Origin of the sequence: Ruminococcus sp. YE71, from assembly GCF_900119155.1 — a bacterium.
Lineage (GTDB): Bacteria > Bacillota > Clostridia > Oscillospirales > Ruminococcaceae > YE71.
On the sequence record NZ_FPIR01000023.1, the window covers coordinates 1 to 49,019 of the forward strand.

The window sequence follows — 49,019 nt, forward strand, 5'->3', positions numbered from 1 at the left end:
CTTTCATATATTCCTCCTTAGCTCAGTCGGTAGAGCATGCGGCTGTTAACCGCAGGGTCGTTGGTTCGAGTCCAACAGGGGGAGTTACAAAAAGCCCGCAAACACACGGTTTGCGGGCTTTTCACATATATGAATCTTCTCAAGATGAATATGAAACCGTTGTGATTTTCTACAATTTGATTGTCTGATATTTGTAGATTGTTACAAATCACTCGCTTGTCACTCAATTTCAGTTAACCGCAAATTCGAGTGTAATATTTTCATATTGCTTGGGGACGAAAAATAATGTATAATTTATCTGAAAGCATTATTAATGAAATCAGTGCCATCGCTTGTAGGTATGACGTTGAGAAAATCGTTCTTTTTGGATCACGGGCTAAGGGAACTAACTCAAAGACCAGCGACATCGACCTTGCTGTTTATGGGGGTAACGTTGCCATGTTTTCTCTGGACATAGAGGAAGAAGTCAGGACGCTGCTTATGTTTGACGTTGTCGATATGAACAGGGTAGTCTCTGCTGAGCTCAGGTCTGAAATAGAAAAATATGGGGTTGTCATCTATGAAAAAATATGAAAATTTTTGCAAGGCGCTTGGCAATCTGAAAATCGGCACACAGCTTGAACCGCCCTACACCATAGTTGAGCAGACGGGAATAGTCGGACTTTTCGAGATTTGCTTTGAACAGTCTTGGAAGCTGATGAAGGAATTGTTGGAGCTTCATGGCAGGCACGAGGCATCGAGCGGATCTCCGAGGCAGATAATAAAGATTGCTTTTCAGTCGGGAATGATAACCGATGAGGATGCTTGGCTTGAGCTTCTCGAGGTGCGGAATCTGCTTGCACATACTTATAGCGATGAGCAGACTCTCGATTCAATTAGAAAGATAAAGGCTGATTTCGTCTCGGTTTTTGAGAAACTGAAAAACGAGATAGATGATAATTGGCTTCTTTGAATGACAATATTTCAGCGCTGTACTTCCTGCTCGGAGGCACAGCGCTTTTTTCATATATTCACACTTTTAAGTTCCTGCATCATCGCAGGTCGATTTCTGTACCGAACACGCCAGTCTGCAATGATTTCTGCCACCACTTTTTTGCCGCCCTTGATCGTCAGCATATGCTTCAGTTCACCTGCCCAGTAAGCATAGGTAGTGCGTTTGGCAGTGGTTCTTGCTTCACGGTTCAGATGATCGGCATACAGCTTCAACATTCTATCGGGGTAGAGCTTGTTCAGCACATTTTCGTATTCTTTTGTGTATGACGTGGTGCCTTCCCTTTCAAGCTCTGCCATTAGTCTGTCGTACAGTTTTTCTTCGTTGTAAAGCTGCATGAGCGTATATGAAGTGTTTGCCTGAAATACTCTTTCCCGAACCGACTGCCATTCATCGGCAGGGTACAGCGTTTTCATTTCACAGAAATGATTGAGGATACAATGCCCGGTCACAAGCACCCACAAGTGCTCACGATATTTTTCCTCATTGCCAATATCTTTGTACAGCTCTTTGAGCTGACAGTGAAGCTCGCCTGCTGTCATGGGATTTGTAGTATAGTTTGCAAGAGAATCTTCAAGAATAGCTATAGCTTCTTCTTTTCTTTCCCGATTGAGATAGTAGTTCACAAGCACCTCACGAACAGAACGCTCGTCGTAATATTCTTTGCAGTATGCTAAATATTCGTTTTCGGTGAAATTCATTTGTTCCATCAGGTGGACGCGGCGGATTATCCAGTGCTTTTTGTGCCAATCATCGGATACGGATATTCTGTCGTCAACAAATTTCAGCTTGCAATCGAGGTATTCGGGTTCGTTGAAAGAATCAAAAATTATATTTTCGACATAGTCCTCCATGTAATCGATGACCCAGTCGCTGAGATGTGAGAGAAAGAAACTGAACATATCCCGTTTCTCATTCCCGTCGGCATATTCGAGTATATTCAGCCATGTATCAAGCATTTCACTGCCGAAGTAACTGAGTCCGCCGTCTGAATCGTCCATATCAACGTCAGAGACCTTTTTAAAAAGGCAGCAGCTTACCTCAAAAGCCGCTGTTGTGTAGCCCTTGTCGATAAGCCCGTTTATCTCGTTGTTAATAAAATCAACAGCGTCGTCAATAAAATCGTCGGCAGCGTAGTAATCAATAAATCCGTAGCGGTCGGTGTGCTTGTTGATAAGGCTGTTTATCCGCTGCTTGTATGAAGAAATATCAATATCATCCGAACTGCTGCTGACAGTAAGTGCAAAGCTGTCCAGCAGCTTTTTGTCTTTTTTCAGAGCGTTTATCAGAAACTCGCGGATGGTCTTTTCATCGGCATTGGAAACAAGCTCCTCGGCGTTTGTTTTGTGTTTTTTAGTCTGGTAGTTTGCTTTCGGCGCAGCTTCATAGGCATACATCACCGCAGCCATGTGCTTGCAATAATAGCCCTCGTCGGCATAAGGACAGGTGCAGTACATTTCGCCGACTTCATTATTGTCAAGCTCGATAGTGACCTCATATTCGTCGCTGCCGATCACGATTGCAGTTATCTCATCAGTGTCTGTCTCCATGTCCTCGACAAGTCCGCTTTCAAAATATTCTTTGCCGCGGTCGAGAATAACCTTCTCAAAATTGCGTTTCCATTCCATCATCACTCATTCTCCTGTTTACCGATGCACACGGTAGCTTATAATAGCGGAAAAGTTCGTCAAGCCAAGGACTGACGAACTTGTTGAAATATCTTAGTTTTTGAGACTAACTCGGAAGAAATGATTTTTCTAAAACCTTGCCTCGTCAGCCCGGCTGCCGGGCAGTTTGAGTTTATCCTGCCAAAAGAGATAGGTAAATCTGACGATAGATTTACCGTCGAAAAGGATATCGGAGAGATTACCAATCGAATATCAATTATGCAGCGATATACGGTTCTTTGGAAATGACGAAAATGGTCTCACATATACAAGCTTTCGCAAAGTCTGTGATTTTGAGAAATGCCGTCAGAGCACTATCTCAACACTTATATTATACACGATTTTGCGGTGTTTGTCAATGAAAAATGTGTGAAAAGCAAGATTTTACAGAGATTTTTTACGGAGGAATATATGAATAAGGGAACAACTTACAAACGAAAGGACGGGCGCTGGGAGTGCCGCATTCGTGTTGAAGATAAGAACGGGCATAAAAAATACCGCTCTTTCTACGGTAAAACGCAGGAAGAAGCGGAATACAAGATGATGGAGGAAACGGGCGGCAGGATAACCAGCGGTGAAAGTATAACGGTAATGACCGTCAGAGAGCTTGCGTGGGAATGGCTTTTTGTTATGAAAAACAGGATAAAGGACTCAACCGCTTCCAACTACCGCATGAAAATAGAACGCCATATACTGCCCGAATTTGGGGCTAAAGTATGCGCTTCGATCAAGACAAGGATGATCTCCGAGTTCATTCAGAAAAAGCTGAACCAGGGGCTTTCCGCAAGGTATGTGGGCGATATTATAACGGTGATGAAGGCGATGTATCGCTATGCAGCGAACGAATACAACATTACAAACGTTATCGAGGGTGTAGTGCTACCCAAGAAAGCGAAGCCCGAGATAAATATTATGACTGCCGAGGAAAAGCGAAAGCTCGTGTACTACATAAATACGAACCATAACGAAACGACTCTCGCCGTGGCGCTGTCGCTTTTTACGGGCATGAGAATAGGCGAGGTCTGCGCGCTTCGCTGGCAGGATATTGACATAGAAAAGCGTGTGCTTTACGTCAGACACACTATGCAGCGCATACAGAATTATGACGGCAGCAGCAAGACAAAAATCATCATAACAGAGCCTAAAAGCCAGTCATCCAAGCGTGAGATACCCATTCCCGAGTGCCTTGTGCCGATGCTTACGGAGTTAAAAAGAAAGCCCGACAGCTATGTGCTGACGGGAACGGGAACGCCTATTGAGCCGAGAACGCTGCAATACCGATTTAAGAGCATACTTAACAGGCTCGGGCTCGGCAGCTTCACCTACCATAGCCTTCGTCACAAAATGGCTTCAGAAGCCATAGAGATCGGATTTGACGTAAAAACACTTTCCGAGATACTCGGACACTCTTCATCTCAGATAACTCTTGATCGTTATGTGCATTCGTCTATGAGCCACAAAAAGTCCTGCATGGACCTCATGACGATGGGAGCTTAACGTAATTTGCCGTCAAGGAAAATACAAAAAGCCTGTAAAATCAGGCTTCTGAACAGTTTCGCCCTGAAATCACAGACTTTGCGAAAAGTCATAAACCCCACGTATTTATTATACTTTATCGACTTTCAAAAAGCAAGTTGACGGTAAAAATTTCGTCGGATTTCCTAAGCGGATTCTGAGGCGGTGCGGTATGAATATTTACACGGTGACGTTTTTCGGGCATAGGGAACTGCCGAATATGTTTGCGCTGGAGGAACCTTTGACCACGATCCTGCGGGAATTGATAAACTCAAAAGAGTACGTCGAATTTCTTGTAGGCAGGGACGGCGATTTCGATCAACTGGCGGCTTCAACTGTACGAAAGGCGATCGGTGACTACGCTTGCGGAAATGCGTTGCTGATACTTGTGCTGCCGTATGAACGGGCAGAGTACCGCGATAACCGTGAAAGCTACGAAGCCTATTATGATGAAATACAAATTTGCGAGGAATCCTCAAAGGCACACCCGAAAGCGGCTATCTTTGAGAGAAACAAGAGCATGATCGACAGAAGTGACCTTGTGATCTGTGCTGTTGAGCATAATAGCGGCGGAGCGTACAAGGCGGTGAATTATGCTGAGAAAAAAGGTAAGGATATCATAAATCTGCTTGCAAAATAAAAACGCCGAAATAGCGCTGATTCGGCTATCTCGGTTTGTCGCGAAATATGTTATATCGCGAATTGATGTAGTATAATAGGTGTTGCAAGAACAGCCTATTTAATGCTTTTTACAGTATATTATTATATCATTTATATTAATCATTGTCAAGCGAATAGTGATGATTTTGTGAATATGATAGAATTTACATGGGAATCGCGCCATAATTTGATAATTTTTTAGTTTGGAGGAAAACGAGATGGGTGTAGGAAGTACATATTTGCGCAGAGACGGTCGCTGGGAGTCACGGCTGTCGCTTGGGGTGTTTAACGGAAAACGTCGCTCAAAGTCATTTTACGGGAGTACGAAAGAAGAAGCGGAGAGCAAACTGATAGCGTCGGTCATGGCTTCGGTAGAGGTCAAATTAACGGAAATGACCGTCAAGGAACTGTGCGCCGAATGGCTGTCGGTCAGCAGTCACAGGGTCAAGGAGTCTACGCTGGCAAACTACCGTATGAAAATAGAAAAGCACATTATACCGCATTTTGGCGATACAATGTGCTGTGAGATCAGCTCTAAATCGGCGTATGGCTTCATGCAGGAAAAGCTGAACAGCGGTCTTTCTCCGCGCTATGTTGCCGACATCATGGTGCTGCTGAAAACGGTGTTCAAGTATGTTCAGAGGGAGTACAGTGTGTTAAATCCGTTCAATAATATCATTATGCCCAAAAGCACAAAACCAGAAGTAAAAATACTGACTGAGAGCGAGCAGAAAAAGCTGAAAGCATATTTGAAAAATCATAATAATCCGATAACGCTCGGGATCACGCTTGCGCTCGCTATGGGACTGCGCGTGGGCGAGGTCTGCGGTCTGATGTGGGAGGATATTGATTTCAGGAACCGCACGCTGACGGTCAGGCGAACCGTTCAGCGCATCTCGGTAAATGATGGAGAACACAAGACCAAGGTTATCATTTCATCGCCCAAAAGCCAGACTTCTGCCCGCGAGATTCCTATCCCTACGGGCGTTTTTTCTGTGCTCGAAAGTCTGAAAAGCGACAGCAGTCACTACATTGTGAGCGACAGCACCAAGCCTGCCGAGCCGCGAACGATGCAGTATCATTTTGCAAAGATCCTGAAAAACGTAGATCTGCCGTCAGTGAGATTCCACAGCCTGCGGCACGCGGCAGCATCGAATGCGATCGCAGCAGGGTTCGATGTCAAGACACTTTCGGAGATATTAGGACACAGCCGCATTGAGCTGACAATGAATCTTTATGTGCATTCCGACATGGACAGAAAACGCAAGCTGATGGACAAGCTGGGGTGGGCAGTTTAACGTCAGATGTCAGTCAAGAGTTGGTCGGTTAAAGTTCGGGAATGCTGATATTTCGGCATTTTCTGCGGGTTTGTTGTAAATTAACATATTTCGCGAGAATAATTCTCCACCCATTGACCCATAAACTGAGAAGGTGAGGCTATGATCCTGCATAAACACAACAGTGAAACTTATGCGAACATGGTGAGCCTTTTTCAGACGGAGCAGAGGGTCGCGGCGGTACAGCCGACGGGCACGGGCAAGAGTTATCTCATTATGCAGCTCATCGAGGATAATGCTGATAAACGCTTTGCGGTCTGCTCTCCATCGACTTACATATTTGAGCAGATGAAGTCGCTTGCTGACGAGAACAGGATTTCACTTGATAACACCGATTTTCTCACATATACCAAGCTGTCGCAGACCGAAGCGTTCTCTGAGTACAACTACATCGTACTGGACGAGTTTCACCGCTGCGGTGCTGATGAGTGGGGGCAGGGTGTACAGAGATTGCTTGACAGCAACCCGAACGCTAAGGTATTCGGAACGTCGGCAACTCCGATACGCTACCTAGACAGCGGGCGCAATATGGCGGACGAACTGTTTAACGGTGTCTATGCCGTGAACATGAGTCTTGCCGAAGCGATAAGGCGCAAAATACTACCGCTGCCTGTTTACGTTACTTCGTGGTATAGCTTTCGGGGTGACATAGAACAGCTTGAAATGAAAGCCGAGCAATCGGGCAATCCGAGACTGAAAAATGCTTTGCTGGGCAAGATCAGAAAAGCGAAGTCGATGATAGCGGAGCTTGATGTCGGCATCGAAAAAATATTCGAAAAGCATATCCGCAACAAGGCGGGCAAGTTCATTGTTTTCTGCCCGAACGTTGAGCAGCTTCGGCGAATGGTCAACGAGTGCGATTCGTGGTTTGAAAAGGTCAACCGCGATATACATAAATATACAGTCTACGCGCAGAACAGCGCATCAGACAAACAATTCGAGGATTTCAGGAATGACAAGAGTGACAGCGCTTTGAAGCTGTTGTTCTGCATTGATATGCTGAACGAAGGCGTTCACTTTGATGACGTGGACGGAGTTATAATGCTTCGCGCTACCCAATCAGCAAATGTTTTCTATCAGCAGCTTGGACGTGCGCTGGCTTGTTCCGATTCAAAGAAGAAGCCTGTGATCTTTGATATTGTAAACAACTATGAGACAGGCGATACAGCACAGCAGTACGCAGGTTTCATGGAAATAGCCCGAGGCGAGGGCGATTACGATGATGAGATCGAATTTGAGCTTTACGACTACGTTCGTGACATCAGAGAGATACTCAATGAGTTGAATGACACTTTCGCCAACAGTTGGGATTTCAACTTCGAGCTGCTCAAAGAGTACGCCGAGAAGTATCATGCTTTCCCGGACGGAAATACCTCTTATGAGGGAGTTCTGATCGGCAAATGGGCTAATCAGCAGCGAACTCTGAACAATCAGGGCAAGCTGTCAAAGAATCGTGTTGACAAGCTCAACAGCATTGATTTTCCTTGGGATGTCAATGAAGCAAGCTGGCAGACATTTTATGAAGAACTAAAGTCCACCGTAGAGTCGCTGGGGCATTTCCCGAAAAAATCGGAGTTCGGTTCAGACAAGACAAGCCTGTACAGATGGGTCACAACGCAAAAAAACAAGTACCGCAATGGTACGCTTGAGGAAGACAAAGCCCAAAAGCTTATTGCGATTGGTTGCGAGATCACTAAGGGTATGGCAGAGTATTGGCAGGAAAACTGTGATAGGCTCGGAGAATTCGTGAAGCAGCATGGACGTTTCCCGAATTATGCCGATGTAAAGTCAGACCCGGAATTAAAGGTTCTATACGTTTGGGCGAACTCTCAGCGTACCGCAAGGTATCGCGGGCAGCTGTCGGAAGAACGTATTGCGATGCTTGATTCGATTGGTTTTACCTGGGACAAACATGAAGAAGAGTGGTTGAACGCTTTCAATAGGCTTAGAAGCTATTTCAAAGAGTTTGGCAGCCTGCCGGGCATCAATGAGGTTGTTGATGGATACAAGCTGGGAAAATGGTATAAAAGTCAGGTCGTTTTGTATTTAGCCGGAAATATGCAGGCGCACCGCGTCGAGCGGTTTAAAGAGGCTGGCATACCGCTTGAAAATCTGCGTCAGAGACGCAAAAACGAAGTCTTTATGAAATACTACGACAGTTACATGGAGTACCTGCAAAAGTTCGGCAGACACCCAGCGAGTAAGGATCGCTATAATGACCTTGACCTTGTTAAGTGGCGCTGTACTCAGATGCAGAAGAAACGGCAGGGTAAGCTGACAGATGAGTTGGCTGAACTGCTGATGAATATTTGCAAAGATCTTTAAAGCTAACGTCAGGTATTCGTCAATGGTGACTGAAAAGTTGCTTATATAGTGCTTTTTGGGGGCTTTTGACAAATTTTATTACTTTGGGAAAATAATTGGTGAGATCATTATGACTTATAGGGTCGAGCAGTTTGTGGCGAAGATCGAGTCACCGGTTGTGGCGGTGATTGAAGATAAGCAGATGGAATTCGCTGATGGAAAGGCGTTAGCTGAAACTACGTTTTCTAAGCTGTTTTGCATTGAGTCATTGGCTGCGAGGGGCAGTAAGGTGTATGTGAATCTTGTTGAAAATGATCGCCTGAACGATACGAATTGGACGGGCGAAGAACAGGCGGACTTTTTCTGATGAATAATTTACTTATAATAGGCGCAGGACAATACGGCGCAATGCTGAAAGAGTCTGCTCGTGCGCTGAATATGTATGACAAGATAGATTTCCTCGACGACCACAGTGAAGAGGCAATCGGTACACTTGCGGACTGCGCAAAGTTCACCGACAGGTACCAGTGCGCAATTGTGGCGATAGGCGACGCCGATATCCGCCTTGCGGTCACGGACAAGCTGAAAGCCGCGGGGTACGAGATCGTGTCGTTCATCAGTCCGAAGGCTTATGTTAGCCCATCTGCAAAAATAGCCGAGGGTTGCGTCATTGAGCCAATGTCGGTGATAAGCACAGCGGTAAAGGTTGATCGGTGCTGTATCATTTCGAGCGGAGCTGTGGTCAATCACAATTCGGTTGTCGGCGAGGGGTGCCACATCGATTGCAACGCAACGGTTCGCTCGAATCAGACGGTACCGCCGAAAACAAAGGTCGATTACGGCAAGATTTTCTGAAAAGTGGGTGGAGAAATGTCCGATTTCAAAAAGAAACTGATAAAGACAGCTACATATTCGGGTGTTGCGCTTGGTGCGGCTTTCGTTATTATGCGAGCTATTGCAAAGAAACAGAAGCCGAAGTCCGAATACGCCGACCGCCCTGAGGAGCAGAACCCCATGAAGGGCAAAAAGGTCGTTTTCGTCGAGAATGAGAACGATCCCATGAATGCGGACGGCAAGCAGGGGCATCTTGAAGCCGTCGGTAAAAGCACCTACACGCCCACTTTTTACGATAGATACATCAAGCGCGGGTTCGACGTTATTCTTTCTTTCGGCGGAATGGTCGTACTTTCCCCGCTGTACGCTTTCGCAACGATAGCGATAAAACGCGACGACCCGGGTCCCGCACTGTTCAAGCAGAAGCGAGTTGCTCAGTCGAAGGGCTACTTCGAGCTTATGAAGTTCCGTTCCATGAAGCTGAACACGCCCAAAAACGTACCGACCCATATGCTCGACAACCCCGAGCAGTACCTGCTGAAAAGCGGCAAGCTGTTCCGAAAGCTCTCGATCGACGAGCTGCCCCAGCTGTGGAACATCTTCGTCGGCAACATGAGCGTGATAGGACCCCGTCCCGCGCTGTGGAATCAGGATTACCTCACCGCCGAGCGTGACAAGTACGGAGCAAATGATATAAAGCCCGGTCTTACAGGTCTTGCTCAGGCACACGGCAGAGACGAGCTTGAAATTCCCGACAAGGCAAAGCTGGACGGCGAGTATGCGACCGCACTCAAGAAGTCGAGCTGGTCGGGATTTATGATGGATGTTAAGGTGTTTGTCGATTCGGTCAAGGCTGTTCTCAAGAGCGATGGTGTTGTTGAGGGCGGAACCGGTGAGATGCACAAGCAGGAAAAGGTGTCGTAAATGAAGAAGATTCTCATAACGGGTGCAAACAGCTACATAGGCACTTCGTTTGAAAAATACATGGCGCAATTCGGCGATGAGTATCAGATCGATACTGTGGACATGATCGGTGATGCTTGGAAGAGTAAGGATTTCTCTGGGTATGATACTGTTTTTCATGTGGCGGGTATTGCACATTCCGATAACGGTAAAATCAGCAAGGAGAAGGAAAAGCTGTACTATGCTGTGAATACCGACCTTACTGTTGAAACTGCGAAGAAAGCTAAAGCCGAAGTTGTGAAACAGTTTATCTTCATGAGTAGTGCTATTGTTTACGGTAACAGTGCTCCAATCGGTAAAGGTAAGCGTATAACAAAGGATACTCCTGTCAGACCTGCAAATTGCTATGGTGACAGCAAAGTTCAGGCAGAGAACGGTTTAAGACCTCTAAATGATGACAACTTTAAAATCGTTATCCTGCGCCCACCGATGATCTACGGCAAGGGGAGTAAGGGCAACTACCCGCTGATGTCAAAAATGGCACAGAAACTGCCGATATTCCCTTATGTCAAAAACAGACGCTCGATGCTGTACATTGAGAATCTCTGTGAATTTATCAGACTGATGATCATAAACGGCGAGCAGGGCACTTTCTGGCCACAGAATAAGGAGTACAGCAATACTTCCGAAATGGTCAAGATGATTGGCGAGGCTCATGGAAAAAATGTGCATTTGATTCACGGATTTGAGTGGACATTGAAATTAGTGGGGCTGTTCACAGGGCTTGTAGATAAGGCATTTGGGAATCTTTATTATGATAAGTCTTTAAGTGTTTATCAGCAGGATTATAGAAAATATTCTCTATGTGAAAGTATAAAAGCTACGGAGGGAGAAAATTGAACATATGTATAGTTAACTGCTTTGACACATATGAGCATCGAGTAGACCTCCTTTTTGATACATTTAAAGCACAGGGACATAAAGTTATTGTGCTTTCATCGGATTTCAGACATATTGATAAAGTCAAAAGAACCGAAAAAAAGAGCGGCTATAAATTCTTTGCTGCTATACCATATACTAAGAATTTATCAGTAACGCGAATGAGATCACATAATTGTTTTTCTAAAGATGTTTCAAGATATATTGAACGACATATAAATAAGATTGATTTGATATGGGCTTTGATACCACCTAATTCATTGGTTAAAGACATTTCAAAAATAAAGAATGCACATCCGAGAGTTAAGCTGATTTATGATTTGATTGATCTTTGGCCGGAAACAATGCCTGTGGGTAACGTGAAAGCTATATTCCCATTTACATACTGGAAAAATTTACGAGATAGGCATTTAAGATCAGCAGATTGTATTGTTACAGAATGCAACTTGTATAGGAAAAAACTTAAAAACGTGTTGAGCGGAATGAAAGTTGAGACCTTATACCTTGCTAGACCTTTTATAGAGTATACACCTCATTTGCATTTGCCGGAGGACAAAATTGCTTTATGTTATTTAGGGTCGATTAATAACATTATTGATATCGATACGATAGTGAAGATTGTTAAACAGATTCAGATGCATAAGCCTGTTTCACTGCATATTATCGGAGACGGAGAAAACAGAGAAAAGCTGATCTCAGGTGTTAAAGCAGCAGGTGCGGAAGTAATCTATCATGGAAAAGTGTATGATCGAACTGAAAAACAGCAGATTCTTGATGGATGTCATTATGGTCTAAATATTATGAAAGACACTGTATGTGTTGGTCTTACGATGAAAAGTATGGATTATTTTGAAATGGGTCTCCCTATCATAAATAATATCCATGGTGATACATGGGATTTTGTAAATAAGTATAATGTTGGAATAAATTACAAAGTCGGTAAGGATTTAGATCTCAATTCAATTGGAAGAGAAACAGTAACTATGTTCTTCAAAGGAATGTTGACTACAGAAAGCTTTGAGAGAAAAGTTAAAGGAATCATAGAATAGGTGATATAAATTGAAAAAAAAGACTCTGGTAATTTCTGGCATCAATCTATATAGTGGAGGAACGCTATCGATATATAAAGATTTTCTTTCTTCTATTATTGAGAATCATTATTGTGATTTATATGATGTTATAGCGTTTGTATATAAAAAGGAATTATTTGAGGAATATAAAAAGTATATTAAGTTGGTTGAATTACCACTTTCGAGAAAAAACTACATATTTAGGCTATATTATGAATACATATACTTTTATTTTTATTCGAAAAATAAAAGCATAGATGTTTGGTTTTCGATTCATGATATGACACCAAACGTTATAGCAAAAAAAAGATATGTTTATTGTCATAATCCAACTCCTTTCCTAAAGAAATCGAAAATCATAAAAAAGATGAACAGTACAGTATACTATATGTCTTTATTCTATAAATATATATACAAGATTAATATAAAAAAGAATACTAATGTTATTGTTCAGCAAGAGTGGATAAGAAAAGAATTTCAGAAAATGTATAATCTGAATAACATAATTGTTGCTCAGCCGAATTTTAACGTAGAACAAATACAAATGAATGATCTTCTACTAAAAGATAAAAAAATATTTATCTATTCTGCATTTCCAAGACCATTTAAAAATTTTGAGATAATAGGAAAAGCTTGTAAAGCTCTGCAAAAATATAATGATAAATTTGAAGTATGGCTGACAATAGATGGTACAGAGAATAAATACTCAAAATACATTAGAGATAGTTTTAAAGACGTAAAAAGCATTAAATGGCTTGGATTAATTGAGCGAGAAATGATGATGAGAAAGTATTATGAATCTGATTATCTCATATTTCCCTCAGTTTTGGAAACATGGGGGTTGCCGATTTCAGAGTATAAATCAACAGGAAAACCGATACTTTTAGCTGAGTTGCCATATGCACATGAAACAGTGGGCGATTACGATAAAACTGTGTTTTTTGACCCGTATGATTATAGGAATCTAGCAAAAAAAATGTTATATATAATCAATGATAATGAAAAGAGGATAATTCGGAAACATCATCCAATTGTTATTCCCGAGCCATATACAAAGTCGTGGAATGAATTATTATCGATGATATTGAATTAAGGTGTACATGATGAAAAAAAATAAGCGGAAAAGTGCAGCAGTTATAGTACTGTATAATCCATGTGATGAGGTAATAGGAAATATAAAACGATATAATGAATTATATGATTTCGTTATATGTGTAGATAATTCATCGTATGATAATAGTTGTATTTTTTCGTGTGAAAATATAAAATATTATCCATTAATGAAAAACCACGGAATAGCGTTTGCATTAAATTTCGGATGTAAAAAGGCTATATCAAAAGGTGCTAAGATAATTACTACATTTGATCAAGACACGGTTCCCACAGAAGAAGCAGTGAAATCACTTATTCATTGTATAGATAATACAAATGAGCTGTTAATATCTTCTCCGCGTATTAAAATCATATATCGGGATAGTCATACAAATAATCGGATCTTTTCCAATGAAATCGTTAAGAGCGATAAAAAACCTATATGGGTTATTACGTCTGGTAGTACCTTTTCAAAAGAAACATATCTCAAGATTGGCGGCTTTGATAATAAATTGTTTATAAGCCAAGTAGATCAGGATTTTTGTTATAGATTATATAAACATTTTGGATACATAAAACTGATTGATGATGCCTATATTTATCAAGAACCAGGTCAAACTAAAAAAAAGAATTTATGGATAAAAGAAATTCATATCCCAAATCTTACAGCTTTTAGATATTATTATATTTTCAGAAATGAAAGATATTTAAGAAAAAAGTGGGGAAAACCATATAAAAGATATAGGGTGAATTTAGTAAAATATTTGATTAGCATAGTTTTCTTTGAAAATAATAAATTTAATAAACTGTATAATTGTTTAAGAGGATTTTACAAAGGTGGAAGAATGTAACAATATTCATCCGTTTGATAATATGGAAAAACATAGTGAAAATGTGAAAATGAAGAAACTATATGATTCAAAGAGTCGATTATATATTTGGATTGTTTTTCTAACCCCTTTCCTTTCTGTTTATGGATTAAAGTCATTGGGGTTAGATTTTGGAACATTATCTCTAATTATCGCTTTTATGGTTATGTGTATAAAGAAAAAACTAGCAATTAATTTTCCAAAATTTGATTTATGGGGAGTATATATTGTATATTTGCTTTTAGGTATTGTATTATATGAAATTAATATTATTCCTTCTTTTGTCAGTTCGACAAGTATTATTACAAGAGCTGGAAAGTACATATTATTGATTTTAATATTACTATTTTCTATTAAAAATGATTTCTTTGAATATGAATATGTGATATCTGTCTATATTAAGTTATCGTTATTAGCGTGTATGTTTATCTTAGTTCAAACTATTGCATTCTATTTATTTGGACGAATAATACATGGTTATCTTCCTTTTTTTCTTTATGCAGAAACTTACGAATCACAATTAACAGTTGGAATTGGAACACTTTATAGACCAACTTCATTTTTTTATGAACCATCACATTTTTCACAGTATTGTGGAATGGCATTGCCAATTATATTATTTAAATACGGTGAAACAGATAAACGCAAGTATTGGTATGCTATTATTGTGACTTTAAGTATAATAGCATCAACTTCAGGAATGGGTATATTTTTAGCTGGTTTGGTATGGATTATATGGATGATGACTGAGTCAAACATTATTAACCGTACTTTGAATGTAAAAAAAATCATTTTGGCAACGATTATTATATCAGTTTCATATCTTTTTGTTGTATCTGATTATGGTAATAAAGTCACTTCTAGACTCATAGGCAAAAATACAGGTCTGTCAGCATTTGATGCTAGAACAGGCTCTTTTGAAGATATAGTCCAAATGGATTTTTGGTCTTTATTATTTGGAAATTGTTATGGAAACGTAATAGAGAATAAGTATATGACAAGTTGGATATTTAATATATGGTGTTTGGGGATAGTTGGTTCCTTAATAATCTTATTTTTATATTTTTTTTGTTTTAAAGATGCATATAGAAAAGAGATTAAAATAATAGTTCTAATAAACATTATTAGTTCGTTTTTGGGAACAACGTTTATGGGAGTATATTTTTTAATATACTTTTTTGTAATACTATCTGGGAATAAAAAGGTGAATGAAAAATATGAGAAAAGTTTATATCATAACTATTCATGATGTTGGCAATAATGTTGGTTCAGCAATTCAAAGTACATCTTTATATCAATACATTAAAGGGCTGGGATATGACGTTAAAATAATAGATTATAAGCCAAATGATAGAAAACTTCTTTTTATGATATATGATTATATAAAAGATATAATATTCATAAAATCAGTTTGCGAAAGAAGTAAATCATACAAATCATTTTTTTATAATTACTCGGTTATGACTAAAAAGTATAGTAATATAATTCAGCTAAAGAATGACTTTTACGATAGTAATGATGTTTTTATAACTGGAAGTGATCAGTTATGGAATGTAACAATGCCTAGAGGCAGGGATTTAGCATATTTTCTTAAGTTTACAAAATCAAGTCATAAGTTTTCTTATGCTGCAAGTTTGGGAACTGTGTTAAGTGACCAACAGATAAAAAGAATCATTAAACTCGCTTCTGATTATAAATTCATTTCAGTAAGAGAAACAAAAAGTAGAGAACAACTTTTTCATGCTGGAAGAAATGATGTTGCTTTTTGCATTGATCCAGTGTTTTTGTATGACAGAAACTATTATTTGGGAATTGAAAAGAAACCCTCTGTTAATATCTGTTCTTCATATATTTTAGTATATGCTGTTGGAAAAAATGAAATCCCAAATGATGCAATTAGAAAAATAGCTAACGGAAGAAAGATAATTGCAGTAGGAGGATTAAGAAAAAAGGTTGAATGTGATATATTTATGAGAAATATAGGACCTCAGGAATTTCTCTATTTGTTGAGTCATTCAGATGGTGTAGTTGTTACCTCATTTCACGGAATGGCATTGTCAATCATCTATCATAAAGAATTTCGAATTTATTTGCCTACAGCAAATTCACTAAGATTAACTAATATTTTAGACCTTATTGATCTTTCACAACTTGTAGATAAAGATGAAGCAATTGACAATCATTTAATTGATTATGATCAGGTTGATAAGAAATTATCTCCACATATTAATATGTCAAAAAAACACCTCGAAAAATGGTTAAAGGAAATGCAAATATGAAGAAAATTGTATTTTTGATGGGTGGATACTATCCAGTATATGGTGCCGGTGGAGTATGTTTAGGTAATATAATCGAAGAGTTAGATTCTGAATATGAGATAATTGTTATAGCTATTGATTATAAAAACGAATTACCACAAAAATGTGAATATAAAAATCATAAAATAATAAGAATTCAATCAAAATGGCATAAAAAGGAATGTAAAATACAATCTGTAGAAAAGCAAAGAAATCTATTAAAGTATTTATTCATTTTTGAAAAAACAATGTCTTTTTTATTGTCGAGAACAATAATAGATAAGGATTTAATCAATTGTTACTTAAAGGCATTAAACGAAATAACTGATATTGACGTTATTATTCCAACATGTGCCCCTTTTGAAAGTATTTTAGCATCAGTTGAGTATAAGAATTATAATGATGATGTAAGAATAATGCCTTTTTTATTTGATCAATTTGCCAGTTCAGTGGGGTTATATAGAAATAAAATCTTTTATTACTTATGCAAAAGTAATCACATTCAGCTTGAAGAGAAGATGTTGAAATATTCCAATAGAGTCTTTTTTACCGAATCGTGGGAAGACCATCTTAATACATATTTTTCTTCATATAATGCGATGTTTACGAAAATTGAACATCCGATTTTAAAACCACCAAAAGATAATGACAAAGGAATTATAAAGAATAATTTTATATACATTGGCTCACTTTCATATTATAACAGAAATCCTCTACCTTTTTTGAATTTAATAATGTCAAACATATCTGAGTTCGAAAATTATAGTTTCGATTTCGCTGGCAGAGGTGATGTGTTTGATAAAATAATGCTATTTAATGAAAAATGTAAGAATATAGCCTGCTATGGAGTTGTATCTAAAAAGCTTGCTAATGAAATGATTAATGAGTCAAAATACCTATTATCATTCGGTAATAAAGACATTACTCAGACACCAAGTAAAATATTCGAATTAATTGCAACTGGTAAACCTATTATTCATTGGTGTACTAGCAGTAAAGATCCGGTAATTAGTATTCTATCCAAGTATCCAAACCATCTTATTTTATTTGAAAAAGATAAACCCAATATTCAATTAAAAAAACTCAAGGCTTTTTTAGATATGGAATATATAGTATTAAAATTTGAAAAAATAAAGAATGACTATGAAACGGCATTGCCAGAATATACAGCAAAGTTATTAAAGAGGGAAATAGAATATGGAAATCTGTAGGAAGGATAAATGCGTTGGATGCGGAGTCTGTGAGTTCATTTGTAATTCTTCGGCTATTACTATGAATAAAGATCCTTTGACAGGTTTTGTTTATCCAATTGTAGATGAATCTAAATGCAAAAAATGTAATAAGTGTGTATCAAAATGCCCGATCAATAATGTAGAATCAATGGTATCAAATAATATATTAGATTGTTATGCAGTTGTCAGTAAAGATTCTAATATTAGACAAACTAGCACATCGGGTGGCTTAGCGTATTGTTTACAAGAGAAAACTATTCTTTCTGGGGGAGTTGTTTTCTCAGTAGTTAGTAATTATCCAAATGAGATTGCAGTATTTCAAAGGATTGATAGATTAGAGAAGATAAATAATACACAGGGCTCAAAATATGTTCAAGCAAATGTTAGAATTATCTATGATCAAATAATTCATGAACTAAGAAAACAAAAAAAAGTTCTGGTCATTGGTACTCCTTGTCAAATCTCAGCGATAAAGACTATTACTAAAGGCATAAATACGAATTTAACTACAGTTGAACTTGTTTGCCATGGAGTTTCCTCCTCAAAAATATTAATGGATTACATATCAGAAATAAAAATAAAAAACGATGTTCATGATATAAAATTTCGAGACTACAATAGAACTTGTTTGGCTCTTTTGGGAAGTGATCAAAATCTTCTATATAAAAAATATGTTCACGATGATTTATTTACTCTAGCATATTTAAAATCTATTATACTGCGCCAAAGCTGTTATCACTGTAAATTTGGAAAATATAACAGATATGTTGCAGATCTTACTATTGGAGATTTTTGGGGATTAGGTGAAGATAGCATATTTCGAGATTCGTATAAAAAGGGAGTATCACTACTTTTAATACATTCTGAAAGGGGATTACAACTTATTGAATCATTAGATAATATTTGTATGGAAAAAAGAGCGATAAATGAGGCAATACAAGGAAATAGAACATTTAATGATGATTACTTAAAACCACCTTATCAACGAAATAATTTTATAAAATACTATTCTTTATCGCACAATGTACATCGTGCGATTCAAAAGAGTATTTTCCTTTCAATTTTATATTTTAGATTAAGAGGAATAATAAAGAGAATCATAAGAAAATAGGAATGAGAATAATTAATGAAAGTTCAATTAATCAAACAGTATTATAATAAGCTATCTCCTTCTATCAAAGCTTCATTTTGGTTTACTGTATGTAGTATTGTACAAAGAGGAATTGCTCTTATAACAGTGCCAATTTTCACAAGAATACTGTCGAAAGAAGAATATGGAGAGTTTTCTTTATATCAATCATGGTATCAAGTAATCTTGATTATTTCTACACTCAATCTTGCTGCAGATGTATTGAATAATGTTTTTACAAAGTACTCGAAAAGTGAAAGATACAAGATTATTTCTTCATTTCAATCGTTAGCAACACTAATTGTCATGTGTTGTATTATTTTAGTTAATACTTTTTATTCATCTATTCATCATGTGGTTAAACTGCCTCTTTTTGTAATTAATTTATTGCTTGTCCAATGCTTGATGTATTCAGCATTGAAGTTTTGGACTATGGAACAAAGATATGACTATAAATACATTAAACTTGTTATCGTAACTATTGTTATCGCTATATTAAATCCATTACTCGGACTTTTACTTGTACATTCGTATTCAGAAAAAGGATTAGCTAGAATTATTTCTGTTTGTGTTATAGATATTTGTTTTGGCGTATTTTTCTATTTATATAATCTTAAAAAGGGAAGGTTAATCTATAATCGTGAATATTGGAGATATGGAATATCGTTTAATCTACCGCTTTTACCCAATTATTTATCCGGAATTATTCTAGGATTAGCGGATAGAATTATGATTGGATATTATTGCAGTAATTCTGATGTTGCAATATATTCAGTTGCTTATGCTATTTCTATTGTTATGAATATTGTTACTACCAGTATAAATGCTTCTTTGATTCCATGGATATATAAAAGTTGTAAAAATAAGAATTATAAAGCTATCAAAGATGTATCAACAAAAATCATTTTAATAGTTGCTTTAATATCATTAATTCCTTCGATTTTTGCACCAGAGATAATATATATAATGGGTTCTTCTCAATATATGTCAGCTATTTGGGTTGTACCTTCTATTTCATCAAGTGTCTATATAATGTTTGTTGCATCGTTGTATATTTCTATACAATTATTCTTTGAATCAAAAATCACAGTTACAATAACTTCAGTTACTGCAGCTGTTGCTAATCTCGTATTGAATTATTTCCTTATCCCAAAATATGGTTTTATAGTAGCAGGATATACGACTTTAGTAAGCTATATTATCTATCTTGTATTACACTATGTGTTTAATCAAATTATTTGTAAAAAAGAGGATGTTAATAACCCATTTGATAATAGGATTATTATTATTTCAACTCTTATTTTTCTTGTAGTATTAGGAATTCTAACATTTGGGTATATGTATAGTATTCTTAGATATTCAATAATAGTTTTCACAGTTATTATATTATTTATTGGTCGAAATAAGATTCTAAAAGAAATTAAAAGCTTTATTTCATTGAAAAAGAAATAGTAAAGGGGTGTTTTTATTGAAAGGTATTATATTAGCAGGGGGAGCTGGTACCCGGCTCTATCCGTTAACAATGGTAACTAGCAAACAGTTATTACCCGTATATGACAAACCCATGATCTACTACCCTCTAAGCACGCTTATGCTTACAGATATAAAGGATATACTCATAATCAGCACTCCAGATGACACTCCTCGTTTTGAGAATCTTCTCGGTGATGGCTCGCAGTTTGGCATAAGTTTGCAGTACAAAGTTCAGCCATCTCCCGACGGTCTTGCTCAGGCGTTTATTCTTGGCGAAGAGTTCATAGGTGACGATGCTTGCGCTATGGTGTTGGGCGACAACATATTTTATGGAAACGGCTTTGGAACTATTCTCCGTGCAGCAAAGAAGAATGCTGAGGAGAATGAGCGTGCAACTGTATTTGGCTACTATGTAAAAGACCCCGAGCGTTTTGGTGTTGTTGCCTTTGACGAGAACGGACAAGCTACCTCAATTGAGGAGAAACCTGCGCAGCCTAAATCCAACTATGCGGTGACTGGTCTGTATTTCTACCCGAAGGGCGTGTCTGGGCGAGCAAATCAGGTCAAGCCCTCCGCACGTGGCGAGCTTGAAATAACCACGCTCAATGAGATGTACCTCGACAACAGTCTGCTTGATGTTCAGCTGCTTGGGCGTGGTTTTGCTTGGCTGGACACCGGAACAATGGACAGCCTTGTTGAAGCTGCCGATTTCGTGCAGATGATCTCACAGAGACAGGGAATTACCATTTCCGCACCCGAGGAGATTGCATACATAAACAAGTGGATAGACAAGGACAAGCTAATGGAGTCCGCAGAGAGATACGGCAAGTCGCCCTATGGCGCACATCTTAAAGCCGTAGCAGAGGGAAAGGTTAGGTACTAATATGAAGAAATATTTGATCACCGGTTGTGCTGGATTCATTGGCTCGAACTTTGTTTACTATATGCTGAAAAAGTATGACGACATACTGCTCGTCAACCTCGACAAGCTGACCTACGCAGGCAATCTTGAGAACCTCAAAGGTGTCGAAGGTGACAAGCGTCATGTGTTTGTGCAGGGCGACATCTGCGATAAGGAACTCGTGACCAAGCTGTTTGCGGAGTATGATTTCGATTATGTTATCAACTTCGCTGCTGAATCTCACGTTGATCGCTCTATCGCCAATCCCGAGATATTCGTTCAGACGAATGTAATGGGTACGGTAAATCTGCTCCAGCGTGCTAAGGAAGCATGGTACGATGCAGAGAAGAAGACCTGGAAAGAAGGCAAGAAATATCTTCAGGTTTCAACTGATGAGGTTTACGGTGCGTTGGGTGCCGAGGGATACTTCATGGAGACTACCCCCATTAACCCGCATAGCCCCTACAGTTCTTCTAAGGCAAGTGCAGACCATTTTGTAATGGCTTTCCACGATACATATGGCATGCCGATAAACATTACTCGTTGCTCGAATAACTACGGACCCTATCAGTTCCCTGAGAAGCTGATACCGCTGATGATAAACAACGTCAAGCAGCACAAGCAGCTGCCCGTTTACGGTGACGGTATGCAAATTCGTGACTGGCTGTATGTTGAGGATCACTGCAAGGCGATAGATATGGTTGCAAACGGTGGCAAAATCGGTGAGGTCTACAATGTCGGCGGTCACAATGAAAAGCCTAACATCTTTATTGTAAAGACTATCATTTCTCAGTTACATGATAGACTGAAGGACGAGGGCATTTCCGAAGACCTCATCAAGCACGTTGAGGACAGACTTGGTCACGACAGACGTTATGGTATTGATCCCACTAAGATCAAAAATGACCTTGGCTGGTATCCCGAAACTCCTTTTGAGAAGGGAATAGTCCTCACTATTGACTGGTACCTCCAGAACGAGGAATGGATGAACAATGTTACTTCCGGCAACTATCAAAAGTACTACGAAGAAATGTACAAGAACAGGTAAGTGAGCGTATGAAGGTATTTGTAACAGGAGTAGGCGGACAGCTTGGCTATGATGTTGTCAACGAGCTGAAAAAGCGTGGACATACTGCGATAGGCAGTGACATCATCGACAGCAATTCTGCTGATTACATAAAGCTCGATATTATCGATAAAGAGGCTGTAACCAAAGCGATAACCGACGTCAAGCCCGATGCGGTCATTCATTGTGCTGCATGGACAGCCGTTGATGCTGCAGAGGACGAGGAAAATCAGCCCAAGGTATTTGCCATAAATGCAGACGGAACGCGCAACATTGCAGAAGCCTGCAATGTTGTTGACGCAAAGATGATCTATATCAGCACAGACTATGTTTTTGACGGCCAGGGAGAGCGTCCCTGGCAGCCTGATGATAAGAACTACGCACCGCTTTGTGTTTATGGAAAGTCAAAGCTAGAAGGCGAGCTTGCTGTAGTTGAAACTCTTGAAAAGTATTATATAGTGCGTATAGCGTGGGTGTTTGGCGTAAACGGCAAGAATTTCATCAAGACTATGCTGAATGTCGGAAAGAAGTATCCCGAAGTGAAAGTTGTCAACGATCAGATTGGCACTCCGACATACACCTATGATCTCGCAAGATTGCTCGTTGATATGGCTGAAACAGATAAGTACGGTTACTATCATGCTACCAACGAGGGCGGATACATAAGTTGGTACGACTTCACTTGTGAAATATTCAAGCAGGCAGGTTATGACACAAAAGTAACTCCCGTTACTACTGCCGAATACGGTCTAAGCAAGGCTTCAAGACCGTTTAACAGCAGACTTGATAAGAGCAAATTAAAGACTAACGGATTTGAGCCTCTACCGACATGGCAAGAAGCGCTCAGCCGTTACTTAAAGGAGATAGAGTTCTGATGGGACAGATAACAGTTGAAAAGAACGTTGGTGGCATCGAGGGGCTGTGTGTGATAACTCCCGCAGTTCACGGTGACAGCCGCGGATATTTCATGGAGACTTATAGCCAGCGTGATATGGAAGAAGCTGGACTGAACATTACATTTGTGCAGGACAATCAGAGCGGTTCAACGAAGGGTGTTCTGAGAGGTCTTCACTTTCAGAAGCAGTATCCGCAGACCAAGCTCGTTCGTGTCATCAATGGCAGAGTTTTTGATGTAGCAGTAGACCTTCGTAGTGGTAGCGATACATACGGAAAATGGTTCGGCGTGGAACTGACTAATGAGAACAAAAAGCAGTTTCTTATTCCTAAGGGCTTTGCGCACGGATTCCTTGTGCTTTCTGATATAGCCGAGTTTTGCTACAAGTGCGATGATTTCTATCATCCTAATGATGAAGGAGGTTTGGCTTGGAATGATCCTGAGATTGGGATTATTTGGCCAAGTGTTGTTGGAGAGTATAAGGGTTCTGCTGATCCTGAGGGTTATACACTTAAAGATGGAACAGCATTAAACTTTTCTGATAAAGACAAGATGTGGAATGGAATCAAAAATTCATTTTCATTCTAAGGATAGCGAGGGAATATAGATGAGCTTATTCAAAGATGCAACATTAATGATAACTGGCGGCACAGGCAGCTTCGGCAACGCTGTCCTCGATCGTTTTTTGAAAACGGATATCGGTGAGATCAGGATCTTCAGCCGTGATGAAAAGAAACAGGACGATATGCGTCACCACTTCCAGGCTACTATGCCAGAAGTAGCTGACAAGATCAAGTTCTACATAGGCGATGTTCGCAGTCTGGAATCTGTTCGTGGTGCTATGCAGGGCGTTGATTACATATTTCACGCAGCTGCACTCAAGCAGGTTCCGTCTTGCGAGTTCTTCCCTATGGAGGCTGTTCGCACCAATGTTATTGGCACCGACAACGTACTTACAGCCGCTATCGAAGCTGGTGTCAAGAGCGTTATCTGCCTTTCGACTGATAAAGCTGCCTACCCAATAAACGCTATGGGAATTTCTAAGTCGCTTGAGGAAAAAGTCGCTATTGCTAAGTCGAGAACTTCTGGCAACACCAAAATCTGCTGTACCCGTTACGGCAACGTTATGTGCAGCCGCGGTTCGGTGATTCCGCTGTGGATCGACCAGATTCAGAATGGTCAGCCTATCACGCTTACAGAGCCGAAGATGACACGTTTCATCATGTCTCTTGAAGAAGCCGTTGATCTCGTTCTGTTCGCTTTTGAACATGGCGAGAATGGTGATCTTCTTATTCAGAAAGCTCCCGCCTGCACCATTCAGACACAGGCTGAAGCAGTATGTGAGCTGTTCGGCGGAAAGAAAGAGGATATCAAAGTCATCGGCATCCGTCACGGTGAGAAGATGTATGAGACCCTGCTTACCAACGAGGAGTGTGCAAAGGCTATTGATATGGGCGATTTCTATCGTGTTCCTGCTGACAATCGTGGTTTAAACTATGATAAGTATTTCAAAGAGGGCGATGAGCAGCGCAATACTTTGACTGAATTTGATTCAAATAATACTCGTTTGCTCACGGTAGAGGAAACAAAGGCGAAGATTGCTTCACTCGCTTACATACAGGAGCGCCTTGCCGAAATGGAGAAGAAGTAATGAACATACTTGTGACCGGGGCAAAGGGCTTCACCGGAAAGAATCTTGTAGAGAACCTAAAAAATATCCGTGACGGCAAGAACCGTACCCGTTCTAACATCAAGATCGACGAGATATTTGAGTTCGATATCGATACGGACAAGTCCCTGCTGGACGAATACTGTGCCAAGGCTGATTTCGTGTTCAACCTTGCAGGAGTGAATCGTCCCAAGGATAACAGCGAGTTTATGGCAGGCAATTTTGGTTTTGCGAGTGAGCTGCTCGATACGCTGAAAAAGCATGGAAATAAGTGTCCCGTGATGATCTCATCGTCTTTGCAGGCTACGCTGATAGGACGTTATGACGGCGAGTATGGCAGAAGTAAACTCGCAGGTGAAAATCTGTTCTTTGACTATGCTAAAGAGACCGGCGCAAAGGTCTTTGTGTATCGTTTCCCGAACCTGTTCGGCAAGTGGTGCAGACCTAATTACAACAGCGCAGTTGCAACTTTCTGCAATAATATTGCGAACGATCTGCCTATCCAGGTCAATGACAGAAGCACTCAGCTTGAACTGCTGTATATCGATGATCTGATCGAGGAAATGCTTGATGCTATTAAGGGCAAGGCTCATACCTGTAACTACGACGGTCTGAATGTTGTTCCCGATGAAAACGGAAAGTTCTGCTATGTGCCGACCACACACAAGGTCACTCTCGGCGAGATCGTTGATCTGCTGGAGTCCTTCAAGGCGCAGCCTGATACGCTGGTTATGCCCGAGATCCCAAACAACAGCTTTGCAAAGAAGCTCTATTCAACATATCTCAGCTACCTGCCTAAAGAGAAGACTATCTTCGACTTGAAGATGAATTGTGACGACCGCGGCAGTTTCACCGAGCTTTTAAAGACCGTAAACTGCGGTCAGTTCAGTGTAAACATTAGTAAGCCCGGTATCACTAAGGGTCAGCACTGGCACAACACAAAGTGGGAGTTTTTCATCGTTGTGGCGGGTCACGGTCTGATTCAGGAGCGCAAGATCGGCACCGATGAGGTCATTGAGTTTGAGGTGACCGGCGATAAGATCCAGGCAATTCATATGCTGCCCGGGTACACGCACAACATCATAAATCTCAGTGAGACCGAGAATCTTGTTACCGTGATGTGGGCTAATGAGCAGTTTGATCCTAATCACCCCGATACATTTGGTGAGCCTGTATGAGGCTGATAATCATTGGCGCAGGCGGTTACGGCAGGACTGTTGCTGATGTCGCTAGGCAGTCGGGGAAGTACGAAAGCGTTGACTTTCTCGATGATAATGAGAACCTTGACACGCTCGGCAAATGTTCCGACTACGCTAAGTTTGCGAATAATGAAACCGAGATTTATCCTGCTTTCGGCAATAACGAGGGCAGGATAAAATGGATTGATAAGCTGATCAACGAGGGCATAAAAGTCCCGACGATCATTCACGATACGGCGTATTTTAGCCCGACTGCGACTGTAGAGGTCGGTACGATAGTTTTACCAAAGGCCATCATCAATACTGATACAAAGATTGAAAAAGGCTGTATCATCAACTGTGGTGCGATAATCGACCACGGCTGCATTATCGGGCAGGGCAGCCACATCTGCCTTGGCGCAATAGTCAAGGGCGAGAACCGTATACCCGAACTTACGAAAATCGAAGCAGGAGAGGTCGTTCAGCTGAGGGCTTTTCCGATTGGAGGATAACATGGAAATCAAGACAGATTATTCCGAGATAAAATGGCAGAATAACGGAAAGCTCAAGCTGCTGATAATCGTCGGCACACGTCCCGAGATCATCAGACTTGCGGCGGTCATCAACAAGTGCAGACAGTATTTTGACTGTATTCTTGCGCACACAGGGCAGAACTATGACTACAACCTCAACGGCGTTTTCTTCAAGGATTTGAAGCTTGCCGACCCTGAGGTTTACATGGACGCAGTGGGCGACGATCTCGGCGCAACTGTGGGCAACATCATCAACTGCTCCTACAAGCTGATGAGCCAGATCAAGCCCGATGCTATGCTTATTCTCGGTGATACAAACTCCTGCCTGTCGGCAATTGCTGCGAAGCGTCTGCATATCCCGATTTTCCACATGGAAGCCGGAAACCGCTGCAAAGACGAGTGCCTGCCCGAGGAAACCAACCGTCGTATCGTTGACATAATCAGTGACGTAAACCTCGCATACTCCGAGCACGCAAGACGTTATCTTGCGGACTGCGGTCTGCCCAAGGAGCGTACCTACGTTACCGGCAGTCCTATGGCTGAGGTTCTTCATCAGAACCTTGCCGAGATCGAAGCAAGTGACATTCACAGCAGGCTCGGTCTTGAAAAAGGCAAATACATTCTGCTTTCGGCGCACCGTGAAGAGAATATCGACACTGAAAAGAACTTCATGAGCCTGTTCACGGCAATCAACAAAATGGCTGAAAAGTACGATATGCCGATACTTTATAGCTGTCATCCGCGCTCTAAGAAGCGCCTTGAAGCAAGCGGATTCAAGCTCGACAAGCGTGTTATTCAGCACGAGCCGCTTGGGTTCCATGACTACAACTGCTTGCAGATGAACGCTTTTGCGGTGGTTTCCGACAGCGGAACACTTCCCGAGGAGAGCAGTTTCTTCACGAGCGTTGGTCATCCGTTCCCGGCTGTCTGCATCAGAACGAGCACCGAGCGTCCCGAAGCACTGGACAAGGCTTGTTTCGTGCTTGCGGGCATTGATGAGAAGTCGCTTTTGCAGGCGGTTGATACTGCTGTTACTATGAATCTCAATGGCGATTACGGTATCCCCGTTCCCGATTATGTGGAGGAGAATGTGTCCACAAAGGTCGTGAAAATCATTCAGAGCTATACGGGGGTTGTGGATAAGATGGTTTGGAGGAAGTTTTGACGCATGTACACAATTTCTGATCTCTACGATCTCGATCATACACTTGCAAAGGACTATCTGAGAAAGTTCACATACCCCTGGGAAGCACTCAGCGGTATAAAGGATTGTATTCTTGAACTTGGCAAGACCCTCGACCCAAGCGAATACGAACAGCGAGAAGAAGGCGTTTGGGTACACAAAACCGCAAAGGTTTTCCCAACTGCGTATCTTGGTTCGCCCTGCATTATCGGACCGAACACAGAAGTCCGTCACTGTGCGTTTATTCGTGGTTCTGCGCTGGTAGGTGCGGACTGCGTTGTTGGCAACAGCGTTGAACTGAAGAACGTCATTCTGTTCGATCACGTTCAGACTCCGCACTACAATTATGTGGGCGATAGTATTCTCGGATATTTCAGCCACATGGGTGCGGGCTCCATCACGTCGAATGTGAAGTCCGACAAGAAGAATGTTATAGTCCGTGACGGTAGCGAAAAAGTCGAGACAGGCATAAAGAAGTTTGGTGCTATGATAGGCGACTATGTTGAGGTAGGCTGTAATGCGGTATGCAATCCGGGAACCGTTATCGGCAGGAACAGTAATGTTTATCCGACTTCCTGCGTGAGAGGTGTTGTGCCTGCTGATTCGATTTGGAAGGATAATGGGGAGATTATTCATAAGGAAGATAGGTAGAACAGATTGAACGAACCATTTCCCCAATGAGAATATTTTGCGATATATAATTTTTCAGAGGACGTTTCCCATGTGGAATCGTCCTCTGTTTTCTGTGGGATTATTTCTCGACTCTCTCGATCGTGCAGGTATGCTCATTGGTCTTGCTGTTGTAGTTTATACCCACTAAAACGATCTCGCCAAAGTAGTCCTGGAGAACCGAGTGATACCGCCTTGCTTTTATCTGGTCTATTGCCGCTTCGGCAGTTTCTTCCCATTTCAGCTCTATAACCAATGCCGGAAGAGCAGTATTGCTTTTGGGAATATACACAACATCGGCATACCCCTTTCCGCTGGGAAGCTCCTCTACTTTCATATAGCTGTCGACGCACACGATGTATGCAAACTTTATGGCATATCTGAGAGACTGCTCGTTATTGTAGTGCGTCGGAGCATAATTTGTTTCTCTGATTTTTCGTATTGCTTCTGCAACAGCTTCACCGTTGCCGGCAAGTGTATCAGCGAACAGTTTCTTTGACTGCACGATAAGATCGGAAAGGTTTGTATGCTTAGGTTCTTTCAGTAAGTCGTGGAACTCCAATCTGACTTCTTCATTTGGTATCCTTACTCGCTTTGTAGTTTTGTCATAAGCAAGATAGCCGAGATGTACAAGGAGTGTCAGAATATCATCCTCTGAATTGAAGGATTGGAAATCGTTATTGAACCTGCTGACTTCTACCTCTAATTGCTCACCAGCTATCAGCTTGACAATATCCGCACCGAGCTGACTGTCTTTTCCGTTTGCACCGTGAATATCAATATCAATAAAAGATAACAGAGGGTCGGCAGCCGATGTCTGTTTCCAGTAAGAACCGAACTCCTGGTTCTTGACAGCCATCATGACCGAAAAAGGATTGTAGATAGACTGACCTTTGTTAAAGGTATAGCCGTCATACCATTTCTTCGCTTCATTATAGTCCATTCCCTTTTCTCTGCAAAGGTCACGGACTTCCTGTTCTGTAAAGCCTGTGTACTCGGCAAACATACGAGGGTTTAATATCGGATATTCCTTAAAGTCGGATATCGCAGATTGCGAGCCGTCTTTTTTTATTGGCAGAATTCCTGTCATGTATGCGGCAGCAACGACATCAACAGTGAAGTTCCCGTTCTTGAACCATTCACGCAGGAGATTAAGGTATGCTGTCTGTGTGGTATTGTCATCTTTCGCTTCACGGATAACAACGTCCCATTCGTCAATTATGAAAATGAACTTCTTTCCGGTCAGTTCAACATATTTTCTGAGGCACTCTGAGACCCTCGTAACACTTGCAAGCTCAGGTCTGTCGGTGATTACTTCTGTTCGTATCGTCTGTGCAATATCATTTGCAACATCTTTTATGCTGTGGTTCTGGCGTTTCAGCTCAGACAGAAACGAAGCCACATCGAGGTATATTACATTATATTTGTTGATATGTTCCTCATAGTTTTCAGATTCAGCAACAGTGTATTTATCAAACAGCTCATGAGAATCACAGGTGCAGTCATAATATGCACATAGCATTCTTGCTGCATAAGACTTACCGAAACGACGAGGACGGCTGACACAGATAAGGCTGTCTTCTGTATCCACACGCTCATTGATAACCGAGATCAGCCCCGTCTTATCGACGTAGTCGGATTTGATTATTCTCTTAAAGCTGCTGTTGCCGGGGTTAAGGTAGGTTCCCATCAAGCTCACCTCCGTGGTGGGTCACGTTATACTTCTATATTTCTATTATACACTAAATTCTTTCCAAAGGCAAGGGGGTAAAATGAAAAGTCGATAATAATCCGTCAAATCGGTTCAATATACACGACTTCCCTCGGATTGAACAGACGTGGTATAGTGCCTGCTGTATTTGCAAGCCCCTTTGAAATAATCATATTCCCATTTACACCGCTTGTGTACTTCGGAAGAATACCTTGTCCCGGTGCAAACAGTCCTTGTCCGAAAAGTCTGATTTGTCCACCATGTGCGTGACCAGACAGAACCAAATCAATTGGCATATCTTTCAGATAGCGGTCGCGGTACTCTGGGTGATGACATAGCAGTATCTTGTAACCGTCCTGCTTGTAGAAGTCATCAAGCCATGAAACATCGGGATCGGTCGCATCGGGTCTGTCCCCATAATCCCAATCGGGATAGCGTTCAGGTTTATCCTTGCGGTACTCCTTGTATGCCGTAACACCTGCGGAACTCAGACCGCCTATCATTACTTCTTATACTGCACAAAGCTGTTATCAAGAATCGTTACACCTGTTTCTGCCATGACTTCAATATCTTCATCGCAAAGCGTCCACTCGTGGTTACCTAATGACATAAAAGTCGGTGCAATTTCAGCGCAGGCTTTCAAGAAGGGGAGCACATATTTCGTCTGATGTATCACAAGCCCGTCCGTATTCGTATCAACTCGATGAACCACATCGCCCGCGATACAGATTATTTCAGGCTTGTGCGCTTTCAGCGAATTTGTTATCCAGCCAAACTCACGGTCATGAAGATCGGCAAGCAAAGCTATCCGCAGCGGAGTGTTGTATCTGTAAATGGTATCTCTCATATCTGTCTCCTTGTCTGATACTATTATACCACAAACCGCTGCGGATTGCTACCCCTCGCATGATATTTTACAGCTTTTTATTTCCGTAGAAGTGCTCTGTCCATTTTCATAGCTGTTATTATGTGTTCCTCGACAAAGTCCTATCGTTAAGGGCTCCGGGTTCCCTTAACAACTAAATCGCAGGGGTGCTGCGATTTGGGAAAGTGCCGTGACCTCGGTATACGGCTCTTTCTATACTTGCTTATGTTGGCGTTTACAAAATAGAAATAATTACGATTTTCAAAAACGAATTAGCCCGAATGGGCTGGAAAAAATTTTTACCGCTGCGGATTCAGCCACGCAATTATCACCTCTGTTCATGAGCAGTCAAGCTAAGACTGCAAGTGAATAGTGGTGATTTTTATTTTTGGAGAAAAAAATAAAATAGCATAATTTTCATATGCCTGTTTTGTGATTTGCTACAAACTTTCCCAAAAAACAAAATTTGCATTTAACAAAATGCCCTCTAAGTGTGCTTACTTATGGAAGGACAAGATTTCCTGAGTAGATTTTCTGCCAAAAAATTTGCTCGGTATGCCAACTTGAATCGTTTCCTTTCACATAACAAAAATGAAATGGAGGCTGATATGTCAAATATCTTTCAAGACATAAAAGACAGGTTGGACCTTCGTGACCTCGTTCGTTTTTACGGTCTTGATGTGAACCGCGGCGGATTTGCCCTCTGCCCGTTTCACAACGAGCGCACCCCATCTTTTAAAGTCTATGAAGATCATTTCCACTGCTTCGGCTGTGGGGAACACGGAGACCATACCGATTTTGTTCAGAAGCTATTTGGACTATCTAACATTGAAGCTGCAAAAAAGATAAGCGCAGATTTTGGACTTTCCTTAGATCACGGCGAGTTTGCCCCTCCTGTGAAAAAGAAGGAAAAGAAAAATGAAGCCTTTGAACTGTGGCTTCGGGAATCGGTCGAAGTTCTTATCGAATACAAAAGGCTGCTCAGATATTGGGAGAAGATTTACGATCCCCGCAGTCCCATTGATAAAGTTGATGACCGATATATTGAAAGTCTTAACAATCGGGGCTACGCAGAATATTATCTTGATCAGCTTCTGTATGGAACAGACAAAGAAAAATTTGAGTGCTACGATGTGGACAGGGACTATCCTCTGACCATAAAAAGTCGGATGGACAGTTTAGATACCGTCAGCCGGAAAGCACCAAAACGTGCAATGTGAAATGGAGGAAAGATAAAAATGAAGTTTATTATAGGAGCATTAATTTGTGGCGCAGGTGCATTTTTCCCGTTCCTGCTGGTGGACGACGATATGGAGGTTGTGTCAGATGAACTTTGAAAACAGAGACACTCAGGTGTTCATGTATCTCATCAAGACTTTCGTTGCTGATAAGCACAATTATATGCTGAATGTAAATGAGTTCTACAAAACTGATCCGACAAAAACGCTGCTCGGATATTATGATGAAGAATACATTTACATTATACCGAGCGTGGTTATCGGAATGTGTGATGACTATCTGACAAAGCTCGGAAAGCCCCGCGTAAATATCCAGACCGTACTCAATACTCTTTTCAGAGCGAACCTTATAAAAGTGGGCTGGGTGATGCGCAAGGATCTCCGCTACCGTCCCGAAAAAAGAGTCGGAGGAAAGCGCAGGAGATATATCACCTTCATCAGAAAAGAAATGAGAAACAGAAAGGGGACAATAGATGCCTAACGAAAGAATAAAAGAAGAAATGATACTCGCGGGCGTGACTGTTGCTGATCTCGCAGACTTCCTCGGGAAAACCGAGAAGGAGACAGTTGATATTCTGAATACCGAACTTGGTATCATGCAGAACTACAGTGTTATGCTCGCGGTCACGGAGATCGTGAAGAGAAAGGAGAGGGTCTGATGGATACTCAGGAATTTACAAGAGAACTCGCTGCCCGCAAGGGTGTTTCCGAGGTCACTGCTTACCGATATATAAATTCGGTGATGGACACAATTCGACAGGTGCTTGCCGAGGGTGAAGAAATAAAGATTGGCAGTTTTGGCAAGTTCACCGTCGTCACCGATCTGGAGGGTAACAAGACTGCCATGCTCTGCGCCGGAAAGTCGCTGAGGCAGGCTCTTACAGCAGGGGAGGGGATAGTCTGAACGAAGAAAAGAAGGTCGTTAGTAATTGCGGCGGCTGTGAGGTTACTCTGGTGTTCAAGGAGTCTGCTGAGGACATCAAGGAAAAAGTGCTGTGGCTTATGCTGGAGAATTATAAAGACCGCATATTGCACAAGGCACTTGAAGATGTTTCAGCAGAAAAAACAGACAGCAAATGATGGCTCAAAAATCAATAATACCAACTTAGGAGGGAGATAATTGTATGAGAAAAAAATTACCTTTATCGGAAAGCAAGTTTTATGATCTGGATCCCAAGTACTGGCTTCCGGATAATGAGGAGGACTGCATTGATCTCGTTCTGACGGCACCACCCGACTATATGCTTGATGAGACTGCTGAGTATTACGAAGAAACTTCGTATAAGTGGAGTTCTTTTGAGGACTACATGAATGACATGGAAAGTGTTTTCAGCAAGGCATTTCGTATGCTGAAGAATTACCATTACTGCGCAGTTGTGGTCGGAGATCAGACAACTTATGATATCAGGAAAAACGGTTATCTGTATGACAAAAAGTTTCCCCTCGCGGCTTACTATACAGTAATGCTTGAGAAGATTGGCTTTACATATATCACTGACTGCATCTGGGACAAGGGACTTTATTCCCAGCCGTACTGCGGCAAAGCTAAGCATTATCCCATGACCGAGATACCCGGCAGCTGCTACGAGCATATTCTGATTTTTCAGAAGTGTGTCGAAAGAAAAGAACCGATGCCCTGTCCGTATTGCGGCGAAACGAAATTCATGCATCGTTATGGATTTTCAAAAATAGGAGAGCAGCGGTGGATATGCAGAAATGAAAGCTGCCCCGGTAAAAACAGTGACGGAAAAAGGCTCACCTTTACAGAAAGAGGATCTGTAGCTAACAGCAAAAAGAAAACGGAAAACGCTATACCGCAGGATATTCTTGAAAAGTGGCACAGAAATATAGTGCAGGTCGCACCGGTGGTTACAGGTGCCGATAATATAAAAGAGCGTCAGAGAGATATTCCTCCGGAGGTCGCTCAGATGATAATGCTATATTTCAGCGGTGAGGGAGACTATGTTTTTGATCCTTTCTCGGGTATCGGTACAACGGTATTTGTCGCTGCCATTTTAGATAGAAACTATCTTTGTTTTGAACGTAACAAGAATGACAGGCAGACTTTTTACGATACTGTACAGAATTCGGATCCCGATCTGAAAGACAAACTCGGGAATATCGACTTCGGATACGACATAGATAAAAGACCCATGAGAGTAAGATACAGTCTTTGATCGTATTTTGAGGCGTATTCTGTCTGTTCGGGAACTGCCAACCTGAACGGATATGCCAACTGAATGCGCCATAATAAAAATAGAGGGCTGCATAGGTTGGTACTCATAAAGAAGTTTTCCAAAAACTAATATGAAAGACCTATACAGCGGGCTATAAGCAAAACAGGAAGAAACTTCATTACGATGTCTCTTCCTGTTTATTTTTGTCAGCACATAATTCAGAACAACAGATTATTGCTGATGAACCTGCATAGTAACCTTTTATTAGAAAATATTATATTGAGTTGCTACAAGATTTATTCTTCTGCTGCTTTCTTCAATGAATTATAGATTTCTTCTGTAAAGATACCGAGGATTTCACGCTTGATCTCCTCGTCATTGAGCAGCAGGGAGAAAAATTCCTGATTCCGCTCCAGTCCTTCGATAAGTGCATCGTCAATATCGTCAAAATAGGAAAACTCAAAATCCTTGACCGTATTGGCAGTCTTGATATTCCCGTAACCGTGGTCGATACCAACTACAGGCAAGTCGTTGTATATTTTCATGAGATACCCTCCATCTATATAAATGTTGTAGTCGGTTCTGAGATATTTTGCCGTGCTTTAGCTAAGGCGGCTATCTCCCGAACCTGAAACCATTATATATCATTTCGGAGGGCTTAGGGTTGTTCGTGAGATGTTCGTCAGTTGCAGGAAAAATGAACAGGTAAGTGTTTTTCGCCATTAACACTAAAATATCATCGGATCGGTTGTTTGATATACACAAATATATAAATGCCTATTGACAAGTGACCTATCGTTCGCTATAATATATATAGCAAGTGAACGATAGGTCACTCTTTATTATCGGAGGAAATTATGGCAAAGGATACAAAGGAAAGAATACTTGATGAAGCTCTAAGACAGTTTTCGCAGAAGGGATATGACGGTACGAATATCCGTGAGCTGACTGCATCGCTGGGGCTTGTGAAGTCATCAATGTATAAGCATTATAAGAGCAAAGAAGAGATCTGGAACTCTTTGCTGGACAGAATGATCGCATATTACAATGAACGCTTCGGTTCAGCAGAGAATTTGCCGCCTGTACCCGATACTCTTGATGAACTTACTGCAATGACAATGCGAATGGTCGATATTACGGTGCATGATGAAAGAATAGTGATGACAAGAAAACTGCTGTCTATTGAGCAGTACCGTGATGACCGTGCAAGGCAGCTTGCAACGAAGCACTTTCTGACGGGGCTGACCGAAATGTTCACATATATTTTTGACGGCATGATGAAAAAAGGCTTGCTGAGGAACGATGACCCCAAAATGCTTGCGTTTGCTTATACTGCGCCGATCTCTGCTCTGATTCATTTATGTGACCGTGAGCCGGAGAAAACAGAAGAAGCATTGGCGCAGATCAAAGCGTTCAGCAGGCATTTTATCAAAACTTATGGGAGTGATAGAAATGAATAATAAAGCACTTGTAGTAATAGACATTCAAAATGACATTACTAAGCATTACAGGGACATCATTGAAAACATCAATTCCGCTATTGATTGGGCAATGAAACAGAAAATGGCAGTTATCTATATTAAACACAATAACTTGTCTGCCGGTACACGCACATTCAAGCCGGACACAAAGGGGGCTGAACTGGTTCCTGAAATGAAGGTGGTGTCCGATAATATCTTTGTGAAGACGAAAGCAAATGCGCTTACAAGTGAGGAATTTACAGAGTTCATTGAAAAGAACGGAATTAAAGAGTTCTATGTTGCCGGAGCGGACGCCACGGGCTGTGTAAAATCCACCTGTTTCAACATGACAAAGGCAGGGTATGATGTTCATGTCATATCCGATTGTGTTACAAGCTATGATCTGAAGAAACTTGATGAAATGTTTGCTTACTATGCGAGCAAGGGCTGTGAGGTCAAAAGCCTTGCCATCTATATGGAAATTAACTATCAATATAAGAGATTGGACAATAACAATTTCACAGGCAATTCATTGGATGATTTTGTCCGTCACCAGACTGTTACAGAGTGTTGGAGAAAGATTGACAACGATTGGAAGCTTGTGCCGAATGTCTATGAAGAAAACTGGTCGCAGGAGAAGTGCCGGGAAATCGCAGAAGAAGTGGTGCATAATATAAACCTTGACCAGACCGGATTTGGCGCCTTCGACGGTGAGCGGCTCATTGGTTTTGCAACTGTCTCCCACCGTATATTCGGAGTTACGGCAAAATATGTGCAGCTGGTTTGTTTTCAGGTATCAGAGGAATACAGACGTCAGGGAATCGGCAGGAAGCTCTTTTCCCTTGTCTGCGAAGAGGCACGGCGGCTTGGCGCGGACAAACTGTACATATCTGCTCATTCTTCAAAAGAGTCACAGGCGGCATACCGGGCACTTGGCTGTACGCCTGCGGAGGAGGTCAATGAAAAACTGGCGGCAGAGGAGCCGTTTGACGTCCAGATGGAATACAGATTATAAAGCAAACATATAGAAATATTTGAAGGAGACTTAAATGACAAACATAGTGATCTACATTCACGGCAAAAACGGAAGTGCCGATGAATGCGAATTTTACAAAACCTTGTTCCCTGAGTATGATGTTATCGGTATTGATTACAAAGCCGAAACACCGTGGCAGGCAAGGTCGGAGTTTCCGAAGCTGTATGACGAACTATGCGAAAACGGCGATAGAGTCATACTGATAGCAAACAGTATAGGAGCATATTTTGCAATGCAGTCGCTTGCCGACAAGAGAATAGACAGAGCATTTTTCATTTCGCCCATTGTTGATATGGAACGGCTTATCCTTGATATGATGAAATGGACAGGCGTCACCGAAAAGGAACTTTGCAATTGCAAAGAAATTGAGACCTCTTTCGGTGAAACACTGTCATGGGAGTATCTCTGCTATGTGAGAGAACACCCGATAAAATGGAATATCCCCACCGAGATACTTTACGGCGAAAACGACAGCCTGACAAGCCTTGAAACGGTCACAGAATTTGCAGAACATACAGGTGCAGGGCTGACGGTAATGCAGGGCGGCGAGCATTGGTTTCACACAGAGCAGCAGTTGGGTTTTCTGACAAAATGGCTTGCGGCAAATACATACTGATCATCAGCACAACTAACATAAAGGACAGCTCATGGAAGGAACATTGACGGTATATTTTGACGAGCCGTTCTGGGTGGGGATATTTGAGCGCTGTGATAATGGCAGATTGTCCGTATGTAAGGTCACATTCGGAGCAGAGCCCAAGGAACAGGAGATATATGAATTTGTGCATAAGCATTTCACCGAACTGCGGTTCAGTCAGGAAGTGGATATAAAACAGCGCAAAACAGCAGATAATCCTAAGCGGCGGCAAAGGAACGCAAGAAAGCAGATGGAGCGTTCGGGCGTAGGCACAAAATCGCAGATGGCATTGCAGATGCAGCTTGAACAGAACAAACTGGAGCGAAAGGTGAAGACCCGTGAACAAAAGCTCGCAGACAAGCAACGGATGTTTGAGATAAAACAGCAAAAGAAAAGAGAAAAACACAAAGGACGATGATACATATGAAAAAACGGAAGTAATAAGACAGATCGGAGATGAGATCATAAAATGAGCGTCAGAGAAATTGACCCCCAAGAAACAACGAGAGCGTCAGCATTTGAATTATGGATGAAAGCTCCCAACCCTATGGTGACTTTCTTTAAGACATATGACGTAATGCCGCTTATAAACAAGAGCAGATCAGCAGGATTGAAATTTAATATGCTTCTTGATTATTGTATAGGCAAAGCCGCAAGCACGATCAAAGAATTCTATACTCTCCCTGTTGGTGACAAGCTGATGTTAATAAGATAAATTGTAATTTCGTGAAGCGCACGAGGTGATTTTTATGATACGAAAAATAAAAGAGGAAGATTTGCAGCAGTGTGGAGTGATATATGCTAAGGCGTTTCCTATAGAATATTGGGGGATCGATTGGGATCCTGATAATGCAAAAGAATATTTATTGGATTATTACGAGCAGAAAAGATTTATAGGATATGTGTATGAAGAAGATGACGCAGTAATTGGATGTATATTTGCATTATGTAAGATATCAGGAAGTAAAAAAGAAATATATATTAACGAAATGGCGGTTTTACCTGAAAGACAGGGTCAAGGTATTGGCAGGCAATTATTGAAGACGCTGTTAGATTACAGTAAGGAAAAAGGATATGCCGGGGTCGTACTTTATACCAGCGAATATGCACCTGCTTCCAAATTCTATGAAAGAAATGGTTTTAAACTGTCACAAGGAACTATTTGTATGTATTATGCGTGAATCCTGATTTATAGCAGGAACACTTTTGTAAAATGGGAGTATAAGTATTATAATGAATTTATATGGAACAAAAGATATGCCGAATGCGTTTCGTTTGATAAATCAATCGAATTGATATCGAAGTAGGGGCTCCTGTGTAATGGCAAATATTATTACCGGTATCAGCATAGCTTTGCTGATCTTCCCCGCGTTTTCAATGGAGTTTTATGCACTATACATTGCTGTGGGGATCCTTCATGTTTTTGTTCAGATTCGGGGGATTAAGGGCGTAACCCTCAGCAAGCAATGCAAGGCGTTTTCACAATTCTTGTGGGAACGAATTGCCGTGCTTGCTGAGGTTGATTTTTACTCTGAAAGGCTTGTCTGTATCCAAGCCGCTCTGTTTCGTTTTTTCTCTTGTTTTTTGTTCGGGGACACAGGGGTGGAACCCTCTGGCAAGCTGTGTATCGGAGCATTCAAATTTGAGATTTTGTAATGCGGAGATACCGAGCTTGCTGGAATAGAATTCGCCCTGTGGGGCGTGATTACATCAATAGTTTTATGAAGATGTTTTTGTAATCTGGCGTTAAGGCATTGACTTTTCTTCAATATACTTGTATAATAATTTATGGGGAGTGGTTGATATGAGTACTTCATGTTCTACTGATTCATTTACTATGGATGGAATTAATTATGTGGTTATAGACATCTCGAAATATGCACATCCAATTCTTTGCGCAGATTTTATTATGCCATGTGAATTACATTATAATCCGGGTACTAATAATCGACGAGGATATGTAGCAGATTATGAGTTGATCGACAACACGCTTTATGGTACAAAAGTAATATATATGGGAGGAGAGCCCGTATCATCTGAAAAGCTGTTTGTAGATTTTACTGGTGCTTTTGTTATTGCCTTTATTCCTCATAGCGGTAGATTCAGTGGTTTGTATTGTGGTGTAGAGTATTATATCTATTTTGATCGGTCTTTTGAATTGATTTTTGAAAACGGCATTTTGATTGAAAAGAGAGATCTCTCGGCAGCAAATATAGAATTTGAAAAGTTGGTTAATTCCAAAAGATATGGATCAGGATTCATCGAAGCACATAGAAAAAAAATAGCAAGAAAGCACCTAAAATATAGTTATCATTCGCATCAGTATACTGCTCGTGAAACAAGTATGTTCATCTTGAATCAATTGGAATTAATGGACGATTTCTATGATGGGTAATAATATATCTTATATAAATCACTATCATTCTCCACTCGGTAACACCACTCTCGCCAGCGACGGCGATACACTGACAGGCTTATGGTTCGACGGACAGAAATACTTTCCCCATAATCTCCTATCCGAAAGTACCAAAGCAGAGCTGCCTATATTCACTCAAACTTGCAAGTGGCTTGATATATATATTAGCGGCAGAATTCCCGACTTCACTCCGCCGATCAACCTGAACACAACACCGTTCCGTAAAGCAGTATATGATATTCTTCTCACGATACCCTACGGTCAGGTCAAGACTTACGGAGAGATAGCCCATATCCTCACAGAGCAGAAAGGCATTCAGCGTATGTCCGCGCAGGCAATCGGTTGTGCTGTGGGACATAATCCCATCTCGATAATCATTCCCTGTCATAGAGTAGTTGGAGCAAACGGCAGCCTGACTGGTTATGCAGGCGGACTGGATAAGAAAACAGCTCTTCTGAAACTGGAAAGAGCATTATAAAGCTATACCTAAGCATCAAGTAATCAAACGCTTGATGCTTTTTTAATTAATCCAGTGCAAATTAGACTGGGGAAAACTGAAATTCAACCCAAAGTTCGTGCACAATACAGCTGGACAATCAACTTCGTTGCGCGCTATAATGGGTATAGTCGCAAAATACTCGGTCGGCTGAAGGGATGACATACCGACCTTGCGGCTGCGTAGAGGGTAAGAGAAAGAAAGCGATGCCCTCACCAATGCGTAGAGATATAAAAGCAAAGGAAAGATCGCTATGAATAATAATACAACTGCCGTAGAAACAGAAAAGGCAGGCAACACTTTTACCACAACGTCCGAATACAAGATCGGGCATACCATTTATGTTGTGTGTTCATATGGAGAATGTTGCCCAAGCAGTTATTTTTCAATATATAAACATCGATAAATCAATATCGTTTTTGAAAAAATGGGGGTAAACATATGTTAGCTATACCTGAATTGGCAATGCCGAGAACACGCAAGGTCACGACTGTTTGCAACGGCAGGCGTGAGATCTGGAAGGACTATGAAGAAGCAAAAGCGTATTTTCTCGAAATGACGATGTCCACCGAGGGCGAGGAGCGCGACCGAGCAGAGTACGTTTACATTCAACTCACACACGGGCTGTCGGAATGTTCGGACGAAGATGAATAAACAAAAGCGGAGCGTTGCCTCGATGGTAACGCTCCTTTTGATATTACTTGTTCTTTTTAGGCTTCTGTTTCAGTATTTCCTGAATTTCAGCAAGATGTTTTGCTGTAAAAGTGATAGTATCGCTGTTTCCTATTGGTATTTCGACAATGCTTTCGTCATAGATATCGTAATCCATTATACTTCTAATAAACTCTTTTCTCTTTGAATCATTGTGCCTAAGTGCTTCAAATTTCTTACTGCACTCCAAACAAAGTGTGATTCTTAGTTCAGAAAAGAAATATTCAGGAGAAATCTCGATGTTATGAGGACAATGTATCGGGTAAGATTTCCGATGAACGCTTTGCGGTGATGTCGGCAGGATATGAGGACGAACAGAAGAAGCTCAGGGCGACTGTTGCCGAGCTGTCCGCATACATCGAAACAGCAGAGCAGAAGTCAGCCGATGTGACAGCATTCATCAGGGCAGTACAGAAGTATGAACATATCACGGAGCTTACGCCTGAGATCATGCACGAGCTGATTGAGAAAATCGTCGTTCATGCTCCCGATAAGAGCAGTGGTCACCGCACTCAGGAGATCGAAATTCATTATCGCTTCAATGTTGCCGTAGCGACTGCTGTCGCTGACAGTATGAAGTTCGACAAAAAGAGAAAGGCTGCGTAACCGCCGAGGTTACGCAACCTTATCTTCAAATCATAAAACTTCTTTATGAGTACCCGTCTAAAGCGGCAGTCCCTCATAGTCATACTTATTTATGCTGCGACTTCAAAGTTCTTCAAAAGCTGTTCCTCGGTGAACTTGCCCTGTCCGCCGTTGCTCCAGTCGATGAAAATCTGGTCGAAGTCGTCGATATATACGATAGTAGCTGTCGAGCCGACGGGGATATTTTCGCCTATATCCTTGACGAGCTTTATTGTCATGCCTACTGTTATCTTATCCATTTTAATGCCTCCCGGGGTATAGATCGCTGTGACATACAGCTCTATAATTATACTATATTATAATGGCTGTGTCAATTAGCAGATTGATGATTTTGAACCAACAATTTATGAAAATGAAAGGAGCCATTCTATGGCAAGAAAATACAAACAGGTACACCGCAAAGAGATCGACTTCGAGATAAAGGATTGGGAGAAGATCGAGCAAAAGGCTAAGGCTTGCCACACTGATACTTCTAAATATTTGAGATCGGTGATACTCAACGCAAAGCCCATGTTCTACGATATGAAAGAATTCGCACCGCTGCTGAACGGTATGCGTATTATTTCCAACAACATTAATCAGATAGCAAAGAAAGCAAATGAAACTAACAACATAACAGCGGAGGACGTTGAAAAGCTGAAAAACGAGGTGGAATCGTTATCCCATATCTTAAGTCAATCTCTATCCACACTTCAGTCAAAAAAAGTATAGCCTACATTCTTAACCCTGATAAGACCGAGAATATGCTATACACGACTTCGATAAACTGTACCACGAACGCTGAACAGGCATATACTCAGATGCGGCTTGTTTATGAGCAGTTCGCAAGGGACAAGTTCAGCAGTCCGAAACCGCTGGAGGGAAAAGGCTCGGTGAAAGCTATCCATTATATAATGAGCTTCGCAGACTCGGAGAACGTCACGCCGGAACTCGCTCACAAGATAGCAAAGGCTTTCGTGCGAAAGAATTTCGGTGAGGACGCGCAGGCGGTCATTGCAACACACGTTGACCGCAGCCATGTTCATGCCCACATCATACTTAATTCCTATTCGCTTTCAGGGCAGAAATATTATGCTTGCCGCAACTCTCTGCGGCAGGCGAGGGAGAACGTGAACGGTGTATGCCGAGCATTTGGTGTCACCCCTGCGCTGAACTTTGAGAACAAGGGACGTTCGGTCAGCTACTATGAATGGGAGCAGCGGAAGTACGGCAAATCGTGGAAGGAGCAGATACGGCAGGCAATCGACGGGCTGATAAACTCCGTCAATTCGCTCGATGAATTGTTGCAGGCACTTGAAGAACGTGGATATGAAATAAAGCGCGGCAAGTATGTATCTGTCCGCGCACCCGGGCAGGAACGTTTTGTGCGCACCAAGACCCTCGGAGAAGAATATACCGAGGATAGCTTGAAAATTCGGATACTCTATCGTGAGGTAGGTGCCGGAACAACGCCCACAATGGACAGCAAATCGCAGTTACGGGCGGCGTATATCGCAATTATAGGCGACGTTCGTATACTCGCGGAACAGCGGAAGAAAGTACCTCGAAAGCGCATCGTGACCGCAGAATACACGGTGGATAATGACCTCGATGTGTATCGGCTGTCGGCACAGTTGTCTGTCATCAATCGTGACGGAATAGGTTCTATCGGTGAACTTGAAGGCAGGATCACTAAACTCCGGGCAGAGTACGAAAAACAGCGTCAGGAAATAAACGCTTATATCGAGGAACACAACCGAATGGTTAGCCTATTGGAGCAGGCACAGGAATACTTTGCGTTGTCGAAGAAAAAAGAGCTGTCCTCTGCGGAACAGGTGAAGCTCAACATTTGCAGACAGGCGGTAAATGACGCTGGGATAATGACCGCTGCCGATGCCGACCGATTGCGTGAGCAAACCTCGCAGCTAGATAAAAAGATAGCAAAAATCAAAGAAAATCTTGACGGCTGCCGACAACGGTATGATGTTTACAAGGACATTCGGGATACTTACGCCGAGATTTCCCAGGGTGACTATATCGGGAAGCTCGTCGAAGAAGAGCGTCAGCGAAAGGAACAGGAGGCGAAGAAGCGGAAGAAAAAGCTGTAAAAAACATTTCCTGCAAAAAGAAAGGGGGCTGCCACGCAGCAGCCCCACGATCTTTGAGCCGAAGCTCAATTGCCCTTTGCCAAATGACGTTTCGCCTTACGTCATCGCCCGAAGAATAGTATATCACTTTGGGCGGCGGTTGTCAAGGGGGTAGCTAATATCTTTGTTGCTGATTCTGCCGCTTGCGGTTATTCAATAACCCTGTTCCTTAATGTCATTTTCATAGTAACCTGTAAAATCTTTTTCACAAGTGATAAAGTATTCGATCTCGTGCCATACATCATACCATTCATCGGGAACGGCATCTTCGAGCCGTGTTTCGCTGACGGATTCGCAGATAATATCCTCGGGCTTGAAACACTTTTTCAGGAGAGCATTTGCCTTGCGCTTTTCGTTGTTTTGGAGAAGGTCGAGAATGTCATCGGCTTCATCTGCGGTCAGCGCTGATCTGTAAAGGGTATAGTATTCTTCGTAACCGTATTCCGTATCATCAGACCACTCCCGCAGGAATACCAACGGACTCTCCACGGTGTTTACTCTTGTGATAACAAATCTGCAATGCTTTTTATCAGTAACGATTATACCGAATCTGGTATGCAGGGTGCGGGGAATATATTCATCTGTATCATTATCAAACATGATCTTTACCTCCGTTATTGATGCGATGATCGGTTTACACACCATGCAAACCCCTTAGCAGTTCGCAGTTCCGGCTCGGTGAAATGATTGCCCTCGTTCCATTCGAGGGTAACATTGAGGTCGAGTTGATTCAGCATTTCGTACTGTCTGCGGATATTATCGCCTATCGCAGCCATGATCTTGTTGCGAGTCTTTTCCTCTTTCTTGCCTAAACTGAGATAAATGCTTTTGGCGGCAGGGGAGTGCTTGTTTATAAATTCAACCCATCTCGGAAACCATACCGAAGGAGATACCGCCGCAACAGCCGAAAATCTGTCAGAGTTGTAAGTCGCCCACAAAGCAAACAGCCCCGCAAGAGAATAACCGCCGAGAATGACAGGAATATCCTTATCCAAGGAATACAGCTCTGTTAGCTTCGGGATAAGAGTATCTTCAAGGAAAACGAGCGTTTCGCCTGCGTTGTTTCCAAAGGGCTCGTTACCGAAAACTGGTTGTGCTGTCCACGGTGACAGTTCGCTGTTCCAGTCGGTTATCTCAAAAGCGGCAAAAGCAAAGGTGGCATCGGTCAGCGATCTTAGGCGTTCGATCTCTTTATCAAGCAGTTCAAGTTCGTGGTTGTCAGTGGGCTGTATAAGCAGAAATCTTGGGGAAGTATCAGTGTAAACAGTACATGATCTGCCGCCTATTATAGTTTTTTCTGTTTTCATTTTAAATAGTGGGTTCTTATTTTCTATAAGATATCAGTTGCTTGGTGTATTATTATCATTCTTCCTTGGTTTACAAGGACAATTTTCCATTGCTGCTTCAGGAAACTCAAAAGAATACTCATCTGTATAAAAAATGCTTCTGAATCTTGTGCAGCTTTCATAGGTTTCGGTTAATAGTTTCAATCCTTCTTCTGCGCTTTTCTTAAATCTATCATCAGTGTTTTCGTAGTATTCTAAAGATAATAATTCGTGCATTAAGTCATTTCTTTCATTGACCCAATCAAGAATATCTTTATAAAGGTCATAACGAAACGCTTCACTAATACAGGCAACGTTATTATCATGTAATCGTTGTACACATTTGATTTTCGTAGCTAAGGCAAGTTCGTTCTTGTTTTTCTTGTTACACTTGCTTTTGGATCTGCAATATTTACAGTTTTCTCTGTACTTCTCTACTACTCTATAAAAACGATTTTCAAAACAAGAATAAATTAGCCAAGAAGCTTCTATGTAATTCTTGTTTTTCATTCCTAAATCAATTCTGTTCAGAAAGTAGTTATGCATATCTACTCGTTTTAATCTGGATTCCATTGGTTCAGTACTTTTCATGCTATTACCTCACAAATAAATGACAATTCTTCTATATGATTTAAGGATTAGGTAAAACTATACTGTAATTCGCAGTTTTAAAAATATAATTCTTTTATCAGTGGCTACATTAATTATTTAGTAACCTCGTGCAGATGAACACTCAGCTCTTCAAGCACACCTTTTTCAAGAGCCTCGGCAATAGTACCATCGCAAAAACGTTCTGCTCTGATGATGGCAGTAATGCGGGTGAGAGTTTCATCTCTTGTAAGGTCCGGTATCTGTTTCAACTTTAGCTTTTCGGTGTTCTTGATGTAGTCCGTATCAGCGATGTCAAGTGAATAGAAGGTGTCTATCCATTCTTTGACCTCATCGTTGTAGATAGGGTAAGATAAGGATATAACATTATCCTTGTTTTCGCCCGTGCTCCATTCGACCTTTTGGGTGTGAATAATGGGTAGTGCCTGACAGCGTTCGTTTATGTTCATAAGAATAATCTCCTTTCAGGTGATTGTGGGTAGTCAATCACTATTATTTCGCATAACAAACTCCGCCATATCCTTGACTTCATCGCTGAACTCGGAAAGATCATCGAGGGTGATAACGCCTGTGTCAAGTAATGCCTTGATATTCAGGTTCATATCGTTGCGGCTGAACCTGCCGGGCAGACGGAAAACGGAAGCTCGGCTGTCTTTGTTTATGCGTTCTTTAAGCTCAACAAATTTGTCAATGGGCGTGTCATCGGAATCGAGGATTGCTTTGTATTCTGTGATGAACTGTTCAAGGTAGCGGTTCTTCCACTCAAAGTATTTTTTGCTGAACAGCTTCCAATCGCTTTCTTTTGACATAGTGAAAATCCTTTCTATTATAATAGTATATATTATAAAGGTATATGTCAATTATATCATACCAAACCGCAATAGTCAATAAACTGCCGGTCAAATAACATAAACCAGCAGTCAAGTCAAAAGCCGTATCTATGCGCTTTATGGCTTAGTATCATCTGAAAATAGAATACCGAAATCTCGTAAAACCTCTTGACAAAGGGTACTAAATATGTTATAATGATTTAAAGTGTGAAACTTGTTTTTACACTAAGCATCTTGACAATTTAGCTACCCTATTTGGACATGAGCCTTACGAACTTTCGGTAACAGTCAGTTAAATCTGACAGGAGGTTATCATTTATGAGTAAAGATAATGCAATAATAGCATACGCTTTATATAGAGTATCTACAAAAGGACAGGTCGATAAGGTCAAGGACGACATACCGATGCAGAGGGAAGCCTGCCATGAGTTCGCCGATAGAATGGGCTGGACGATAGGCAAGGAGTTTCTCGAAAAGGGCGTTTCAGGTTTCAAGGTATCCGCAAAAGACCGTGACGCTATTCAGGACTTGAAGGACGCTGCCCTCAAAGGTGAGTTTCAGGTGTTGTTGGTGTTCATGTTCGACCGTATCGGACGTATTGATGACGAGACGCCGTTTATCGTCGAGTGGTTCGCAAAGCACGGTATCAAGGTCTGGAGCGTCAACGAGGGCGAGCAGCGCTTTGAAAGTCATGTCGATAAGCTGATGAACTACATACGTTTCTGGCAGGCGGCAGGGGAGTCGGAAAAGACTTCTATGCGTATCAAAACTCGTATGCAGCAGCTTACGGCGGAGGGTATCTATCGCGGCGGTCCGGTGCCGTTCGGGTATATGCTGGAGAACAGAGGAAGGCTGAATAAAAAAGGCAAACCATCTTATGATCTGGCGGTCAACCCCGAGGAAGCCGAGTGGGTCAGGGTGATTTTTGAAAAGACTGTCAAGAACGGATATGGTTCTTTCCGTATTGCTGAATACCTCAACAAGCAGGGAGTGAAAACTCACAATGACAGCAAGTTCCAATGCAACACCGTTCTCAGGATATTGAGAAACAAGCTGTACTGCGGTTATATGGTAAGCGGCGAGACGGTTTCGCCTCAGCTCAAAGAATTACAGATCATCGACGAGATGATGTTTGAGCAGGCACAGCATATCCTTGATGAGCGTGAGAAGAAGAATGATGAGAATCGAAAGATAGCTTATCAGACTAAAAGCAGCGCACTTCTTTCCGGTATCATGTACTGCGCTCACTGTGGCGGAAAGCTGACAGCTATCAGCCATACCGACAGACGCAGGAGAAAAGACGGCACGCTGTATGAGTTCACGAGAGCAAAGTATCTCTGCTATCACAAGAGCAGGGGACTTTGCGAATGCGACGGACAGAGTTCCTATCTTGCCTACAAGGTCGATGATGCTGTTGTAAAAGCGATAGAGAATATGTTTGCGAGCATTACGGATTCTCCCGATGAAAAGGTTTTGAAAAAGCATTTCACGAAAGAGATGCAGAGCTACAAAGCGAAGCAGACAAAGCTCAAGCTGGACATCGCTAAACTACAGAAGCAGCATGAAAAGCTGGAAAAGGAGATTGCAAAGGCTCTCACGGGTGAGAGCGCATTTACTCCGGAACAGCTCAGTAAAGTTATTGATGGAGTTGAGAATCAGATCTCCGAGCAGCAGCATAAGTTAGATACTCTGAATACTGAAATGACGGAAAAGAAGGCTTCAATGGAAAGTGTGAAACCCCTTTATGACCGTTTCAAAAACTGGGCAGAGGAATTCGCAGACAGTACTATGGAGCAGAAGAAAATGATCATTGCAGAGCTTGTAGACAGAATAGAAGTCGGCAGAGACTATAAAGTCACCATACTGCTTAACATGACCTATCAGCAGTTCTGCGATAACTGGAATACCGTCAATACGGTGAGTACCGTAAAAGCATAAAAGGTCAGCAAATAGGCTGACCAAATTTTTAAAGCAAAAATGCGTTGTAAACTTCCGACACTGTTAGAGCATGCGGCTGTTAACCGCAGGGTCGTTGGTTCGAGTCCAACAGGGGGAGTTTCCAATCGGAACGCTTAAATGACGCTATATCGTCGTTTAAGCGTTTTTCTTTTGTTTGGTCTTTGCCGGCTGGTCTTTGTTTGGTCTTTATTTTTCCTGAATCGTAAAGACCAAGAAATCATAGACTGCTTGCCGCAGCTTGCTGCGGTGTTTCATTTTTTTGTGTAATTCTGATGGCGTTTGCCACAGCGTCCATCGCTGCTGCTTGAGCTGATTGAAATGAATGCAAGTAACAGGTCATCGTTGTCGTAGCCTCGGAGTGCCCTAAGCACG

58 protein-coding genes, 1 tRNA gene and 1 pseudogene are annotated in these 49,019 nt (G+C 41.5%); 48 read left to right on the forward strand and 12 right to left on the reverse strand.

Going from position 1 to position 49,019, the window contains the following annotated elements:
- Positions 1-11 precede the first annotated feature (11 nt).
- The 3 genes from BT142_RS16275 to BT142_RS16285 all read left to right on the forward strand — a co-directional run bounded on the left by BT142_RS16275 (position 12) and on the right by BT142_RS16285 (position 952).
- Positions 12-84, forward strand: a tRNA-Asn gene (locus BT142_RS16275).
- A 201-nt stretch (positions 85-285) separates the two neighbouring features.
- Entirely contained in the window at positions 286-573 is a 288-nt protein-coding gene (locus BT142_RS16280; RefSeq protein WP_072419238.1) for a nucleotidyltransferase family protein, read from the forward strand.
- The gene (locus BT142_RS16285) at positions 560-952 is read left to right on the forward strand and encodes an HI0074 family nucleotidyltransferase substrate-binding subunit (protein ID WP_072419239.1); all 393 of its coding nucleotides are present in this window, start codon (positions 560-562) and stop codon (positions 950-952) included. The genes BT142_RS16280 and BT142_RS16285 overlap by 14 nt, the downstream gene beginning before the upstream one ends.
- Positions 953-1,002: 50 nt before the next feature.
- Here the strand turns inward: BT142_RS16285 and BT142_RS16290 are convergent, their stop codons facing one another.
- On the reverse strand, positions 1,003-2,622 hold the full coding sequence (locus BT142_RS16290; RefSeq protein ID WP_072419240.1) for an SWIM zinc finger family protein: 1,620 nt from the start codon (positions 2,620-2,622) through the stop codon (positions 1,003-1,005).
- Between the two features lie 447 nt (positions 2,623-3,069).
- Between BT142_RS16290 and BT142_RS16295 the strand changes: the two genes are divergently transcribed.
- From BT142_RS16295 to BT142_RS16415, 25 genes are all read left to right on the forward strand, one after another.
- Positions 3,070-4,155 (forward strand): tyrosine-type recombinase/integrase, encoded by a 1,086-nt coding sequence (locus BT142_RS16295; protein ID WP_072419241.1) that lies wholly within the window; start codon positions 3,070-3,072, stop codon positions 4,153-4,155.
- A 190-nt stretch (positions 4,156-4,345) separates the two neighbouring features.
- Positions 4,346-4,813 carry a hypothetical protein gene (locus BT142_RS16300; protein WP_072419242.1) on the forward strand — a complete coding sequence of 156 codons (468 nt, stop codon included), beginning with the start codon at positions 4,346-4,348 and terminating at the stop codon, positions 4,811-4,813.
- 259 nt (positions 4,814-5,072) lie between these two features.
- Positions 5,073-6,131: a tyrosine-type recombinase/integrase gene (locus BT142_RS16305; RefSeq protein WP_242872019.1), complete on the forward strand. Its 1,059-nt coding sequence runs from the start codon at positions 5,073-5,075 to the stop codon at positions 6,129-6,131.
- A gap of 141 nt (positions 6,132-6,272) precedes the next feature.
- The gene (locus tag BT142_RS16310; protein WP_072419244.1) at positions 6,273-8,495 is read left to right on the forward strand and encodes a Helicase associated domain protein; all 2,223 of its coding nucleotides are present in this window, start codon (positions 6,273-6,275) and stop codon (positions 8,493-8,495) included.
- Between the two features lie 133 nt (positions 8,496-8,628).
- A complete protein-coding gene (locus BT142_RS16315) occupies positions 8,629-8,841 on the forward strand; it encodes a hypothetical protein (protein ID WP_242872020.1) in 213 nt (70 codons plus the stop codon).
- Positions 8,841-9,329, forward strand: a complete 489-nt coding sequence (locus BT142_RS16320) for a PglD-related sugar-binding protein (protein WP_072419245.1) — start codon at positions 8,841-8,843, stop codon at positions 9,327-9,329. Before BT142_RS16315 ends, BT142_RS16320 begins: the two co-directional genes overlap by 1 nt.
- 15 nt (positions 9,330-9,344) lie before the next feature.
- A complete protein-coding gene (locus BT142_RS16325; RefSeq protein WP_072419246.1) occupies positions 9,345-10,232 on the forward strand; it encodes a sugar transferase in 888 nt (295 codons plus the stop codon).
- The gene (locus BT142_RS16330) at positions 10,233-11,111 is read left to right on the forward strand and encodes an NAD-dependent epimerase/dehydratase family protein (RefSeq protein ID WP_072419247.1); all 879 of its coding nucleotides are present in this window, start codon (positions 10,233-10,235) and stop codon (positions 11,109-11,111) included.
- The gene (locus tag BT142_RS16335; protein WP_072419248.1) at positions 11,108-12,199 is read left to right on the forward strand and encodes a glycosyltransferase; all 1,092 of its coding nucleotides are present in this window, start codon (positions 11,108-11,110) and stop codon (positions 12,197-12,199) included. The genes BT142_RS16330 and BT142_RS16335 overlap by 4 nt, the downstream gene beginning before the upstream one ends.
- A 10-nt stretch (positions 12,200-12,209) precedes the next feature.
- Positions 12,210-13,313: a glycosyltransferase gene (locus tag BT142_RS16340; RefSeq protein ID WP_072419249.1), complete on the forward strand. Its 1,104-nt coding sequence runs from the start codon at positions 12,210-12,212 to the stop codon at positions 13,311-13,313.
- A 10-nt stretch (positions 13,314-13,323) separates the two neighbouring features.
- Positions 13,324-14,163, forward strand: a complete 840-nt coding sequence (locus tag BT142_RS16345; RefSeq protein WP_072419250.1) for a glycosyltransferase — start codon at positions 13,324-13,326, stop codon at positions 14,161-14,163.
- Positions 14,150-15,430, forward strand: coding sequence for a hypothetical protein (locus BT142_RS16350; protein WP_139182276.1), 1,281 nt, complete (start codon positions 14,150-14,152; stop codon positions 15,428-15,430). The genes BT142_RS16345 and BT142_RS16350 overlap by 14 nt, the downstream gene beginning before the upstream one ends.
- Positions 15,399-16,460, forward strand: coding sequence for a polysaccharide pyruvyl transferase family protein (locus tag BT142_RS16355; RefSeq protein ID WP_072419252.1), 1,062 nt, complete (start codon positions 15,399-15,401; stop codon positions 16,458-16,460). Before BT142_RS16350 ends, BT142_RS16355 begins: the two co-directional genes overlap by 32 nt.
- Complete coding sequence (locus BT142_RS16360) at positions 16,457-17,689, forward strand: glycosyltransferase family protein (protein ID WP_072419253.1); 1,233 nt, start codon at positions 16,457-16,459, stop codon at positions 17,687-17,689. Before BT142_RS16355 ends, BT142_RS16360 begins: the two co-directional genes overlap by 4 nt.
- Positions 17,676-18,821, forward strand: a complete 1,146-nt coding sequence (locus tag BT142_RS16365; RefSeq protein ID WP_072419254.1) for a Coenzyme F420 hydrogenase/dehydrogenase, beta subunit C-terminal domain — start codon at positions 17,676-17,678, stop codon at positions 18,819-18,821. Before BT142_RS16360 ends, BT142_RS16365 begins: the two co-directional genes overlap by 14 nt.
- A 15-nt stretch (positions 18,822-18,836) precedes the next feature.
- Positions 18,837-20,291, forward strand: a complete 1,455-nt coding sequence (locus BT142_RS16370) for a lipopolysaccharide biosynthesis protein (protein ID WP_072419255.1) — start codon at positions 18,837-18,839, stop codon at positions 20,289-20,291.
- 16 nt (positions 20,292-20,307) lie between these two features.
- Entirely contained in the window at positions 20,308-21,195 is an 888-nt protein-coding gene (gene rfbA / locus BT142_RS16375; protein ID WP_072419256.1) for a glucose-1-phosphate thymidylyltransferase RfbA, read from the forward strand.
- A gap of 1 nt (position 21,196) precedes the next feature.
- A complete protein-coding gene (rfbB, locus tag BT142_RS16380) occupies positions 21,197-22,261 on the forward strand; it encodes a dTDP-glucose 4,6-dehydratase (protein WP_072419257.1) in 1,065 nt (354 codons plus the stop codon).
- 8 nt (positions 22,262-22,269) lie between these two features.
- Complete coding sequence (rfbD, locus tag BT142_RS16385) at positions 22,270-23,154, forward strand: dTDP-4-dehydrorhamnose reductase (RefSeq protein WP_072419258.1); 885 nt, start codon at positions 22,270-22,272, stop codon at positions 23,152-23,154.
- Positions 23,154-23,762, forward strand: coding sequence for a dTDP-4-dehydrorhamnose 3,5-epimerase (gene rfbC / locus BT142_RS16390; RefSeq protein WP_072419259.1), 609 nt, complete (start codon positions 23,154-23,156; stop codon positions 23,760-23,762). The genes rfbD and rfbC overlap by 1 nt, the downstream gene beginning before the upstream one ends.
- A gap of 19 nt (positions 23,763-23,781) precedes the next feature.
- Positions 23,782-24,825, forward strand: coding sequence for a polysaccharide biosynthesis protein (locus BT142_RS16395; RefSeq protein ID WP_072419260.1), 1,044 nt, complete (start codon positions 23,782-23,784; stop codon positions 24,823-24,825).
- Positions 24,825-26,021: a capsular polysaccharide biosynthesis protein CapF gene (locus tag BT142_RS16400; protein WP_072419261.1), complete on the forward strand. Its 1,197-nt coding sequence runs from the start codon at positions 24,825-24,827 to the stop codon at positions 26,019-26,021. The genes BT142_RS16395 and BT142_RS16400 overlap by 1 nt, the downstream gene beginning before the upstream one ends.
- The gene (locus tag BT142_RS16405) at positions 26,018-26,533 is read left to right on the forward strand and encodes a PglD-related sugar-binding protein (protein ID WP_072419262.1); all 516 of its coding nucleotides are present in this window, start codon (positions 26,018-26,020) and stop codon (positions 26,531-26,533) included. The genes BT142_RS16400 and BT142_RS16405 overlap by 4 nt, the downstream gene beginning before the upstream one ends.
- A 1-nt stretch (position 26,534) precedes the next feature.
- Positions 26,535-27,719, forward strand: a complete 1,185-nt coding sequence (gene wecB, locus BT142_RS16410; protein ID WP_072419263.1) for a non-hydrolyzing UDP-N-acetylglucosamine 2-epimerase — start codon at positions 26,535-26,537, stop codon at positions 27,717-27,719.
- Between the two features lie 3 nt (positions 27,720-27,722).
- Entirely contained in the window at positions 27,723-28,388 is a 666-nt protein-coding gene (locus BT142_RS16415; RefSeq protein WP_072419264.1) for an acyltransferase, read from the forward strand.
- Positions 28,389-28,488: 100 nt separating this feature from the next.
- Here the strand turns inward: BT142_RS16415 and BT142_RS16420 are convergent, their stop codons facing one another.
- From BT142_RS16420 to BT142_RS16430, 3 genes are all read right to left on the reverse strand, one after another.
- The gene (locus BT142_RS16420; protein ID WP_072419265.1) at positions 28,489-30,096 is read right to left on the reverse strand and encodes an AAA family ATPase; all 1,608 of its coding nucleotides are present in this window, start codon (positions 30,094-30,096) and stop codon (positions 28,489-28,491) included.
- 104 nt (positions 30,097-30,200) lie between these two features.
- Positions 30,201-30,620 (reverse strand): metallophosphoesterase family protein, encoded by a 420-nt coding sequence (locus BT142_RS16425; protein ID WP_072419266.1) that lies wholly within the window; start codon positions 30,618-30,620, stop codon positions 30,201-30,203.
- On the reverse strand, positions 30,620-30,964 hold the full coding sequence (locus tag BT142_RS16430) for a metallophosphoesterase (RefSeq protein WP_072419267.1): 345 nt from the start codon (positions 30,962-30,964) through the stop codon (positions 30,620-30,622). Before BT142_RS16430 ends, BT142_RS16425 begins: the two co-directional genes overlap by 1 nt.
- A gap of 521 nt (positions 30,965-31,485) precedes the next feature.
- Here BT142_RS16430 and BT142_RS16435 point away from each other — a divergent pair.
- The 6 genes from BT142_RS16435 to BT142_RS16455 all read left to right on the forward strand — a co-directional run bounded on the left by BT142_RS16435 (position 31,486) and on the right by BT142_RS16455 (position 34,397).
- Positions 31,486-32,202: a CHC2 zinc finger domain-containing protein gene (locus BT142_RS16435; RefSeq protein ID WP_242872022.1), complete on the forward strand. Its 717-nt coding sequence runs from the start codon at positions 31,486-31,488 to the stop codon at positions 32,200-32,202.
- A gap of 106 nt (positions 32,203-32,308) precedes the next feature.
- The gene (locus tag BT142_RS16440) at positions 32,309-32,701 is read left to right on the forward strand and encodes a hypothetical protein (protein ID WP_072419268.1); all 393 of its coding nucleotides are present in this window, start codon (positions 32,309-32,311) and stop codon (positions 32,699-32,701) included.
- Positions 32,694-32,879 carry a hypothetical protein gene (locus BT142_RS16445; protein ID WP_072419269.1) on the forward strand — a complete coding sequence of 62 codons (186 nt, stop codon included), beginning with the start codon at positions 32,694-32,696 and terminating at the stop codon, positions 32,877-32,879. Before BT142_RS16440 ends, BT142_RS16445 begins: the two co-directional genes overlap by 8 nt.
- Positions 32,879-33,124, forward strand: coding sequence for an HU family DNA-binding protein (locus tag BT142_RS16450; protein ID WP_072419270.1), 246 nt, complete (start codon positions 32,879-32,881; stop codon positions 33,122-33,124). Before BT142_RS16445 ends, BT142_RS16450 begins: the two co-directional genes overlap by 1 nt.
- 50 nt (positions 33,125-33,174) lie before the next feature.
- A complete protein-coding gene (locus BT142_RS19940; protein ID WP_278277338.1) occupies positions 33,175-33,300 on the forward strand; it encodes a hypothetical protein in 126 nt (41 codons plus the stop codon).
- Positions 33,301-33,344: 44 nt separating this feature from the next.
- Positions 33,345-34,397: a DNA methyltransferase gene (locus tag BT142_RS16455; RefSeq protein WP_072419271.1), complete on the forward strand. Its 1,053-nt coding sequence runs from the start codon at positions 33,345-33,347 to the stop codon at positions 34,395-34,397.
- Positions 34,398-34,693: 296 nt separating this feature from the next.
- Here the strand turns inward: BT142_RS16455 and BT142_RS16460 are convergent, their stop codons facing one another.
- Positions 34,694-34,942 (reverse strand): hypothetical protein, encoded by a 249-nt coding sequence (locus BT142_RS16460; protein WP_139182277.1) that lies wholly within the window; start codon positions 34,940-34,942, stop codon positions 34,694-34,696.
- A 312-nt stretch (positions 34,943-35,254) separates the two neighbouring features.
- Here BT142_RS16460 and BT142_RS16465 point away from each other — a divergent pair, with 312 nt between their 5' ends.
- From BT142_RS16465 to BT142_RS16510, 10 genes are all read left to right on the forward strand, one after another.
- A complete protein-coding gene (locus tag BT142_RS16465; protein WP_072419272.1) occupies positions 35,255-35,857 on the forward strand; it encodes a TetR/AcrR family transcriptional regulator in 603 nt (200 codons plus the stop codon).
- Positions 35,850-36,872 carry an isochorismatase family protein gene (locus BT142_RS20035; RefSeq protein WP_072419273.1) on the forward strand — a complete coding sequence of 341 codons (1,023 nt, stop codon included), beginning with the start codon at positions 35,850-35,852 and terminating at the stop codon, positions 36,870-36,872. Before BT142_RS16465 ends, BT142_RS20035 begins: the two co-directional genes overlap by 8 nt.
- Positions 36,873-36,906: 34 nt before the next feature.
- On the forward strand, positions 36,907-37,509 hold the full coding sequence (locus tag BT142_RS16475; RefSeq protein ID WP_072419274.1) for an alpha/beta fold hydrolase: 603 nt from the start codon (positions 36,907-36,909) through the stop codon (positions 37,507-37,509).
- Between the two features lie 31 nt (positions 37,510-37,540).
- Positions 37,541-37,948 carry a YjdF family protein gene (locus tag BT142_RS16480; RefSeq protein WP_072419275.1) on the forward strand — a complete coding sequence of 136 codons (408 nt, stop codon included), beginning with the start codon at positions 37,541-37,543 and terminating at the stop codon, positions 37,946-37,948.
- Positions 37,949-37,999: 51 nt separating this feature from the next.
- Positions 38,000-38,245 (forward strand): hypothetical protein, encoded by a 246-nt coding sequence (locus tag BT142_RS16485; RefSeq protein ID WP_347497768.1) that lies wholly within the window; start codon positions 38,000-38,002, stop codon positions 38,243-38,245.
- Between the two features lie 34 nt (positions 38,246-38,279).
- Positions 38,280-38,711, forward strand: a complete 432-nt coding sequence (locus BT142_RS16490) for a GNAT family N-acetyltransferase (protein ID WP_072419276.1) — start codon at positions 38,280-38,282, stop codon at positions 38,709-38,711.
- 139 nt (positions 38,712-38,850) lie between these two features.
- Complete coding sequence (locus tag BT142_RS19275) at positions 38,851-39,186, forward strand: hypothetical protein (RefSeq protein ID WP_072419277.1); 336 nt, start codon at positions 38,851-38,853, stop codon at positions 39,184-39,186.
- 148 nt (positions 39,187-39,334) lie between these two features.
- A complete protein-coding gene (locus BT142_RS16500; protein WP_072419278.1) occupies positions 39,335-39,925 on the forward strand; it encodes a hypothetical protein in 591 nt (196 codons plus the stop codon).
- Positions 39,915-40,424 carry a methylated-DNA--[protein]-cysteine S-methyltransferase gene (locus tag BT142_RS16505; protein ID WP_347497769.1) on the forward strand — a complete coding sequence of 170 codons (510 nt, stop codon included), beginning with the start codon at positions 39,915-39,917 and terminating at the stop codon, positions 40,422-40,424. The genes BT142_RS16500 and BT142_RS16505 overlap by 11 nt, the downstream gene beginning before the upstream one ends.
- Positions 40,425-40,883: 459 nt before the next feature.
- The gene (locus BT142_RS16510; RefSeq protein WP_072419279.1) at positions 40,884-41,096 is read left to right on the forward strand and encodes a hypothetical protein; all 213 of its coding nucleotides are present in this window, start codon (positions 40,884-40,886) and stop codon (positions 41,094-41,096) included.
- Between the two features lie 43 nt (positions 41,097-41,139).
- On the opposite strand, the gene BT142_RS19945 is transcribed toward BT142_RS16510, so the two are convergent.
- Positions 41,140-41,271 carry a hypothetical protein gene (locus BT142_RS19945; protein ID WP_278277579.1) on the reverse strand — a complete coding sequence of 44 codons (132 nt, stop codon included), beginning with the start codon at positions 41,269-41,271 and terminating at the stop codon, positions 41,140-41,142.
- A 116-nt stretch (positions 41,272-41,387) separates the two neighbouring features.
- On the opposite strand from BT142_RS19945, the pseudogene BT142_RS16515 reads away from it, so the two are divergent.
- Positions 41,388-41,759 (forward strand): annotated as a pseudogene (locus tag BT142_RS16515) (DUF4368 domain-containing protein); the annotation flags it as partial.
- Between the two features lie 89 nt (positions 41,760-41,848).
- Here BT142_RS16515 and BT142_RS16520 read toward each other — a convergent pair.
- Positions 41,849-42,037 (reverse strand): hypothetical protein, encoded by a 189-nt coding sequence (locus BT142_RS16520; protein WP_072419280.1) that lies wholly within the window; start codon positions 42,035-42,037, stop codon positions 41,849-41,851.
- Positions 42,038-42,167: 130 nt separating this feature from the next.
- Here BT142_RS16520 and mobC point away from each other — a divergent pair, with 130 nt between their 5' ends.
- Positions 42,168-42,509 carry a plasmid mobilization protein gene (gene mobC / locus BT142_RS16525; RefSeq protein ID WP_072419281.1) on the forward strand — a complete coding sequence of 114 codons (342 nt, stop codon included), beginning with the start codon at positions 42,168-42,170 and terminating at the stop codon, positions 42,507-42,509.
- A gap of 32 nt (positions 42,510-42,541) precedes the next feature.
- Complete coding sequence (locus tag BT142_RS16530; protein ID WP_242872023.1) at positions 42,542-43,885, forward strand: relaxase/mobilization nuclease domain-containing protein; 1,344 nt, start codon at positions 42,542-42,544, stop codon at positions 43,883-43,885.
- 192 nt (positions 43,886-44,077) lie between these two features.
- Here BT142_RS16530 and BT142_RS16535 read toward each other — a convergent pair whose 3' ends face one another.
- From BT142_RS16535 to BT142_RS16555, 5 genes are all read right to left on the reverse strand, one after another.
- Positions 44,078-44,524, reverse strand: a complete 447-nt coding sequence (locus tag BT142_RS16535) for a hypothetical protein (protein WP_072419283.1) — start codon at positions 44,522-44,524, stop codon at positions 44,078-44,080.
- A 14-nt stretch (positions 44,525-44,538) separates the two neighbouring features.
- Positions 44,539-45,231, reverse strand: a complete 693-nt coding sequence (locus tag BT142_RS16540) for an alpha/beta hydrolase (protein ID WP_072419284.1) — start codon at positions 45,229-45,231, stop codon at positions 44,539-44,541.
- Between the two features lie 33 nt (positions 45,232-45,264).
- Positions 45,265-45,840: a hypothetical protein gene (locus BT142_RS16545; protein ID WP_072419285.1), complete on the reverse strand. Its 576-nt coding sequence runs from the start codon at positions 45,838-45,840 to the stop codon at positions 45,265-45,267.
- Between the two features lie 113 nt (positions 45,841-45,953).
- On the reverse strand, positions 45,954-46,307 hold the full coding sequence (locus tag BT142_RS16550) for a DUF6508 domain-containing protein (RefSeq protein WP_072419286.1): 354 nt from the start codon (positions 46,305-46,307) through the stop codon (positions 45,954-45,956).
- 33 nt (positions 46,308-46,340) lie between these two features.
- The gene (locus tag BT142_RS16555; RefSeq protein ID WP_072419287.1) at positions 46,341-46,667 is read right to left on the reverse strand and encodes a hypothetical protein; all 327 of its coding nucleotides are present in this window, start codon (positions 46,665-46,667) and stop codon (positions 46,341-46,343) included.
- A gap of 339 nt (positions 46,668-47,006) precedes the next feature.
- Here BT142_RS16555 and BT142_RS16560 point away from each other — a divergent pair, with 339 nt between their 5' ends.
- Positions 47,007-48,626, forward strand: coding sequence for a recombinase family protein (locus tag BT142_RS16560; RefSeq protein ID WP_072419288.1), 1,620 nt, complete (start codon positions 47,007-47,009; stop codon positions 48,624-48,626).
- Positions 48,627-49,019: the final 393 nt, after the last annotated feature.

Excerpts from the sequence above, each read along its gene's own strand:
- BT142_RS16325 (WP_072419246.1), top strand. The coding sequence starts at position 9,345 with ATGTCCGATTTCAAAAAGAAACTGATAAAGACAGCTACATATTCGGGT.
- BT142_RS16520 (WP_072419280.1), bottom strand. The coding sequence starts at position 42,037 with ATGGATAAGATAACAGTAGGCATGACAATAAAGCTCGTCAAGGATATA.
- BT142_RS16540 (WP_072419284.1), bottom strand. The coding sequence starts at position 45,231 with ATGAAAACAGAAAAAACTATAATAGGCGGCAGATCATGTACTGTTTAC.
- BT142_RS16360 (WP_072419253.1), top strand. The coding sequence starts at position 16,457 with ATGAAGAAAATTGTATTTTTGATGGGTGGATACTATCCAGTATATGGT.
- BT142_RS16545 (WP_072419285.1), bottom strand. The coding sequence starts at position 45,840 with ATGAAAAGTACTGAACCAATGGAATCCAGATTAAAACGAGTAGATATG.
- BT142_RS16455 (WP_072419271.1), top strand. The coding sequence starts at position 33,345 with ATGAGAAAAAAATTACCTTTATCGGAAAGCAAGTTTTATGATCTGGAT.
- BT142_RS16505 (WP_347497769.1), top strand. The coding sequence starts at position 39,915 with ATGATGGGTAATAATATATCTTATATAAATCACTATCATTCTCCACTC.
- BT142_RS16490 (WP_072419276.1), top strand. The coding sequence starts at position 38,280 with ATGATACGAAAAATAAAAGAGGAAGATTTGCAGCAGTGTGGAGTGATA.
- BT142_RS16440 (WP_072419268.1), top strand. The coding sequence starts at position 32,309 with ATGAACTTTGAAAACAGAGACACTCAGGTGTTCATGTATCTCATCAAG.
- BT142_RS16330 (WP_072419247.1), top strand. The coding sequence starts at position 10,233 with ATGAAGAAGATTCTCATAACGGGTGCAAACAGCTACATAGGCACTTCG.
- BT142_RS16395 (WP_072419260.1), top strand. The coding sequence starts at position 23,782 with ATGAGCTTATTCAAAGATGCAACATTAATGATAACTGGCGGCACAGGC.
- BT142_RS16465 (WP_072419272.1), top strand. The coding sequence starts at position 35,255 with ATGGCAAAGGATACAAAGGAAAGAATACTTGATGAAGCTCTAAGACAG.
- BT142_RS16510 (WP_072419279.1), top strand. The coding sequence starts at position 40,884 with ATGTTAGCTATACCTGAATTGGCAATGCCGAGAACACGCAAGGTCACG.
- BT142_RS16320 (WP_072419245.1), top strand. The coding sequence starts at position 8,841 with ATGAATAATTTACTTATAATAGGCGCAGGACAATACGGCGCAATGCTG.
- BT142_RS16560 (WP_072419288.1), top strand. The coding sequence starts at position 47,007 with ATGAGTAAAGATAATGCAATAATAGCATACGCTTTATATAGAGTATCT.
- BT142_RS16475 (WP_072419274.1), top strand. The coding sequence starts at position 36,907 with ATGACAAACATAGTGATCTACATTCACGGCAAAAACGGAAGTGCCGAT.
- BT142_RS16425 (WP_072419266.1), bottom strand. The coding sequence starts at position 30,620 with ATGATAGGCGGTCTGAGTTCCGCAGGTGTTACGGCATACAAGGAGTAC.
- BT142_RS16310 (WP_072419244.1), top strand. The coding sequence starts at position 6,273 with ATGATCCTGCATAAACACAACAGTGAAACTTATGCGAACATGGTGAGC.
- BT142_RS16370 (WP_072419255.1), top strand. The coding sequence starts at position 18,837 with ATGAAAGTTCAATTAATCAAACAGTATTATAATAAGCTATCTCCTTCT.
- BT142_RS16405 (WP_072419262.1), top strand. The coding sequence starts at position 26,018 with ATGAGGCTGATAATCATTGGCGCAGGCGGTTACGGCAGGACTGTTGCT.
- BT142_RS19945 (WP_278277579.1), bottom strand. The coding sequence starts at position 41,271 with ATGGATTACGATATCTATGACGAAAGCATTGTCGAAATACCAATAGGA.
- rfbB (WP_072419257.1), top strand. The coding sequence starts at position 21,197 with ATGAAGAAATATTTGATCACCGGTTGTGCTGGATTCATTGGCTCGAAC.
- BT142_RS16480 (WP_072419275.1), top strand. The coding sequence starts at position 37,541 with ATGGAAGGAACATTGACGGTATATTTTGACGAGCCGTTCTGGGTGGGG.
- BT142_RS16300 (WP_072419242.1), top strand. The coding sequence starts at position 4,346 with ATGAATATTTACACGGTGACGTTTTTCGGGCATAGGGAACTGCCGAAT.
- BT142_RS16530 (WP_242872023.1), top strand. The coding sequence starts at position 42,542 with ATGCTATACACGACTTCGATAAACTGTACCACGAACGCTGAACAGGCA.
- BT142_RS16435 (WP_242872022.1), top strand. The coding sequence starts at position 31,486 with ATGGAAGGACAAGATTTCCTGAGTAGATTTTCTGCCAAAAAATTTGCT.
- BT142_RS16500 (WP_072419278.1), top strand. The coding sequence starts at position 39,335 with ATGAGTACTTCATGTTCTACTGATTCATTTACTATGGATGGAATTAAT.
- BT142_RS16450 (WP_072419270.1), top strand. The coding sequence starts at position 32,879 with ATGGATACTCAGGAATTTACAAGAGAACTCGCTGCCCGCAAGGGTGTT.
- rfbD (WP_072419258.1), top strand. The coding sequence starts at position 22,270 with ATGAAGGTATTTGTAACAGGAGTAGGCGGACAGCTTGGCTATGATGTT.
- BT142_RS16280 (WP_072419238.1), top strand. The coding sequence starts at position 286 with ATGTATAATTTATCTGAAAGCATTATTAATGAAATCAGTGCCATCGCT.
- BT142_RS16365 (WP_072419254.1), top strand. The coding sequence starts at position 17,676 with ATGGAAATCTGTAGGAAGGATAAATGCGTTGGATGCGGAGTCTGTGAG.
- BT142_RS16550 (WP_072419286.1), bottom strand. The coding sequence starts at position 46,307 with ATGAACATAAACGAACGCTGTCAGGCACTACCCATTATTCACACCCAA.
- BT142_RS16420 (WP_072419265.1), bottom strand. The coding sequence starts at position 30,096 with ATGGGAACCTACCTTAACCCCGGCAACAGCAGCTTTAAGAGAATAATC.
- BT142_RS16485 (WP_347497768.1), top strand. The coding sequence starts at position 38,000 with ATGAGCGTCAGAGAAATTGACCCCCAAGAAACAACGAGAGCGTCAGCA.
- mobC (WP_072419281.1), top strand. The coding sequence starts at position 42,168 with ATGGCAAGAAAATACAAACAGGTACACCGCAAAGAGATCGACTTCGAG.
- BT142_RS16290 (WP_072419240.1), bottom strand. The coding sequence starts at position 2,622 with ATGATGGAATGGAAACGCAATTTTGAGAAGGTTATTCTCGACCGCGGC.
- BT142_RS16345 (WP_072419250.1), top strand. The coding sequence starts at position 13,324 with ATGAAAAAAAATAAGCGGAAAAGTGCAGCAGTTATAGTACTGTATAAT.
- BT142_RS16535 (WP_072419283.1), bottom strand. The coding sequence starts at position 44,524 with ATGTTTGATAATGATACAGATGAATATATTCCCCGCACCCTGCATACC.
- wecB (WP_072419263.1), top strand. The coding sequence starts at position 26,535 with ATGGAAATCAAGACAGATTATTCCGAGATAAAATGGCAGAATAACGGA.
- BT142_RS16295 (WP_072419241.1), top strand. The coding sequence starts at position 3,070 with ATGAATAAGGGAACAACTTACAAACGAAAGGACGGGCGCTGGGAGTGC.
- BT142_RS16355 (WP_072419252.1), top strand. The coding sequence starts at position 15,399 with ATGAGAAAAGTTTATATCATAACTATTCATGATGTTGGCAATAATGTT.
- BT142_RS16555 (WP_072419287.1), bottom strand. The coding sequence starts at position 46,667 with ATGTCAAAAGAAAGCGATTGGAAGCTGTTCAGCAAAAAATACTTTGAG.
- BT142_RS16400 (WP_072419261.1), top strand. The coding sequence starts at position 24,825 with ATGAACATACTTGTGACCGGGGCAAAGGGCTTCACCGGAAAGAATCTT.
- BT142_RS16415 (WP_072419264.1), top strand. The coding sequence starts at position 27,723 with ATGTACACAATTTCTGATCTCTACGATCTCGATCATACACTTGCAAAG.
- BT142_RS16285 (WP_072419239.1), top strand. The coding sequence starts at position 560 with ATGAAAAAATATGAAAATTTTTGCAAGGCGCTTGGCAATCTGAAAATC.
- BT142_RS16460 (WP_139182277.1), bottom strand. The coding sequence starts at position 34,942 with ATGAAAATATACAACGACTTGCCTGTAGTTGGTATCGACCACGGTTAC.
- rfbC (WP_072419259.1), top strand. The coding sequence starts at position 23,154 with ATGGGACAGATAACAGTTGAAAAGAACGTTGGTGGCATCGAGGGGCTG.
- BT142_RS16430 (WP_072419267.1), bottom strand. The coding sequence starts at position 30,964 with ATGAGAGATACCATTTACAGATACAACACTCCGCTGCGGATAGCTTTG.
- BT142_RS19275 (WP_072419277.1), top strand. The coding sequence starts at position 38,851 with ATGGCAAATATTATTACCGGTATCAGCATAGCTTTGCTGATCTTCCCC.
- BT142_RS16445 (WP_072419269.1), top strand. The coding sequence starts at position 32,694 with ATGCCTAACGAAAGAATAAAAGAAGAAATGATACTCGCGGGCGTGACT.
- BT142_RS20035 (WP_072419273.1), top strand. The coding sequence starts at position 35,850 with ATGAATAATAAAGCACTTGTAGTAATAGACATTCAAAATGACATTACT.